Annotated in this window: 49 protein-coding genes, 1 tRNA gene and 1 pseudogene; 26 read left to right on the forward strand and 25 right to left on the reverse strand. The window is 69.4% G+C overall.

The window, feature by feature from the left end; all coding sequences use genetic code 11:
* Both OXS27_RS24010 and OXS27_RS24015 read left to right on the forward strand, forming a co-directional pair.
* Nucleotides 1-627, forward strand: a 627-nt coding sequence (locus OXS27_RS24010) for a hypothetical protein (RefSeq protein WP_267359213.1), incomplete at its 5' end; no start/stop codon positions are given.
* Nucleotides 618-782, forward strand: coding sequence for a hypothetical protein (locus OXS27_RS24015; RefSeq protein ID WP_267359071.1), 165 nt, complete (start codon nucleotides 618-620; stop codon nucleotides 780-782). The genes OXS27_RS24010 and OXS27_RS24015, both read left to right, overlap by 10 nt.
* A 91-nt stretch (nucleotides 783-873) precedes the next feature.
* Here the strand turns inward: OXS27_RS24015 and OXS27_RS24020 are convergent, their stop codons facing one another.
* The 6 genes from OXS27_RS24020 to OXS27_RS24045 form a co-directional block, all read right to left on the reverse strand.
* Nucleotides 874-1,086 carry a hypothetical protein gene (locus OXS27_RS24020; RefSeq protein WP_267359214.1) on the reverse strand — a complete coding sequence of 71 codons (213 nt, stop codon included), beginning with the start codon at nucleotides 1,084-1,086 and terminating at the stop codon, nucleotides 874-876.
* A gap of 179 nt (nucleotides 1,087-1,265) precedes the next feature.
* The gene (locus tag OXS27_RS24025; protein WP_267359215.1) at nucleotides 1,266-1,484 is read right to left on the reverse strand and encodes a hypothetical protein; all 219 of its coding nucleotides are present in this window, start codon (nucleotides 1,482-1,484) and stop codon (nucleotides 1,266-1,268) included.
* A gap of 201 nt (nucleotides 1,485-1,685) precedes the next feature.
* Nucleotides 1,686-1,775, reverse strand: a tRNA-Ser gene (locus tag OXS27_RS24030).
* Nucleotides 1,776-2,112: 337 nt separating this feature from the next.
* A complete protein-coding gene (locus OXS27_RS24035) occupies nucleotides 2,113-3,231 on the reverse strand; it encodes an AAA family ATPase (RefSeq protein WP_267359217.1) in 1,119 nt (372 codons plus the stop codon).
* 10 nt (nucleotides 3,232-3,241) lie between these two features.
* Nucleotides 3,242-4,174, reverse strand: coding sequence for an oxygen-dependent coproporphyrinogen oxidase (gene hemF / locus OXS27_RS24040; protein WP_267359219.1), 933 nt, complete (start codon nucleotides 4,172-4,174; stop codon nucleotides 3,242-3,244).
* Between the two features lie 167 nt (nucleotides 4,175-4,341).
* A complete protein-coding gene (locus OXS27_RS24045) occupies nucleotides 4,342-5,349 on the reverse strand; it encodes a class I SAM-dependent methyltransferase (RefSeq protein ID WP_267359221.1) in 1,008 nt (335 codons plus the stop codon).
* 392 nt (nucleotides 5,350-5,741) lie between these two features.
* Between OXS27_RS24045 and OXS27_RS24050 the strand changes: the two genes are divergently transcribed.
* The gene (locus tag OXS27_RS24050) at nucleotides 5,742-9,215 is read left to right on the forward strand and encodes a rhamnan synthesis F family protein (RefSeq protein ID WP_267359223.1); all 3,474 of its coding nucleotides are present in this window, start codon (nucleotides 5,742-5,744) and stop codon (nucleotides 9,213-9,215) included.
* Nucleotides 9,216-9,357: 142 nt separating this feature from the next.
* Here OXS27_RS24050 and OXS27_RS24055 read toward each other — a convergent pair whose 3' ends face one another.
* Nucleotides 9,358-9,768 carry a PaaI family thioesterase gene (locus tag OXS27_RS24055; protein WP_267359225.1) on the reverse strand — a complete coding sequence of 137 codons (411 nt, stop codon included), beginning with the start codon at nucleotides 9,766-9,768 and terminating at the stop codon, nucleotides 9,358-9,360.
* Nucleotides 9,769-10,288: 520 nt separating this feature from the next.
* Here OXS27_RS24055 and OXS27_RS24060 point away from each other — a divergent pair.
* A complete protein-coding gene (locus OXS27_RS24060) occupies nucleotides 10,289-10,789 on the forward strand; it encodes a MucR family transcriptional regulator (RefSeq protein WP_243922196.1) in 501 nt (166 codons plus the stop codon).
* 97 nt (nucleotides 10,790-10,886) lie between these two features.
* Here OXS27_RS24060 and OXS27_RS24065 read toward each other — a convergent pair whose 3' ends face one another.
* Nucleotides 10,887-11,102 (reverse strand): hypothetical protein, encoded by a 216-nt coding sequence (locus tag OXS27_RS24065; protein WP_243922194.1) that lies wholly within the window; start codon nucleotides 11,100-11,102, stop codon nucleotides 10,887-10,889.
* 229 nt (nucleotides 11,103-11,331) lie between these two features.
* Here OXS27_RS24065 and OXS27_RS24070 point away from each other — a divergent pair, with 229 nt between their 5' ends.
* The 4 genes from OXS27_RS24070 to OXS27_RS24085 all read left to right on the forward strand — a co-directional run bounded on the left by OXS27_RS24070 (nucleotide 11,332) and on the right by OXS27_RS24085 (nucleotide 14,025).
* A complete protein-coding gene (locus tag OXS27_RS24070) occupies nucleotides 11,332-11,859 on the forward strand; it encodes a hypothetical protein (RefSeq protein WP_267359228.1) in 528 nt (175 codons plus the stop codon).
* Nucleotides 11,860-11,883: 24 nt separating this feature from the next.
* Nucleotides 11,884-12,345, forward strand: coding sequence for a GNAT family N-acetyltransferase (locus tag OXS27_RS24075; RefSeq protein WP_267359230.1), 462 nt, complete (start codon nucleotides 11,884-11,886; stop codon nucleotides 12,343-12,345).
* A 70-nt stretch (nucleotides 12,346-12,415) separates the two neighbouring features.
* Nucleotides 12,416-12,772: a hypothetical protein gene (locus OXS27_RS24080; protein ID WP_243922188.1), complete on the forward strand. Its 357-nt coding sequence runs from the start codon at nucleotides 12,416-12,418 to the stop codon at nucleotides 12,770-12,772.
* Between the two features lie 131 nt (nucleotides 12,773-12,903).
* Complete coding sequence (locus OXS27_RS24085; protein ID WP_267359233.1) at nucleotides 12,904-14,025, forward strand: DUF2336 domain-containing protein; 1,122 nt, start codon at nucleotides 12,904-12,906, stop codon at nucleotides 14,023-14,025.
* Between the two features lie 10 nt (nucleotides 14,026-14,035).
* Here OXS27_RS24085 and OXS27_RS24090 read toward each other — a convergent pair whose 3' ends face one another.
* The gene (locus tag OXS27_RS24090) at nucleotides 14,036-14,356 is read right to left on the reverse strand and encodes a hypothetical protein (RefSeq protein WP_267359235.1); all 321 of its coding nucleotides are present in this window, start codon (nucleotides 14,354-14,356) and stop codon (nucleotides 14,036-14,038) included.
* Nucleotides 14,357-14,657: 301 nt separating this feature from the next.
* Between OXS27_RS24090 and OXS27_RS24095 the strand changes: the two genes are divergently transcribed.
* The 3 genes from OXS27_RS24095 to OXS27_RS24105 all read left to right on the forward strand — a co-directional run bounded on the left by OXS27_RS24095 (nucleotide 14,658) and on the right by OXS27_RS24105 (nucleotide 18,351).
* Entirely contained in the window at nucleotides 14,658-16,547 is a 1,890-nt protein-coding gene (locus OXS27_RS24095; protein WP_267359237.1) for a PAS domain-containing sensor histidine kinase, read from the forward strand.
* A gap of 43 nt (nucleotides 16,548-16,590) precedes the next feature.
* Nucleotides 16,591-17,313, forward strand: coding sequence for a peptidoglycan-binding protein (locus OXS27_RS24100; RefSeq protein WP_267359239.1), 723 nt, complete (start codon nucleotides 16,591-16,593; stop codon nucleotides 17,311-17,313).
* Between the two features lie 699 nt (nucleotides 17,314-18,012).
* Nucleotides 18,013-18,351, forward strand: coding sequence for a DUF1491 family protein (locus OXS27_RS24105; RefSeq protein WP_244002316.1), 339 nt, complete (start codon nucleotides 18,013-18,015; stop codon nucleotides 18,349-18,351).
* 97 nt (nucleotides 18,352-18,448) lie between these two features.
* Here the strand turns inward: OXS27_RS24105 and OXS27_RS24110 are convergent, their stop codons facing one another.
* The 5 genes from OXS27_RS24110 to OXS27_RS24130 all read right to left on the reverse strand — a co-directional run bounded on the left by OXS27_RS24110 (nucleotide 18,449) and on the right by OXS27_RS24130 (nucleotide 23,924).
* On the reverse strand, nucleotides 18,449-19,498 hold the full coding sequence (locus tag OXS27_RS24110) for a 2-dehydropantoate 2-reductase N-terminal domain-containing protein (RefSeq protein ID WP_267359246.1): 1,050 nt from the start codon (nucleotides 19,496-19,498) through the stop codon (nucleotides 18,449-18,451).
* Between the two features lie 182 nt (nucleotides 19,499-19,680).
* On the reverse strand, nucleotides 19,681-20,664 hold the full coding sequence (gene dgcA, locus OXS27_RS24115) for an N-acetyl-D-Glu racemase DgcA (RefSeq protein ID WP_267359248.1): 984 nt from the start codon (nucleotides 20,662-20,664) through the stop codon (nucleotides 19,681-19,683).
* 1 nt (nucleotide 20,665) lies between these two features.
* A complete protein-coding gene (gene dgcN, locus OXS27_RS24120) occupies nucleotides 20,666-21,679 on the reverse strand; it encodes an N-acetyltransferase DgcN (protein ID WP_243922169.1) in 1,014 nt (337 codons plus the stop codon).
* Between the two features lie 277 nt (nucleotides 21,680-21,956).
* Entirely contained in the window at nucleotides 21,957-22,508 is a 552-nt protein-coding gene (locus OXS27_RS24125; protein ID WP_267359250.1) for an N-acetyltransferase, read from the reverse strand.
* A 249-nt stretch (nucleotides 22,509-22,757) separates the two neighbouring features.
* Entirely contained in the window at nucleotides 22,758-23,924 is a 1,167-nt protein-coding gene (locus OXS27_RS24130; protein ID WP_267359252.1) for a type III PLP-dependent enzyme, read from the reverse strand.
* A 742-nt stretch (nucleotides 23,925-24,666) separates the two neighbouring features.
* Between OXS27_RS24130 and OXS27_RS24135 the strand changes: the two genes are divergently transcribed.
* The 6 genes from OXS27_RS24135 (at nucleotide 24,667) to OXS27_RS24160 (ending at nucleotide 35,161) form a co-directional block, all read left to right on the forward strand.
* Nucleotides 24,667-25,173, forward strand: coding sequence for an N-acetyltransferase (locus OXS27_RS24135; RefSeq protein WP_243922163.1), 507 nt, complete (start codon nucleotides 24,667-24,669; stop codon nucleotides 25,171-25,173).
* Nucleotides 25,174-25,615: 442 nt separating this feature from the next.
* The gene (locus tag OXS27_RS24140; RefSeq protein ID WP_267359254.1) at nucleotides 25,616-27,058 is read left to right on the forward strand and encodes a lipopolysaccharide biosynthesis protein; all 1,443 of its coding nucleotides are present in this window, start codon (nucleotides 25,616-25,618) and stop codon (nucleotides 27,056-27,058) included.
* 140 nt (nucleotides 27,059-27,198) lie between these two features.
* Nucleotides 27,199-28,386: an FAD-binding protein gene (locus OXS27_RS24145; protein ID WP_267359256.1), complete on the forward strand. Its 1,188-nt coding sequence runs from the start codon at nucleotides 27,199-27,201 to the stop codon at nucleotides 28,384-28,386.
* Between the two features lie 94 nt (nucleotides 28,387-28,480).
* Nucleotides 28,481-29,809, forward strand: a complete 1,329-nt coding sequence (gene glcF, locus OXS27_RS24150; protein ID WP_267359258.1) for a glycolate oxidase subunit GlcF — start codon at nucleotides 28,481-28,483, stop codon at nucleotides 29,807-29,809.
* Nucleotides 29,810-30,656: 847 nt separating this feature from the next.
* A complete protein-coding gene (locus OXS27_RS24155; protein ID WP_267359260.1) occupies nucleotides 30,657-33,743 on the forward strand; it encodes a ribonuclease E/G in 3,087 nt (1,028 codons plus the stop codon).
* Between the two features lie 173 nt (nucleotides 33,744-33,916).
* A complete protein-coding gene (locus tag OXS27_RS24160; RefSeq protein WP_267359262.1) occupies nucleotides 33,917-35,161 on the forward strand; it encodes a methyl-accepting chemotaxis protein in 1,245 nt (414 codons plus the stop codon).
* Nucleotides 35,162-35,174: 13 nt separating this feature from the next.
* Here OXS27_RS24160 and uraD read toward each other — a convergent pair whose 3' ends face one another.
* The 6 genes from uraD to OXS27_RS24190 form a co-directional block, all read right to left on the reverse strand.
* On the reverse strand, nucleotides 35,175-35,684 hold the full coding sequence (gene uraD, locus OXS27_RS24165; protein ID WP_267359264.1) for a 2-oxo-4-hydroxy-4-carboxy-5-ureidoimidazoline decarboxylase: 510 nt from the start codon (nucleotides 35,682-35,684) through the stop codon (nucleotides 35,175-35,177).
* 4 nt (nucleotides 35,685-35,688) lie between these two features.
* Nucleotides 35,689-36,042 (reverse strand): hydroxyisourate hydrolase, encoded by a 354-nt coding sequence (uraH, locus tag OXS27_RS24170; RefSeq protein ID WP_243922149.1) that lies wholly within the window; start codon nucleotides 36,040-36,042, stop codon nucleotides 35,689-35,691.
* 21 nt (nucleotides 36,043-36,063) lie between these two features.
* Nucleotides 36,064-36,582, reverse strand: a complete 519-nt coding sequence (uraH, locus tag OXS27_RS24175; RefSeq protein ID WP_243922147.1) for a hydroxyisourate hydrolase — start codon at nucleotides 36,580-36,582, stop codon at nucleotides 36,064-36,066.
* Between the two features lie 96 nt (nucleotides 36,583-36,678).
* Nucleotides 36,679-36,906 carry a DUF2934 domain-containing protein gene (locus OXS27_RS24180; RefSeq protein ID WP_267359267.1) on the reverse strand — a complete coding sequence of 76 codons (228 nt, stop codon included), beginning with the start codon at nucleotides 36,904-36,906 and terminating at the stop codon, nucleotides 36,679-36,681.
* Between the two features lie 92 nt (nucleotides 36,907-36,998).
* Entirely contained in the window at nucleotides 36,999-37,169 is a 171-nt protein-coding gene (locus OXS27_RS24185; RefSeq protein WP_243922144.1) for a DUF3606 domain-containing protein, read from the reverse strand.
* Nucleotides 37,170-37,290: 121 nt separating this feature from the next.
* Nucleotides 37,291-38,301 carry a 2-keto-3-deoxygluconate permease gene (locus OXS27_RS24190; RefSeq protein ID WP_276592644.1) on the reverse strand — a complete coding sequence of 337 codons (1,011 nt, stop codon included), beginning with the start codon at nucleotides 38,299-38,301 and terminating at the stop codon, nucleotides 37,291-37,293.
* A 178-nt stretch (nucleotides 38,302-38,479) separates the two neighbouring features.
* On the opposite strand from OXS27_RS24190, the gene OXS27_RS24195 reads away from it, so the two are divergent.
* The 3 genes from OXS27_RS24195 to pdxA all read left to right on the forward strand — a co-directional run bounded on the left by OXS27_RS24195 (nucleotide 38,480) and on the right by pdxA (nucleotide 41,542).
* Nucleotides 38,480-39,283, forward strand: a complete 804-nt coding sequence (locus OXS27_RS24195) for an FCD domain-containing protein (RefSeq protein WP_243922142.1) — start codon at nucleotides 38,480-38,482, stop codon at nucleotides 39,281-39,283.
* A gap of 130 nt (nucleotides 39,284-39,413) precedes the next feature.
* Nucleotides 39,414-40,517, forward strand: coding sequence for a four-carbon acid sugar kinase family protein (locus OXS27_RS24200; RefSeq protein WP_267359270.1), 1,104 nt, complete (start codon nucleotides 39,414-39,416; stop codon nucleotides 40,515-40,517).
* Nucleotides 40,514-41,542 (forward strand): 4-hydroxythreonine-4-phosphate dehydrogenase PdxA, encoded by a 1,029-nt coding sequence (gene pdxA / locus OXS27_RS24205; protein ID WP_267359272.1) that lies wholly within the window; start codon nucleotides 40,514-40,516, stop codon nucleotides 41,540-41,542. The genes OXS27_RS24200 and pdxA overlap by 4 nt, the downstream gene beginning before the upstream one ends.
* A gap of 384 nt (nucleotides 41,543-41,926) precedes the next feature.
* Here the strand turns inward: pdxA and yidD are convergent, their stop codons facing one another.
* Nucleotides 41,927-42,265 carry a membrane protein insertion efficiency factor YidD gene (yidD, locus tag OXS27_RS24210; RefSeq protein WP_267359274.1) on the reverse strand — a complete coding sequence of 113 codons (339 nt, stop codon included), beginning with the start codon at nucleotides 42,263-42,265 and terminating at the stop codon, nucleotides 41,927-41,929.
* A 4-nt stretch (nucleotides 42,266-42,269) separates the two neighbouring features.
* On the reverse strand, nucleotides 42,270-42,713 hold the full coding sequence (locus OXS27_RS24215; protein ID WP_267359276.1) for an iron-sulfur cluster assembly scaffold protein: 444 nt from the start codon (nucleotides 42,711-42,713) through the stop codon (nucleotides 42,270-42,272).
* A 253-nt stretch (nucleotides 42,714-42,966) separates the two neighbouring features.
* Here OXS27_RS24215 and folE point away from each other — a divergent pair, with 253 nt between their 5' ends.
* The 4 genes from folE (at nucleotide 42,967) to OXS27_RS24235 (ending at nucleotide 47,059) form a co-directional block, all read left to right on the forward strand.
* A complete protein-coding gene (folE, locus tag OXS27_RS24220) occupies nucleotides 42,967-43,806 on the forward strand; it encodes a GTP cyclohydrolase I FolE (protein WP_267359278.1) in 840 nt (279 codons plus the stop codon).
* Nucleotides 43,807-43,846: 40 nt separating this feature from the next.
* Nucleotides 43,847-44,269: a phosphoribosyl-AMP cyclohydrolase gene (gene hisI / locus OXS27_RS24225; RefSeq protein WP_243922130.1), complete on the forward strand. Its 423-nt coding sequence runs from the start codon at nucleotides 43,847-43,849 to the stop codon at nucleotides 44,267-44,269.
* Nucleotides 44,266-45,252: a patatin-like phospholipase family protein gene (locus OXS27_RS24230; protein ID WP_267359280.1), complete on the forward strand. Its 987-nt coding sequence runs from the start codon at nucleotides 44,266-44,268 to the stop codon at nucleotides 45,250-45,252. Before hisI ends, OXS27_RS24230 begins: the two co-directional genes overlap by 4 nt.
* A gap of 238 nt (nucleotides 45,253-45,490) precedes the next feature.
* Nucleotides 45,491-47,059 carry an alkaline phosphatase D family protein gene (locus OXS27_RS24235; RefSeq protein WP_267359282.1) on the forward strand — a complete coding sequence of 523 codons (1,569 nt, stop codon included), beginning with the start codon at nucleotides 45,491-45,493 and terminating at the stop codon, nucleotides 47,057-47,059.
* Nucleotides 47,060-47,381: 322 nt separating this feature from the next.
* Here the strand turns inward: OXS27_RS24235 and OXS27_RS24240 are convergent, their stop codons facing one another.
* On the reverse strand, nucleotides 47,382-47,813 hold the full coding sequence (locus OXS27_RS24240) for a CBS domain-containing protein (RefSeq protein WP_243922125.1): 432 nt from the start codon (nucleotides 47,811-47,813) through the stop codon (nucleotides 47,382-47,384).
* 131 nt (nucleotides 47,814-47,944) lie between these two features.
* Entirely contained in the window at nucleotides 47,945-48,766 is an 822-nt protein-coding gene (locus OXS27_RS24245; protein WP_267359284.1) for a rhomboid family intramembrane serine protease, read from the reverse strand.
* Nucleotides 48,767-49,162: 396 nt separating this feature from the next.
* Here OXS27_RS24245 and OXS27_RS24250 point away from each other — a divergent pair, with 396 nt between their 5' ends.
* Both OXS27_RS24250 and OXS27_RS24255 read left to right on the forward strand, forming a co-directional pair.
* On the forward strand, nucleotides 49,163-49,762 hold the full coding sequence (locus OXS27_RS24250) for a PAS domain-containing protein (protein WP_243922121.1): 600 nt from the start codon (nucleotides 49,163-49,165) through the stop codon (nucleotides 49,760-49,762).
* A 149-nt stretch (nucleotides 49,763-49,911) separates the two neighbouring features.
* Complete coding sequence (locus OXS27_RS24255; protein WP_267359286.1) at nucleotides 49,912-50,550, forward strand: PilZ domain-containing protein; 639 nt, start codon at nucleotides 49,912-49,914, stop codon at nucleotides 50,548-50,550.
* Between the two features lie 162 nt (nucleotides 50,551-50,712).
* Here the strand turns inward: OXS27_RS24255 and OXS27_RS24260 are convergent.
* Nucleotides 50,713-50,834 (reverse strand): annotated as a pseudogene (locus tag OXS27_RS24260) (IS5/IS1182 family transposase); the annotation flags it as partial.

The raw sequence follows: 50,834 nt of genomic DNA on the forward strand, positions 1-50,834 counted from the left end.
GCGCTCACCACGACGATACTCCCGCCGACTGCCTCTATACCCTCGGTTGCGCCATCGAAGACGCCGCTGCACGCCTTGCAAAAGCGTGGGAGGCTGCTCGCCGTCAGGAGCAAGCGGTTCGGGAGAACGGACGATGACCGCCTCCACCCGCCGCGCCGCGATCGGCGCCATCCTCGCCGCCCCGCTTACAGGCGGGGCCGTCATGGCCCTTCCTTCGGACTCAACGAGCCTGCCGGAGCAGGAGGCACGGTTCTTGGCCCTCGCGCCTACGCTGCTGCCAAAGTTCCCGAGTTGGATCGCGTATGGGCCGAGGCTACCCGGCTCTACTCCGTTGCCGAGGCGGCACATCCCCATCCGGATCCGCGGATATTTAATCTGAAGTCGCTGAAGGAAGCTCACGAACGCATCGTGCTGACTCCGGAGTGGCAGGCCTATCTCACGGCCCGGGTGCCGGCCGACGCTCTCGACAATCAGCTAGAGGAAACCGTCTCGCCCTTCATGGATCTGCCGATGGTGAGCCTGCTGGGGATCCTGCTCAAGCACCGGATCGGTATGACGCTCGGCCAGTACGAGGACGACGCTCAAAGCGACATCAGCCGGCTAGCGCAGGAGGTGCTTTGCGCCTGATCTACACCTTCCTCGCCATCCGGATGATCCGGCTGGCCCGGTTCGATCTCTACAGATCTGAACGCCTGCACCGGGACGGCGATGAGGCCTTTGAGCGGTCGCGGGAGCGCGTGCGGCTGGCCGATGGTCTAGTCGCGCGGGCGGCGCTGCGGTGATGATGCGCGTCTACCCGCAAAAGAAAGGCCCGGCTGCGGTATCATCCGCGGCCGAGCCTGCACGGGGTCGCCTGCGGCGACCGCCGAGCTGCTACCTGCGGTGGCGGAAGTGCCGATGCATGAAGCGACGCTCCGCATGATGCATGCGCCGGATCGGGTGCCAGCGAACGTTGGTGATGTTGTCCTGGGCGCCGGTGACAGTCGCGGCCGGAACCGGGCTGAGAGGAGCTGCGGAGGCCGGCGTGACGAGGGTGGCGGCGCCGAACGCGGTCAGCAGAGCCGCGGTGATCATCGATGTGCGCAAGGGGTAGTTCCTCTCGTGCGGCCACCGAAACTGGTGGCGTCTCACGAAGCCACACCGCCGATCGTTGGTTCCAGAAGGGCGATCTCGAAATGCGAAACGGTTTCGCTTTTGAAAACGGACATCGTGTCCGTTCTGCCGTGCCAGCAGGGTGAGGGACACATCCCCCACCTTGGTACGGCTCACCTGTAGACGGTGCAGCTGTTGATATCGCCGGTCGGCAGGAACTCGCAGTTGGTGGCCGGCTCCATGACCCCATCGTCCGTCAGGGTCGTGACGGCCGCTTCACTGGTGGGTGGCGAAGTCAGCATGACGGTGCCGAACGCCAAGCTGGCGGCAGCGAACGCAAGAACGAACAGTATGAAGTTGCGCCGAAGCGCGGGGAGCAGGGCAGTGGCCATGGATGTCCTCCCATGCGGCGCAGCACGTGCGCCGGTGAGGAGGTTGGACCCTGCCTCTAGCAGCCGCATCACCTGAATGGAGGAGTGAGATCACGAACGCCGCTCGCGCATCCGGTGCGGACGGTTTGTAGGTTTCACTGTAGGTAGGATGAAGATGAAAACCGCCAACCCATTGTTAGAATTGCGATTTTCAAGAGCAACTGGCGGAGAGGGGGGGATTCGAACCCCCGATGCCCTTGCAGGCATGCCGCATTTCGAGTGCGGTGCATTCAACCGCTCTGCCACCTCTCCAGCAGCGATCTCGGACAGGTGATGCAGGCAGCACCGTTACGAGAACCGTCGCTCTGACCTTACCAAGTCGACCACCGCCAATAGCTCGGAGGCGGTCGCTCGGGAATAGCCGAGGCGGGTCATAACGGGGTTGCCGCGGCAGGGCAAGCCAAGAGACCCAGAATGATCTCCTCCGCCGCGCCGAAGATCCTCGAACACGGGATCGCAGCTGTCGCCGCGTCCGGTCGCGCTTCGGAGGTTGCCGCGCTGGTCCGGTACGAATCGGGCGTCAGCGCGTCCCGAGCCCGGTCGCGCTCCGGGCCGTGGCGGCGCGACCCGGATCCACAGATACGGAAGCTCAGACCACCACGGTGATCGCCTGCGCGGCGCGGGTGAGGCCGGTATAGAGCCAGCGCGCCCGGTGCTCGCGGAAGGCGTAGGATTCGTCGAAGAGCGTCACCCGGTCCCATTGGGAGCCCTGCGCCTTGTGCACCGTCAGCGCGTAGCCGTAGGTGAACTCGTCGGTCTCCCGGCGCAGGAACAACGGGATCTCCTCGTCCGAGCCCGAGATCATCGCCCGCAGCACCTTGATGTCGGTGGGCTTCCGGCGCAGGCCCGGATCGTCCTCGGGCACCACGTCGAGGCGGATCAGGTCCGGCCGCGGCGGCGCACGCAGGGCCTGCACCGTCCAGGTCGAGCCGTTGAGCAGGCCCTTCACCCGATCGTTGCGCAGGCAGACCAGCTTCTCGCCGATCGCCGGCATCGGGTCGGTGTGGCCGGCGAGTTCCCGCAGGCGGCCATTGTAGAGCCGGCGCGTCTTGTTGAGCCCGACCAGAACCTGATCGCATTCGAGGACCTCGGCCGGGTCGAGGGCGCGGCGTGAGACCACCCGGCTCTGCCCGAAGGTGCCGAGTTCCAGCCGTCCGCCCTCGCGGATGGTCATCGCCATACGCACGATCGGATCGTCCTTGGCCTGCCGGTGGACCTCGGTCAGCATCACGTCGGGCTCGGCCTCGGTGAAGAAGCCGCCACCGCGCACCGGCGGCAATTGCGCCGGATCGCCGAGCACCAGCACCGGCCGCTCGAACGACAGGAGGTCGTTGCCGAGATCGGAATCGACCATCGAGCATTCGTCGATGATGATCAGGTCCGCCTTGGCGGCGAGGCCCGAGCGATTCAGCGTGAAAGTCGGGCCGCCCTCCTCCGCCTCCTTGGTGCGGTAGATCAGCGAATGGATCGTGGCGGCGTCGTAGCAGCCCTTCTGACGCATCACCGAGGCGGCCTTGCCGGTGAAGGCGCCGTACACCACCGTGCCGTCCACATCCTCGGCGATCCGCCGGGCGAGCGTGGTCTTGCCGGTTCCCGCATAGCCGAACAGCCGGAAGACCTGGGATCCGCCGTCGCGCCGCCACGCGGCGATCGCCTTGAGCGCCGCGTCCTGCTGGGGGGCATAGGCCGAGGGCAGCCCCGCGCTCATGACAGCCCCATCACGGCCAGCGCACGGTGGGCGGCATCGACGACAGAATCGAGGCGACGTTGCCGCCGGTCTTCAGGCCGAAGATCGTGCCCCGATCGTAGAGCAGATTGAACTCGACGTAGCGCCCGCGCCGCACCTGTTGCTCGAACCGGTCGGCCTCGGTCCAGGCCGTGCCGAGATTGTCGCGGACGATCTTCGGATAGGCCTCCAGGAAGGCCTGTCCCACATCGCGGGTGAAGGCGAGATCGGCTTGCGGGTTGCCGGTCCAGCGGTAGTCATAAAAGATCCCGCCAATGCCGCGCGGCTCGTTCCGGTGCTTGAGGTGGAAGTATTCCTCGCACCACGCTTTGTAGCGTGGGTAATCGACGCCGTGCGCCGCGCAGGCCCGCTCCAGGCAGGCGTGGAAGTGGTGGCTGTCCGGATCCTCCTGCGTGCGGCGCCGGTCGAGCACGGGGGTGAGATCGGCCCCGCCGCCGAACCACGCCCGCGTCGTTGCGACGAAGCGGGTGTTCATGTGCACCGTCGGCGCATGCGGATTCCAGGGATGGGCGATCAGCGAGATGCCGGTGGCGAAGAAGCGCGGGTCCTCGGACGCCCCGGGCATCTGGGCCCGGAACTCCGGCGCGAACTCGCCGTGCACCGTCGAGATGTGGACGCCGGCCTTCTCGAACACGCGGCCCTTGAGCATCGACATCACGCCGCCGCCGCCGGGCCGCCCGGTATGGTCGGTGCGGTTCCAGGGCGTCTTCACGAAGGTGCCCGGCCCGTCGGGCGCGTCCGGGTGGAACGGCCCCTCGGCCTCGGCCTCCAGCGCCTCAAGCGCCGCGAGGATGCGGTCGCGCAGGGTTTCGAACCACGCGGCGGCTTCGGATTTCATGGCCGTGACATCGGCCTCGGCGGGAGGTGCAGCCAGGGCTGCGCGCGCATCATCCGGCATCGTCATGGCCGAGGCTTTCCCACCCCGCCGGGCCGCCGTCAATTCAGTCGTGACCGGACCGGCGCATCACCCGCACCCGCAGCGCCGACGCGACCCGGCGGGCTGCCACGGGTCGTCGGCGTGAGAGGTCAGCGAGAACCGGCCCGGTTCGAGAATGGGCCTACGCGCTTCGCTCACCTCAAGTCGCGCATATCCTGCACGCCGAGAGACTTCAACTTCGCACGAAGGTGCTCGACCTGTATCTTGAGGATCTCATTCGCTACCGTGAGCGTTCTGAGTGGTTGTTCATCCCCTGCTCCTGCTTTTGTGACGCTGCGGAGCTCGGCTTCCAACGCCACCGTCTTTGCCCGCTCGCGTTTGAGATCCTCCGCGTAAGCATGCATCGTGGCCACAGCGTCGCGAAATTCCTTGCGCTCGTGTTCGAGCTCCTGGCTGTCGTCGTAGAGACTCGTGACCGGCTTGATGTCATCGGCACCGGTCGCGATGGCGATGTAGGAGCGGACTGCCATCGCGTCGCCGCTGGAGACTGAGTGGCCCCCGAGGGCCTTCGCCAGATGGGCGTCCGCGCCGGAGGACGCAGCGCCAGGCAGGATCACAGATCCGTGGATGTTGTGCTGAACAAGGAATCGGACCGTCGGGAACTGCCGCTGGAGCAGAGAAACGAACTCCGGGCCCGTCAGCTCATGCGTGTGGAACGGATTGCCCTCAGGCCGGGCACCGTTCCGCACCGCGATGTTCGGCGTCGAGATCACGAGGATTCCGTCAGGCTTGAGCACCCGGCGCAGTTCGGCCACGGCGCCGGGCTGATCGGCGACGTGCTCGATCGTCTCGAAGCAGATCGCGATGTCGACCGAGGCATCGGCAACCGGCAGACACGCGATGTCTCCAACTTGAAACCTGACCCGATCCGAGGCGTAGCGCCGTTCGGCGTGTGCGACGGTGGCGGGATCGATGTCGATACCAAGCACGGAGCGCGCTCGCGCGCCGAGGAGAGAGCTGCCGTAGCCTTCTCCGCACGCGACATCGAGCACTATCTTTTTCTCCACAAACCGTTCTGCATAAATATAGCGGTGCATTATATCTTTCTGTATCTGACCACGAAACTCATCATGAAATCTATCTCCGGGCAATTCCAGCCGCCCTTCGTCAAAATTGACATCTGTTTCCTGTTTTTTAGTCATTTACGTTCGACATATCCTTCGTTTTATTAAAAAGTAGAAAATATTTTGCAATCCGCATGCAATACTTCGTCGGTAATCCGAATATATCTTTCGAGTGCAAAGTAAGATAAAACGCGCTTAGGTTCAAGTGCGAAAAATTCGATGGTTACCGCGCAGGTTTTTCTATGGTCCTTGAGGATACGGCTGCGTAAGATGGCTTGGCGTGACACCATTTAAACGCGAACATCTTTTCCGCTGAGCCAATCAGAAGCGTCAACATGCTCCGCCAGAACGGAATCGGTCCGACTTTGCAGGACCGCTGCGAGCGCGAACACGATGCGGAGGTGCTCCATTCGGCACCTCAGGCGCATCATCGTTCGGGAGAGCGCGCGAACGGATATCGGGCCGGCCGGGTGATCGAACCGGCCGCCGCCGCGCGGGTGGCGGGGTCGCGCCTGTTCGACGCCGACTGGTACCGGAGCACCCAGGCCCCCGACCTTCCCTCCGACCGAGACGCCGCTCACCACTACCTGCAGCAGGGCGCGGCCCTTGGCCTGAGCCCGGGTCCGCTGTTCGACGGCCCCCTGTACCTCGCCGACAATCCCGACGTCGCGGAAGCCGGGCTGAACCCGCTGCTGCACTACATCGACTATGGCCAAGCCGAAGACCGGCCGATCTTCCCGCTCGTCGACGCGGCTGCAGTCGCGCAGGTGGCGGAATCGTACTTGTTCGACGCCGACTGGTACCGGAGCACCCAGGCCCCCGGCCTTCCCGAGGAGCAAGACGCCGCTCACCACTACCTGCAGAAGGGTGTGGCCCTCGGTCTGAGCCCCGGTCCGTTGTTCGACGGCCCCCTGTACCTCGCCGACAATCCCGACGTCGCGGCAGCCGGGCTGAACCCGCTGCTGCACTACATCACCTGCGGCCAAGCCGAGGACCGCCCGATCCGCCCGGCCGTGGAGCCGGCTGCGGTCGCGCAGGTGACGGGATCCGACCTGTTTGACGCCGACTGGTACCGCAGGACCCAGGCCCCCGACCTTCCCCTGGAACGGGACGCCGCCCACCACTACCTCCAAGAGGGTTCAGCCCTCGGCCTGAGCCCGGGCCCCCTGTTCGATGGCCCGCGCTACCTTGAGCGCAATCCCGATCTCGTGCCGTTCTCCGTCAATCCGCTGCTGCACTACCTCGACAGCGGTCGTGCCGAGATGCGGCAGATCTGTCTCGCCCGGACTCGCGACACCAGAGGCCACCGGATCGAGGTCGGCCCCATCATCCTGCGCGAAAGGGTGAGCGCCCGGATCGCCGTCGTCGTCCACGCCTTCTACGTCGACATCTTCGAGGATCTCGTCCCACGCCTCGCAAGGGCGATTCCCAAGTTCGACCTTCTGGTGTCCACGGATCAAATCGAGAAGAAGCTGGCCATCGAGGCCGCCGCCACCCGCGCGGGCCTCGGGCGCCCTATCCGCGTGGCGGTGGTGGAAAACCGCGGCCGCAACTTCGGAGCCTTTGTCAGCACCTTCGCGCAGGAGATCCTCCAGCACGATTACGTCCTTCACATCCACACCAAGAAATCGCTCTATAGCGGCAGCGAGCAGACGCGCTGGCGCGATAACATCTATCGGGCTCTTTTCGCCAACTCAGCTTGCGCCCACCTTGCGTTATCCCTGCTCAACGACGACACCAAGCTCGGCCTCTTCTTTCCGGAGACCAGCGGGCATATGCCCTACTGGGCTCATACGTGGCTCGCGAATGGCGGCTCGGGCCGTGCCCTGCTCGAGCGCCTCGGACTCCGCTACGACGGATTTGACGAGTACCTCGACTATCCGGTCGGGGGCATGTTTTGGGCGCGGGTCGATGCCCTGCGCCCGCTCCTGACGGCGGGCCTGACCCTTCAGGATTTCCCGGCTGAGCGCGGTCAAACCGACGGCACGCTCGCCCACGCGATCGAGCGCGCCATCCCACTTGTATGCCGCGCGCAGGGCTACAACACCGTCTGCTTCGACTACGACCGCGGCCTCGTCCGCCACGGCAGCAGTTCTCGCAACTGGCGCCAGTATGCGAGCCATTCGCCGGATGGCGCGCGCGCGGCGCTGGAGGGTGTCGATCTCGTCTCGTTCGACCTGTTCGACACCCTCGTGTGCCGCCCAGCGCGGCGCCCGGACGCGGTGTTGAAGCTCGTCGAATACCGCATCTGCCGCGAGGAGGGCACGCCTGTTCGGCTGTTCGAGGAGCGCCGTGCCGCCGAGAACCGGATCCGCGGTCGCAAGCGCCATCAGGGCGACGTCGACCTCTCCGAAATCTACGAGGAACTGCGGGCCACGGGGACGATTCCAGCCCATGTCATCGCGCGCGCGTACGACCTCGAACGACAGATCGACCTCGGCTGCCTCGTACCCCGCACGGAGGTGATCGATCTCCTCAAAGCCGCGCACGTGCTCGGCAAGCGCATCGTCCTGATGACGGACACCTACTACGAGGAGGCCGGCATCCTCGGCATCCTGCACCGTTTCGGCCTCGCCACGCTGTTTGCGCGGATCTACGTGTCGAATACCGTCGGCGCCCGCAAGGACCGGGGCGACCTCTGGTGCCACGTCGAGGCGTCGGAAGGCGTCGCGCGCGCGGGATGGCTTCATGTCGGCGACAACGAGCACTCCGATGTCCAGGCGGCCTGCGATCGGGGCATCCGCTTCCTGCACATGGCGCACCCGGCCAAAATCATTGCGCAGAGTGGCTTTGCGCGCGACCCGGGCGATCTGGAACGGACATGGGCCGCCGACCTCGCAATCGGCCATGCCATGCTCAAGCTCGCGTGCACCCCATACCTCGACCGCAGCAAGCCGCCGTACCTCTCGCTCGGCTCGGCCAGCGACGTTGGCTACACGGTCTTCGGGCCGCTGACGCTGCTCTTCATGTCCTGGCTGATCAGGCACGAGGCCCTCCGCCACATCGGACGACTGTATTTCCTGGCCCGCGAGGGTGACTTCCTGGTTCGGATCTATCGCCTGATCCGGGACCGGTTTGGTCTGCACCATCTGCCGGAGGGCCGCTATTTCCATGTCTCGCGACAGGTGGCCATCGCGGCCGCGCTTGCGACCGAGTTTCGGCCCGCCTGGCTAACAACCACCGGAATCTACGCGGGCGATCTGTCGGCTCTGCTACGCCATCGGACCGGCTTCGTCGCCCCAAGCCATCTCGGACTCGACCGGTTCGAGGTCAAGCTAAACGAGGACGCCGCCGTCATCGAGCGGGTGATAAACCGGCTGGCGCCGGAAATCGGCGAACATGCAGCCGGAGTGCGACAGCGCTTCCTCGCCTACGCGCACCAAGAGGGCCTCACCAAGGACAAGACCTTCGGCGTCGTCGATGTCGGCTATTCCGCTACCATCCAGAAGATGATGCAGGCGACACTGGGGCGGCCGCTGATCGGATTCTACATGGCGGCTTTCGACAGCGCGAACGCGGTCGAAGAGGCTGGCGGTTTTGCCTTCGGCTGCATCAGCGAGAATGCCAAACCGTGGACATCACCAATGCCAGCCCTGAAATACTCGCTCGCCGTCGAAGCGTTCCTGACGGCCGCCCATGGTCAGGTGGTGGACTACTCCGTCGGCGACCGGGTCGAGCCGGTCTTCAAGGCGGACAGGCGTCGTGCCGCCGATCTCGCCCTCCTGGCCGAGATGCACGACGGCGCGGAACGGTACGTTACCGAGACGCTAACCCTCTACGGGCCCGAACTGCTCCTGACCGAAATGCCGCTGAAGGGGCCGCAGGAATTCCTACGCATGGTCATGGAAGGTGAGATCGCTGTCGATGTCGAGTCTATGAAAGGCCTGGGTGTCGAAGATGATTTCACCGGGACCGCCGCGCACACAGTGTATTCGGATTTGTAGACGGGAGCGCCCCATCTACTCTCGAGTGAGGCATGCCTTTCATCGACATTCGTCAATCAAGGAGAATGAAGAGCCAGTTTATCTTGACGATCAAAGAGGCGAGGCTAGACTAAAGCCCTGGCTGCGAGGGTCGCGATTAATTCTACCCCGCGGCTGGCCGGCCTACAGGCTTGAGCAGACCGGTGGCACTTGCCACCACCAAAGCTTCGGCATCGCGGATCTCGGCCTCGCAGAAGATCACGTCGCGCCCGGCCCGGGTCACGCGCCCCTCCGCGAGCAGGACGCCGCGCCCGGGATTCAGGAACCTGGTCTGCATGTCGAGGGTCACCACGGGCCGCCCGACGCTGAGGCGCGCCGCCGTGCCGAGGGCGACATCGAGCAGGGTGCAGAGCACGCCGCCGTGGGCGATGCCGAGATTGTTGGCATGCTCCGGGCGCAGAACGAGCCGCAGCCGCGTCCGCCACTCGCACACGTCCAGCGCCTCAATCCCGCAGAACTGCACGAACGGAATGTGAGCTCCGAAGACGGTGCCGGGCTCCGAGTCCTGATCCACGCCCACCGTCCCGGCTTCCTCCGACAGACCTCTTTATGGCGCAGGGCGGCTCAAGCCCCAAGGCTGTTCTCGCACAGCACCGGACTCGAGGTGGCCGTAGCCCGGCGCTCCGGCTGCCGTGGGCAACCATCCTGTTCCCGGCCTGCCCGCTACCCGCGTTGCGGTCTCGCCGGGGCTCCCATCAGATCTTCCTTATCGCCCGGCGTACACAATGAGAGCGCCACAGGACGGGCCGTGAGGTTTCACCGGTCTCATCAGACCGGCAACCGATCTTCGCAAACCAAGCGACCGGCTTGTCACCGATCGGACGCCCATCGGCACGGCGGCGGTGTCTGGAACTCGTGAAACCGGCCATCCGACCAATCGGGTTTCTCCGGCAACGATTTCAGCTGGACCGGCCGGTTGAATAATATGCGTGTTAACGGGCGGCCGCTTGTGTATGGAAATCCTCGACGACGACTTGATTTTGCTGCAGAGACGTTAGAACCGTCTCACCACCACCACATAGAGGGAATCATCGATGGACGACAACGCCCCTGAACAGCAGCAGACCTTTATCGAGCAGGCCTCGGACATCGTCTCGGCGTATGTCTCGAACAATTCCGTGCCGATCAGCGAGCTGCCCGGTCTGCTGGCCGGCGTCCATGCCGCTCTGGCAAAGCTGTCCGCCCCCACGGCGGCCGTCACCGAGGCGGCCGACAAGCCCACGCCGGCCCAGATCCGCAAGTCGGTGACCCCGGATGCGCTGGTCTCTTTCATCGACGGCAAGCCGTACAAGACCCTCAAGCGCCATCTTTCGCGCAACGGCCTGACGATCGAGCAGTATCGCGAGCGCTTCGGTCTGCCGCGGGATTATCCGTCGACGGCCGCGAGCTATTCGGCGCAGCGCTCCGAGCTCGCCCGCAGCCTGGGCCTCGGCCAGCAGCGCCGCAAGTCCGTGGCGGTCGAGGAGCCGGTCGAGGAAGTCGCCGAGAAGCCGAAGCGCGCCAGCAAGCCGCGCAAGGCCAAGGAAACCGCCTGAGGGCAGGCATCCGGCCGCCCTACCGAGCCGCATGACGGTTCGGCGGGGCGGCCCGGGCGCTCAAGCCCGACGGTGCATGCCCCGCGGGGCGGGTCCGTCAGGCGAAATCGGCGAGATCGTCGGCCACTTCGCCGGCGGCAATCTCAGTCTTGGCCTTCTGGCGCTCCGAGGGCGCGGATCCGGCCTTCAGGGCGTCGTCGTCGGATCCTCGATCCTGCCCAATCCCGCGATCCTGCTGCCGAAGTGGCGCCGCATCCGGCGGATTGCCGGTGCCTTGCTTGTCCGGGGATTGATCCCGCAGCCGATCCGCCATCGCGTGTCCCCGCCGATTTAAACCTCGATCCTCTGTATCTGGGTCGGAGAGCGGCGCCGGCTACAGTGTGCGATGCACGCCCGAGCGCGGGCGATCCTGGCCACACCCCTGATAGGTCCGCCCGTTTGAAACGTCGCGCGGCCCCGGCCTGGGAGACAAACCGGGTCGTCGGCGTTGCTGGAGCGCAAGCCGCCGTGCAAACCGGCCGCGACAGGGATGGGACCCCGCGATGACGGACACGCAAACCCGGCGGGAAGCGAGCCGGCGCGATGTGCTGGCGGCCTCGCTGCTCGGCACGCTCCCGCTGCTCCTGGCGAACGCGGCTGAGGCCTCGCCCCTCAACCCGGAACAGACCATCATCCGCGCGCCGGAGGCGCTGCCGTGGGTGCCTTCGAAGGATTACCCGGAGCGCAGCGTCGATCGGTGCAATCTCACCGGCGATCTCAACGGCACCGGTCTGTACTACACCCTGATCCGCTGGTGGCCAGGCTACATGAGCGCGCCGCACACCTACACCTCGGACCGGTTCTGTATGGTCCTGTCGGGCACGTGGTGGTGCAACAGCGGCGCGGATTTCGACCCCGCCGCCTGCGTGCCCGTGAAGGCCGGCAGCTTCGTCCGCCGGGTGGCGGGGACGCCGCACTACGACGGCGTGGTCCGCGACGGGACGGAGCCGGCGGTCATCGCCATATGCGGTGTGGCGCCGGTGAACTACCGGCTGGTCGACCCGTCGCAGCCGGGCTGGCGCCGGGTCTGAGGGGCGATCGTTCAGGAGTCGCGTTTGGGCAATCGGTACGGGCTGGAGATCCGGGCAGCCGCGGGCTCGGACGCGGCCGGCCTGGCGGCGCTCCTGAGCGAGACCGGGGAACCGGTCGGCGCAGCGGATCTCGCGGCCCGGCTCGAAAGCCTGCAGCGGGCGGGCGGCACCGTTCTCGTCGCCGTCGAATGGGGTCCGCCGAGCGGCCTCATCGCCCTCACCCCCACCCACACCCTCGATGCGCCCCGCCCGTTCGGCCTGATCACGACGCTCGTCGTGGCCGCAGAATCTCGGCGCCGCGGCATCGGGCGCGTGCTGCTCAAGGCGGCCGGGCGGGCGGCGCGCCAGGCCGGCTGCGACCGTCTGCGCCTGCGCGTCGGACCGGAACAGCCGACCCTGCACGCCTTCTGCGCCGCAGCCGGTTTTGCCGGGGGGTCGGAGCTCTACGAGCGCCCGTTGCTCAAGCGCGGATCCGGCGAGCCTTGAAGCCCGCGACATCCTGACCGCAGCCGACGGCGTTCCCAGGCGTTGATTGAATCAAGCTGGAGCCCCGTTCATGTCCCTGCGATCCGAGACCCCCCCGCCGCCCGGCAACCTGCACGCCGTTGCCCCGCCGGATTCGAACGCGCCGACCTCCGCGCAGCTCAAGGGCGACATCGACAGCGGCCGCACCGGCGACAAGACCCCCCACGTGGATATCGGGGCAGCGCCGCTCGGGACCTGCGAGGAAGCGGGCGGAACGCCGCCGTCATCCCAGGAGGTCCGGATCGCGCGCCAGAACGAGCGGGCCCCGTCCGAGCGGTCGAAGGCCGGCTACGTGCATCAGCGGCAGCCCTGGGTCGTCCCGGCTTTCGTCGGTTTCATCGTCTTCGCGGCAATGGCACTCGGCGGCGGCCTCTGGCTGACGCACTGACCCCGGCGGACAAACAACGCCGACGCGCGATGATGCAGGACGGCACGGTCCCGCGGGGAGCGTCTTAAAGGTCGATTCACGTCGATGCGGTTAGCGTGAGCTTACTGCAGTCCTGCGTAAACCGATCGTCCATGCCCTCATCCGTCGATGCTCCGCCGGACCTGTCCGGGCTCCTCGAACTCTCGCGCATCGAGAATCTCGATCTCAAGCCCGTGATCCTGCGGGTGCAGACCGATCTGTTCGTCCGCGCGCCGGGCCACGATCGGGTCGCAACCGAGATCTTCGAATCCCTCGCCTGCGGTCTGATCCCCACGGTGGACGAGGAGACCGCCCGGGCGGTCGCCCGGAAGCTCGCCCCCTGCCCCGAGACGCCGCCGGCGGTCCTGGAGGCGCTGGCGCTGCGCGGCGGCGGTGCCCGCGACGCTGTTGTGGAATTGGCGCCCACGCTGAGCCGCGGCCTGATCGACGCGGCGCTGGCCGACGGCTTCGACATTGCCGATCGGATCGCCGCCCGGGCCGGGCTCAGCCGCGAGGCGGCGGACGAACTGTCCCGCGAGGGCCGCCCCGAGATAGACCGGGCGCTCGCCGCCAATCTCGGCATCACCCTGCGCGGCGCGACGCTTGCCCGGCTGGTCGGCCGCGGCCGCAGCGATGCCGACCTCGCCCGGTTGCTCCTGGTCCGCCCCGACGTTTCCGCGGCCGACCTCGTGCCCCTCTACCTGCACGCCGACCCGATGCGCCGCGCCGTGATCGGCAAGAGCGTGGAGGCGACCGCCGCCCTGCGCCCCTGCCCGCCCCCGCCCCGCGACCTCGGTGCGTCCCTGACCCGGCTCTCGGCCGCGCACGACGTTGCGGCCTTCGTGGCCGCGCTCGCGGACGGGCTCGGCCTGCCCCCCGGTTTCCTCGCCCTAGTCGCCGATCCGGGTGCCCGCTACGACCTCCTCACCCTCGGCCTGCGCGCGGCCGGGCTGCACGAGGAGGAGGCGGTCTACATCTTCCTCACCCTCAACCAGGGGGTGGCGCGCTCGGCCGAGCGCGTGGCCGACCTCGTCCGCCTGTTCCGCACGGTGAGCCGCCCGGCGGCGCGGGACCTCGTGGCTGCGATCCTCGACCGGCCGCTCACCGAGCGCGGGCGCAGCGAAACGCATCAGCCGGTCCACGGCCCGGAAGCCAAGCTGCGCCAGAGCGCCGTCGCGTCGCGCACGAACCTGCCGGCCCGCACCCGCCCGGCAACCAAGGCGGACGTGGGCTGACGGATCGCCCTCAGCGGGGCTCGATCCCCCGCCACGCGGGCTGCCGGTCGGCTGCCTCCAGGGTATCGGTCGAGGGCGTATCCGCGGCGGCTTGAGGCTCGCCGGCCCGGCGGCTCAGCTCCGCCATCAGGCCGCGGGCGAGCACCGCCCGGGCGGCCCGCTCGCGGGTCTCGGCGGGGACGGCCTCAAGGGCAGCCGGCAACACCGCCGAGGCGCTCGGCAGCCGCCCCGTGAGCTTGCGGGCCTCCGCGGCCGGATCAGCGCCGCTACGCATCAGCGCGAGATACGAGAGCACGCCGATCACCAGCGCGGCGCGCAGCAGGACGGTCATGGTTCGTCGTCTCCGCTCAGTGTGAACCGCATCGACGCGCGTGCTGGCTGTCGCCATCCGTGACGATGCGCGGTCGCGAGCTTTCGACAGGTTTCGTGAACCGGGCCTCAACCAGCCCGGGCTTTCGCGCGCGATGGTGAACGAAGTTTATCCGAATGCGCTTGGTTACCTCGCGGAAAGCATCCTGACCGTTCTAAGCCCACGCGCAACACTCGTTTAAGCCGTCTCTGCGACCGTTCGGAAGTTGTTCGAAAGTCGAACCGGAGGCGCGAGGGATGCGGAAACGCATACATCGCGGCGTGTGCCAGCCTTGCCTATTAAAAAAGTCCTGACTTCGTTGATCGACGACCGTCTCGCGGGGCTGGTTCACGCCTCCGCGGCCGATGATGTCGCCACCCGGTGCCGCCATCAGCGCTTCCTGGTGTCGCGCCTCGCCACCGGCGCCGTGATGATGGTCGGGCTGCCGCCCTACCTGCTGTGGCGCGGCGTGCCGTCGGGCATCGAGGTTCTGGCGATCGCGAGCCTGCTGCTGCCGGTCTTCGCCGCCGTGCTGCTCGTCCGGACGGGATCGCTCTGGCTCGCCCACGCGGTCTCGGCGGCGGGCCTGACCGGGATCGTGGTGGCGCTGTCGAGCGTCACGGGGGGCGTCGCGTCCCCGGCCGCGGTCTGGCTGGTGGCGATCCCCGTGGAGGCGCTGATCTCGGGATCGCTGCGCGCGACACTGGCGGCGGCCGCCATGGCGGTCCTCGGCGTGCTGGCATTGGCCGGTCTCGACGCGCTCGCGATCGCCCTGCCGGTCATGGACATCTCCGCCGGCCTCGCCCTGCCGGCCTTCGCGCTCACGGCGATCGGCCATGTCGCCGCCCAGGCCCTGGAGCACGAGCGCAACGAGGGCGCGTGGCGCGCGCGGCTTCGCGACAACGAGGCCCGGGACCGGCTGCTGCTCTCGGCGATCGACGATCTCGTGACCTGGCACGACCGCAACGGCCGCGTCGTGGACGCCTCCGTGTCGGCGACCCGGCTGCTCGGCAGCGAACCGGCCCGCCTGCACGGCCACGGCTTCCTGGAGCGGGTCCACGTGGCCGACCGGCCGGCTTTCCTCCAGGCTGTGAGCGATGTCGCCGCGACCGGGCGTCCCGCGACCCTGCCGCTGCGCCTGCATGTCGAGGCCGGGCGGCCCGATGGCGCTCGCCTGATCCACGCCGAGATGCGCGCCCACCGGATCGCGCATGGCCCCCACGACGCCGCCACCGCGGTGGTTGCGGTGACCCGCGACATGACCGAGCACCACCGCTACGCCGAGGAGCTGGAGCGCGCCCGTGCCGAGGCGGAGCGGGCCGACGCCATCAAGGGCCGGTTCCTGGCCAACGTCACCCACGAGCTGCGCACGCCGCTCAACGCGATCATCGGCTTCTCCGAGGTACTGGCCGGCGAAGGTGCGCCCAGCCTCAGCGCCGAGCAGGCGCGGGACTATGCCGGGATCATCGGCGCCTCCGGGCACCACCTGCTCGGCGTCGTCAACACACTCCTCGACATGAGCCGGATCCAGAGCGGCAACTTCGACTATGCGCCGGAGGTGTTCGACATCGCGGGCCTGCTCCAGTCCTGCTGCGATCTGATGCGCCTGCGGGCCGAGGCTGCGGGCGTTACCCTGGCGATCGCCGCTTCCGACCCGGTCGAGATCACCGCCGATCCCGGCGCCTGCCGGCAGATCCTGATCAATCTCGTCTCGAACGCCGTGAAGTTCACCCCGCGCGGCGGGCGGGTCGACCTGTCCCTGCGCCGCGGCGTCGAGGGTCTCGACATCGTCGTCGCCGATACGGGCTGCGGGATCGGCGCGGAGGATCTGTCTAAGCTCGGCACGCCGTTCTTCCAGGCCGGGGGCGGCGACTACAAGCGCCAGCATGAGGGGACCGGCCTCGGGCTCTCGGTGGTGCAGGGGCTCGTTGGCCTCCACGGCGGCGCGATGCGGATCGAGAGCGCCCCCCAGTCCGGTACGGTCGTCACCGTGACGCTGCCCCGGGTCTGCCGCGCGCCGGAGACCGCCTGCGGCCCGGTGCCAATCCGCACAGCCGTGCGGGGCGCGCCTCAGCCGCGCCGGGTCGTGCGCCTGCCGCTCGGCCTGTTCGATGCTGAGCCGGGGCCCACGCTGAGCAGCGGGCCGAGCTCGGCGCTGCGTCGGACCGGCTGAGCCCAAGATCCCCCCGGAACACGATCCCCCGGAAGGAGACACGATGTCAGGCTACCGCGAGATCACCGTACCGGGCGAGGCCGCCCGGGCCCGTCGCCCGGCCGCGCGGCGCAGCGCCGTGCAGGGGGATTGGCGCTCCGTCCTTGTCGGCGCGCTGCGGGCGGCCGGCAGCACCTGCCGTAACAGCCCCGGCACCGTGCTCAGCAGCCTTGTCGGCCTGGGTGCGGCCGGTTTCATCTGCGTCAACGCCCTCGGCTACCAAGCCGGCCGCCATCCGGCCCCGATCCTGCCCAAGCTCGCGCAGAAGGCCCCCGCCCCGCGCGAGGCCGCGCCGCCCGCCCGAGATGTCGCCCGAGAGGCCACCAGGGAGCCGGTGCGGGAGATCGCGCGGGATCCGGTCCGCTCCGAACTGGAGAAATCTCCCGCCAAGCCGGCGGCTCGGGACGCAATCGGCGAGTTGATCCGCGCCGACGAGACGACCGCATCGGTGACCCCGAAGGCGGCCCCGGTCCGGACGGCCGCCAAGCCGGTTGCGAAGCCGGCCACCAAGGAGCCCGTCAAGAAGGCCGAGACGGAGTCCGATCCGGTCCTCCGGGCGCAGAAGGCGTTGTCGAAGCTCGGCTATCCGATCAAGCCCGACGGCGCCATGGGTCCGGGCACCCGGGCGGCGATCGAGAAGTTCGAGCGCAGCGCCAAGCTGCCGGTGACCGGAGAGGCCACGGGCCGAACGCTGCGCGAACTGACGGCCCGGGCGAGCCACGGTTAGAGCCGTGCCCGATCGCTTTGCAATCGTGCGCGGCTCCAAGCTTTTGTTGTGACGCGCTCTCTTGCGCCGAACCGCTATCCACTTGATCGGAGAGCGCTCCAAGACGCCATCGCGGGAACCCCGCGCCGGATGCGCTCCGACGCAGGCGTGGATCACGCGGCTCAGTCTTGCGTGCCGGTGAAGCGGCGGATCGTCTTGCAGCGCGGCCCGCCATTTCCCTGCCACGACTTCGCGTGACCGATCGAACCGGTCATGTCTGGGTCGGATTGCCGCCCGGGCGGTGAACCCCGTTGTTGCACCGATCCTGCGGGGTCCGCTGGTAGCGCGGGCACGAGACGGCCTCCCGCTGTCCAAGCAGATCCATGAGGGTCTGCGCGGGGACAGGCGACGACGCAGTCAGCAGGCACAGGCAGGCGGCGATCGCCGTGAGGCGCGAGGGTCGTCTCTGCATAAAACTGCTCTTTTAATCGTCGAAGGACGCTTCCCCTTTTGGCTCTTGCTCAGTTAATCAGCAAACAATACTGCGGATGTGCGATTACACACGGCATTAACTCCAACTTCAATCCTGAAAGACTCTGAATTTATTTCAGGATTATTTGCGATGCACGGGCGTGCACCGTGTCGGACGCGCCGCAGCCGTGCGTTGTCAGGAGGCGCCGGATCACGCATCTCAGGCGCGTTTCCGGGAGGCTCCACCGCATGCGCCTGCGTTCCGATTTCTGGGCTTCGGCCCATCTCCGCCGTCTCGATGTGGCGGGCATTCCGGCGGTGCTGCGGCGGCGCGGGGCCGCGGAGGCGGGGGCAATCTTCGTGAAGGTCGATCGCCTCGACGGCAGCGCCGATCTCTACGGGCCGGCGCCGCAGGCCCTGTTCGAGGCCGAGGACAGCGGTGACCGCCGCTTCGCGGCCCTGGTCACCGGCGGCACCCCGCTCGACGTGGAGGAGCGCCTGACCAAGGAAATCCGGTTCGATTCCGACCTCTGGATCATCGAGATCGACGACCGCCAGGGCCGGCACTTCTTGGAGTTGGCGGAGTGATCCGAGGCCGGCCAACCGGCTTTACGCGCGCAGCGAAGCCCGCCGAGGCTTTACACGATCTCGGCTTGCTCCGCTGTGCTCTTCGGGATGCGGAGCGTCAGCCCTCGATGATGCGCTCGTCGAGCTTGCGATCGACGGTCGCGACGGTGCGGTCGATCTCATCGCTGGGCTCACCAAGCTGGTGCGAGATCAGCTTCACCAGCAGATCGACCCGCTCGATATAGGGGGCACCGTTCGCCACAGCCCGCGCCGCCGAAGACGGTTTGAGCAGGCTCTCGGCCGCCTTGGCGTATTTCTCGAACGGCACCTGATCGGCCGGGTCGGCGCCAAGCTTCCGGGCGATCGCGTCGACATGGTCGTAGATCGCCCGGGAGCGCGCCAGATCGCCATGCACGGCATCATGGATCGATTGCGGTTCGCCCGGCGTGATACAGCGGTAATTGCCCGTGAGCAGCATCGACCACTTGGCGAGCGGCACGAACAGCGAGTCGAACACCTTGAGCTTCACTGGCACGTCGTGCCCGTCGAGGCGCACGGCGTCGATGTCGGCTTCCAGCTGCCGAAGCAGCGTGTTGTGCGCCTCGTCCGTGAAGGTCGCGGCCTTGAAGTTCGTCGGCAGCCCGACATGGAGGACGTTGGCCTCCTCCTCCGGCGGCCGGAAGGCCTGCGGATCGGGCGAGCACAGCGACACGAGGCCCGGCTCGAACCGGTCCCACACGCCGGCATTGGTGTAGGCGTCCTCGAGATCCATGGCGGCAAGGCCCGGGATCCGCTTGAGGTAGGGCAGCGGCGGCATGTTCATGATCGACAGGCACGGCAGCCTTGCGGCCGCGATCTTGATCATCAGCACGCGGATCGTGTGGTTGTTGTATTGCGGCTCCTGCATGGCGAGGCCCACAAGGTCGTAGCGCGACACGTCGACGTCTTCCGGAGGCATCGCATCGACCTTGCCGGGCAGGTCGCGCGAGAAGATCGCCCGGTGCTCCTTCTCGTCGCGCAGCTTGATGCGGACCTCGGTGCCCTCGCGGTTGATCAGGTCGGCGGTCTTGCGCCGGCAGACCAGGGTCACGTTGTGACCGGCCATCAGGAGCTTGGTCCCCAGGAGCGAGCCGTAGGAGGCCCCCAGGATCAGGATGTTCTTGGCCACGTTGGTCCTCCCCAGCATTGAGACTTGCTGTTCTGTTATCGGGCTGCCGGGGACGGCGCGTTGACTCACGACGACACTGGCATCCGCGATGGATGGCAGCCGGGCGGACGGAAGGCAAGCCTTCTGGTATACCTAATCCCAAACGGGTTGTGACGCCCCGCAGGTGACAGGCGGGGCGAATCCTATCCCCACAGCTCCGGCGTGGGCGGATACATCAGGCTCCCCTCGTAGCGTAGCGGCGTATCACGGTCGCGGGCGAGCAGCAGCGGGCCGTCGAGATCGACGAAATCCGCGTCGTTCGCGAGCAAAGCCGCCGGCGCCATGCCGAGCGAGGTGCCGAGCATGCAGCCGACCATGATGGCGAGCCCCCGCGCCTTCGCCTCCTGAACGAGCAGCACCGCCTCAGTCAGGCCGCCGGTCTTGTCGAGCTTGATGTTGATAGCGTCGTAGCGACCGGCCAGCGCGTCGAGGCCGGCACGGTGGTGCAGGCTCTCGTCGGCGCAGACCGGGACCGGATGCGGGATCTCAGCGAGCAGGGCGTCGGCATCGGCCGGCAGCGGCTGCTCGATCAGCGCGACGCCGGCGTTCAGGCAGGCGGTGAGGTTGGCCTCGATGGTCTCCGGCCGCCACGCCTCGTTGGCGTCGACGATCAGCCGGGATTCCGGCGCCCCGGCCCGCACGGCGGCGATGCGCTCCGGGTCGCCCGCCCCGCCGAGCTTCACCTTCAGCAGCGGCCGGTGGGCCGCCTTGCGGGCGGCTTCTTCCATGCTCTCCGGCGTGCCGAGGCTCAGCGTGTAGGCGGTGATGGCCGGCCGGGGCTCGCCGAGCCCGGCGATGGCCCAGGCGGGGCGGCCCTGGAGCTTGGCTTCGAGGTCGAACAGCGCGCAGTCGAGGGCATTGCGCGCCGCGCCCGCCTTCATGCGGGCCATCAACGCGTCGCGCCCGATCCCGGCCGCGATCGCCTCCGCCTGTCCCTCGATCAGGGCGCTGACACTTTCGACGCTCTCGCCGTAGCGCGGATAGGGCACGCATTCGCCGCGCCCGACCCCGTTCGCGTCCGTGATGGTCGCCACCACCACGGCGATCTCGGTGCGGCTGCCGCGGGAGATCGTGAAGGCGCCCGCGATCGGGAAGCGCTCGACGGCGAGAGTCAGGCGGCGGGCCATGTCAGGCTCCCGGGAAGTCGGCGACGATCCGATCGACCAGCGCGTCGACACCGAACCGGACCGGGTCGGTGGCGGGCAGGCCGTGCTCGGCCCCGACCTTCTCCAGGAAGGCCCGGGCCTCGGCTTCGCCGAGCGCCTGAGTGTTGATCGCGATGCCCACCGGCTTGATCGCCGGGTTGGTCAGGCTGCCGAGCTGAACGGTGAGGTCGATCACCTGCTGGATCGTCGGCAGCGGGTGCTTCACGCCGCGCATCGTGGTGCGGGTCGGCTCGTGGCAGACCACGAAGGCATCGGCCTGGGCGCCGTGCAGAAGCCCGAGGCTCACTCCCGCGAAGGACGGGTGGAACAGTGAGCCCTGGCCCTCGAGCAGGTCCCAGTGATTCGAGTCGGCCTCGGGCGAGATCGACTCGACGGCGCCCGAGATGAAATCGGCCACCACGGCGTCGATCGCGACGCCTTTGCCGGATATGAACACGCCGGTCTGGCCGGTGGCGCAGAAATCGGCATCGAGGCCGCGCTCACGCATCCCGCGCTCCAGGGCCAGCACGGTGTACTTCTTGCCCACCGAGCAATCGGTCCCGACGGTGAGCAGGCGCCGGCCCGCCCGCTTGGTGCCCTTGCCGGTGGGGAAGCGCTCGTCGGTGTGGCGCACATCGTGGAGCTGGCGACCGCGCCGCGCGGCGGCCTCCGCGATGGCCGGCACCGCGCCGAGCTTCACGTGCAGGCCGCTCGCCACATCGAGCCCCGCCTCGATCGCCGCGACGATCTCCTTCACCCAATGGTCCGGCAGCACGCCGCCGGCGTTGACGACGCCGATCACCAGGGTGCGGCAGCCCTTCGCCAGGGCCTCGGGCAGGGTCATGTCGGGAATGCCGAGGTCGGCGGCGCAGCCCGGCAGGCGCATTTGGCCGACGCACCATTCGGGGCGCCAATCCTTGATCCCGTAGGCGGTCTTGGCCGCCAGCGTATCGGGCACGTCGCCCAGGAACATCAGGTAGGGCGTGGCGATCTGCATCGGTCGAGCAACCTTCTCCGGAGGCCGGCGGACCGTCTATGCGGGATCGCGACCGTTCGGCGCAATGCATGTGGCCGGCCAGCGCAGTGGACGCGGCCGCCATCGGGTGCATGCCGGGGCTGCGTTCAGGCTAGAAGCTCCAGTCCTGGTTTCGAAAGGTCTCGACCTTTCGCGGGTCCAGGGCATCGCGCTGGAACTGCTGGGCTCCGCCCCCAGACCCCGCCAAAGGGCTTCAACCCTTTGGAAACCCGGTGCCCTGGGTCAAAGATGACTCCGCTCAGGCAGCGTGTCGTCGCGCGACCTGGGCCTCGTTGGCCGCCGCATCGGCCGGCGACAGCACGCCGGTCGCCCGGACAAGCCCCTCGGCGCCCGTCAGCGCGCCTGCACGCAGTTCCAGCCCGAGGAAACGCGCGCGCTCGAACGGTCCGGGCAGGATCAGGCCGTCCGCAAGCGCCCGGTCGAAGCCGAAGCGGGCGTAGTAGGGCGCGTCGCCGACCAGCAGCACGGCGCCGTGGCCGAGCGATTCGGCCCGGCCCAGAGCCGCCTGCATCATCACCGAGCCGAGCCCCTGGCCCTGGATCGCCGGATCGACCGCGAGCGGACCGAGCAGCAGCGCCGGGCGGGCGTCGCCGGTCTCGACATGCCACAGCCGCAGCGTGCCGACGAGGCGACCGGCCCGGGTCGCCGCGAAGGCGAGTCCGCGCGCCGGCAGGCGGCCCTCGCGCAGGCGCTCAGAGGTCTTGGCGCGGCGGTTGCCGGGAAAGCACGCGTCGAGCAGGCGCTCGCGCGCCGGGACGTGGTTGAGATGCTCCGCGCGGATCTCGATCATCACAATGCCCTCCCCGGGCCGACATGCGGGAGAAGCGATCTTTTGAGGCCGAGAGCCGGGTGCCCTCGGTCGAAGCGGTGGTGAAGGTCAGCGTTCGGCACGGTCGCCCGCGCCGCCGTTACGAACGGAGCGAAGTGACCCAGGACCGCGCGAGCGTTATCGCCCTGGCGTTACCGGATTGCTTCACTTCGCTCGCAGGGGCAGCAACGTCACGGCCCTTCAAACGGACCCGGTCTCAGGCCGCAATAATCAGATCACGATCTGCTGAAGAGGCGGGAAGCCGTTGAACGCCACCGCCGCGTAGGTGGTGGTGTAGGCGCCCGCGCCCTCGATCAGCACCTTGTCGCCGATCGAGAGGGAGATCGGCAGCGGGTAGAGCTGACGCTCGTAGAGCACGTCCACCGAGTCGCAGGTCGGCCCGGCGATGACGCAGGGCTCGGTCGCCTCCCCGTCCCGCGCGGTGCGGATCGGGTAGCGGATCGCCTCGTCCATGGTCTCGGCCAGCCCACCGAACTTGCCGATGTCGAGGTAGACCCATCGGACCTCGTCGGCATCCGCGGACTTCTTGGACACCAGGACGACCTCAGCCTCGATCAGGCCGGCATTGCCGACCATGCCGCGGCCCGGCTCGATGATCGTCTCGGGGATCCGGTTGCCGAAATGCTTGGTGAGCCCGCGGAAGATCGCCTCGCCGTAGCTCTCCACCCCGGGCACCGCCTTGAGGTACTGGGTCGGGAAGCCACCGCCGAGATTGACCATCGACAGGCCGATGCCGCGCTCGGCGCATTCGTGGAAGATCGCCGCCGCGGAGCCGAGCGCCCCGTCCCAGGCCTCGGTGTTGCCCTGCTGCGAGCCGACATGGAACGAGATGCCGTAGGCCTCCAGCCCCTGGCGGTGGGCGTGCTCCAGCACGTCCGCGGCCATCTCGGGCACGCAGCCGAACTTGCGCGAGAGCGGCCAGTCGGCGCCCGCGCCGTCGCACAGGATGCGGCAGAACACCCGCACCGCGCCGGTGGGCACGCCCAGCGCCTTGGAGGCCCGGGCGATCTTCTCGACCTCGGCTTGGCAATCCACCGCGAACAGGCGGATGCCGAGCTTGAGGGCGCGGCCGATGCAGCGCTCCTTCTTGATGGTGTTGCCGAAGGAGATCCGGTCGGCGGTGGCACCGGCGGCCAGCACCATCTCCATCTCGGCCACCGAGGCGGTGTCGAAGCAGGAGCCCATCTCGGCGAGCAGGCGCAGCACCTCGGGGGCCGGGTTCGCCTTCACGGCGTAGAACACCCTTGTGTCCGGCAGGGAGCGCGCGAAGGCGGTGTAGTTGTCGCGCACGACATCGAGATCGAGGACCATCACGGGGCCCTCGTCCTGACCGAGGTCGCGGCGCACGCGCAGGTAGTCACGGATGCGGTCGGTCATGGTGGTCTCCCGGCACGGGTTCGCGAGCGCCCTTACGCGGGGCGCGCTGTCGAAGATGACGGCCAGGATCGGCCGTCGGCGTCAGGGGGCGATGCGTCGCTCCGGCCCACGCGCTTTGGAGACGCGTGCGTCGGTGCGGGCGCAGAGCACCCGGAAGCTGCCGTGGATTGGAAGGGAGGACCCCCACCGCACGCCGGGCAAAGATGAAACAAGCCTCTTCGGTGCCGGCCTTTGGAGGGCCGACGAGACCAAAAAAGCCCGTTCGTCGTTGCTTTAAGCTGCGTCCCCCGTGGAGAGCGGGGTTCGCCGGTTTCGCCTCCGGCTGCCGGTTGTTGTCGGGGTCCGGTGTTGCCACCTGGATGCCGGCCGTAGGGATCCACCCTTGCGACCATCGATCCTTTAAGACCCCTGGCGGCTGTCCGGCAGTTGACCGGATGCCCACCAACCGACACGCGGCCACAGGCACGTGCGAAATTGGGCAAGGCGCATATATGGGGGATGCCCCCGGGCGGCAAGGGCGACACAACCTGGAGGACTGGCTTTTTCGGCCGCCATCCACAGTCGGGGCCGGCCGTTGCAAAAACAGCGCATTCCGGGCGCCCCGGCCGGCCGAACGGGCTTCCCAAGTGCCGCGGAAGCGGGCATCTGACGGCGGGGTATTCGGGTGAGTGATCGATGGGCGGGCCGGGCAGATCCATCGCGATGGCGCGGGCGTGAGCGTCCCCCCAATGAGCGCCCGTCGATGAGCGCCCCCTTGCGCAACCCGGTCGGCGCCGGGCTCCCCGAGCCGACGATCCGCACCGCCACGCTCGCCGATCTCGACGCCCTCGTCGCCCTGGAACACGCCGCCTTCGCCATCGACCGGGCCGAACGCCGGGCGATCCGCCACGCGATCGGCTCGCCCACGATGGACGTGCTGGCGGCGCTAATCGATCCGCCGGACGGGGATCCGACCCCCGTGCTGGTCGGTGCGGCGGTGCTGGAGCGGCGGCGCAGCAGCCGGATCGCCCGGCTGGCCTCGATCGCGGTGGCGCCGAATCGCGGCGGCCTCGGGCTCGGCGGCAAGCTTCTCGACGCCGCGGAGGCGCGCGCGCGCGCCCATGGCTGCGACCGCCTGCGGCTCGAGGTCCGGGCCGACAATGGCGCCGGGATCCGGCTCTACGAGCGCCGGGGCTACACCCGCTTCGCGGTGCGGCCCGACTATTATGAAGACGGGATGGAGGCGTGGCGCTACGAGCGCGCGCTGTAGAAGTCACGGCCGTGGAGGTTGTCCGACCCACAACCTCACCCCGAGCCGGAGCCATACCCGATGCCTCCGACGAGGCCGAACCGGCGGGCACGGAATCAACAATGTCCTGAGATTACGGTTCTGTATTTAAATACGAGATTATTCTCTTTTTACCGGAATGAATGTCTTAGGACTTAATCGACAGTTCATCGACGCGAAATCAGATCACCTCAGGCTGCCCCGTGCCGAGGTGCCGCGTACCGCTTCCGATGTCAGGCATCGCGAATCATGCTGGAGCGCCAGCGGGTCCGCCGGTTGCGGTATCGACCCGTCCCCGGCCGCGGGACCGGACTATGCGATACTGGTCTCTGCCGCGATGCTGCCCCGTTAAAAGAGTTTTACGGCGACCGCGCTATAGCGCAGCGACCGCCCGAAAGACCCCGCCACCCGTGAGACGCCGTTCATGGCCGTGATCGCCGCCTTCATCATCAATGCGGGACTCAACTTCGTTCTGGGCCTGCTGATCGCCAAGCTGCTCGGTCCGGCCGATTTCGGGCGATTCGCTCTCGCCACCACCGGAGCGACCGTGCTCAACACGGTGCTGTTCGAATGGCTGCGGCTCTCCGCGACGCGCTTCTATTCGGGGCGGGTGCGCGCGGACGAGCCGTGGATCCGCCACGGGCTCGACCGGGCCTACCTGCGGGTCGGCCTGCTGCTGCTGGCCGCCGCCGCCCTGTGCGGCGCCTTCGGCTTCGCCGATGGGGCGGACGGGCACGCGGCCATCCTGTGCGGCACCGGGCTCGCGGCCCTTGGGATCGGGGTGTTCGACTATCACGCGGCTTTGGCGCGTGCCCGGTTCGACGGGAAGCTCTATCTCGGCCTCGTGGCGGTGAAGAACGTCCTCGCCTTCGGGTTGATGGCCGCCGCCGCATGGTGGCTGCCGCAGCCGGCCTGGGTGCTGGCGGCGGCGGGCTTGAGCCAGTTCCTTGCGGTCGTGCTGCTGCGTCATCCCCTGCGCGATCCGCGCACGCCGTTCGAGCGGCCGCGCCTCTCGGCCACATGGCGGGTCTTCGCGCGCTACGGCCTGCCGCTGATCGCCGCCAACACCGCCTATCTGAGCGTCGCCTTCGTCAACCGGGGTGCGATCGCGGGCCATGCCGGCTTCGCGGAGGCCGGCTACTTCGCGCTCGCCGCCGACGTCACGTCGCGCGCGATGATGACGCTCGGCACCGCCCTCGACCTGTTGCTGTTCCAGCTCGCCGTCCAGGCCGAGGAGCAGCGCGGCCGGGCCGCCGCCGAGGCGCAGGTCGCCGAGAATGCCGGCATGGTGTTCGCGCTGCTGGCGCCATGCGCAATCGGCTTCTGGGCCGTGCTGCCGGCGCTCCAGGCGCTGGTGGTGCCCGACGCCTATCGCGGCCCGTTCGAGAGCTACAGCGTCGCGCTGATGCCGGGCCTGTTCTGCCTGACCATGATGTTCTACGCCCTCAACCCGGTCTTCCAGATCCGCCGCCGGACCCTGCCGGTGATCGCCTCGGCGCTGATCGGGCTCGCGGTCAACGGCGTGGGCCTGCTGATCCTGCCGGAGCGTCTGGGCGGGATCGGGGTCGCCGTGGCGCAGAGCACCGGGCTGGCCACGGCCGGGCTGTGGCTCGGCTGGCGCGTCCTCACGGGTCCGGAGCGCATCCACCTGCCCTGGAGCTCGATCGGGGCGGCGGCGCTCGCCTGCTCGGCGATGGGCCTCGCGCTGGCGCCGTTCCGCCACCTGCCCCCGGCCACCGCCCTGGCGGTGCTGGTCCCGGCCGGAATGGTTCTCTACGGGGCGCTGGTCTGGATCTTCGACATCGCCGGGCTGCGCCGGCAGATCGGCGGCCGGCTGCGCCCGGGGCGGGCCGTGGCGGCGGAATAGAGCACACCCCTCGCCCGCCCAGCGGCCCATCAAGGAATTCGAGCCGCTGAAACCCCGCGACTCCACCTGCGCTTGAATCCGCAAGCCGTTCCGGCGACACCCGCTGTGGAATGGTTTCAAACAAGACCGGGGCGGAAACGATGGGCGTCTACGAGCCCGGCACCGAGGCCGAGGCCGCGGAGATCGTGCGGGCGGCGGCCGGGCGCGGCGAGCGCCTGCGGCTCGAAGGCGGCGGCACCGCGGCGGGGCTCGGCCGCCCCGCGCAGGACAGCGCGACGCTCTCGGCGAAGGCGCTCACCGGCGTCACCCTCTACGAGCCCGCCGAGATGGTGGTGGCCGCCCGAGCCGGGACCCCGCTCGCCGAGGTCGAGGCGCTGCTCGCCACGAAGGGCCAGATGCTGCCCTTCGAGCCGATGGACCTGCGCGGCCTCTACGGCACCACCGGCGCACCGACCCTCGGGGCGGTGGCGGCGATCAACAATGCCGGCCCCCGGCGGATCAATGCCGGCGCCGCCCGGGACAGCCTGATCGGCGTGCGCTTCGTCAACGGACGGGGCGAGGCGATCAAGTCGGGCGGGCGGGTGATGAAGAACGTCACCGGTCTCGACCTCGTGAAGCTGATGGCCGGCGCGCACGGCACCCTCGGGCTCCTCACCGAGGTGACCTTCAAGGTCCTGCCGGCGAGCGAGCGGGTCGCCACCCTGGCCTTCGCCGGCCTGGACGATGCCCGGGCGATCACGGCCCTGTCGGAGGCTCTGGGTTCGCCCTTCGAGCTGACCGGGGCGGCGCACCTTCCGGCCGGGATCGGCGCCTCGCAGGCGCGGACGCTGATGCGCCTGGAGGGCTTTTCGGACTCGATCGACTACCGCACGGGCGAGCTGACGCGCCTGCTGAAGCGCTACGGCCAGCCCGAGATCATCGACGGCGAGGCCGGCGCCGTCCTCTGGCGGTCGGTGCGCGACGCCGCGCCGCTCGCCGAGCCCCGGGATGCGGCGCTCTGGCGGATCTCCACGGCGCCGACCCACGGGCCGGCGCTCGTGGCCGCGGTGGCGGCCGAGCGCGCCGCGCGCTGGTTCTTCGACTGGGGCGGCGGCCTGATCTGGCTCGCCACCGGCGCGGAGGGCGATGCCGGGGCCGATACGGTGCGCAAGGCCGTGCGGGCGCAGGGCGGCCACGCCACGCTGGTGCGCGCGCCTGACGCCGTGCGTGCCGCCGTGCCGGTGTTCGAACCTCTCGCCGAGCCGCTGATGCGGCTCAGTGCGGGGATCAAGACGGCGCACGATCCGAACGGCGTGCTCAACCCGGGCCGGATGTACGCCGGACTATAATTCCCCTCCCCGCAAGCTCGAGCGATCCCGGACAGGTCCGGGATTGCCAGGGGAGGAGAGCGCGCAGGCAGTCGAGAGCAGGCAGGAAGAGACCGTGCAGACCAATTTCGCCCCGGCCCAGCTCGCTGATCCCGCCATGGCGGCGTCCGAAAAAATCCTGCGGACCTGCGTGCATTGCGGCTTCTGCACGGCAACCTGCCCGACCTACCTGCTCCTCGGCGACGAGCTCGATTCCCCGCGCGGGCGCATCTACCTGATCAAGGACATGCTGGAGGGCGGCAAGCCGGCCTCGCCGGAGGTGGTCAAGCATGTCGATCGCTGCCTCTCCTGCCTGTCCTGCATGACCACCTGCCCGTCCGGCGTGCACTACATGCACCTCGTCGACCACGCCCGGACGCATATCGAGGAGACCTTTGCCAGGCCCGCCGGGGATCGGTTCCTGCGGGCGCTGCTGGCGCAGGTCCTGCCCTACCCGAACCGCTTCCGCCTCGCGCTGATCGGCGCCAAGCTCGTAGCCCCGTTCCGCGGGCTGGTGGCGCGGCTCCCGCGGGTGGGCAACCGGCTCGCCGCCATGCTCGACCTCGCGCCCTCGGGGATGCCGCCCCGGGATCCGACGAACCGGCCCGGCCGCTTCCCGGCGGCGACCGGGACGGCCTCTAAGCGCGTCGCCCTGCTGCGCGGTTGCGCCCAGAGCGTCCTGCGGCCGGACTTCAACGCGGCGGCGATCCGGCTGCTCAACCGCCACGGGGTCGAGGTCGTCCACGCGCAGGAGGGCTGCTGCGGGGCGCTGACCCATCACATGGGCAAGGCGGAGTCGGCCCATGCGCTCGCCAAGCAGACGATCGACGCCTGGGAGGCCGAGATCGCCAAGGGGCTCGACGCGATCCTGGTCACGGCCTCGGGCTGCGGCACGACGATCAAGGATTACGGCTTCATGTTCCGCGACGACCCGGCCTATGCCGAGAAGGCGAAGCGGGTGTCGGCGCTCGCCAAGGACGCGACCGAGTATCTCGCGCTGCTCGATCTGGCCCCTGTCGCCGAGAACGACCTCGTGGTGGCCTATCATTCGGCCTGCTCGATGCAGCACGGCCAGGGCATCCGCCTGGAGCCCAAGACGCTGCTGAAGCGCGCGGGCTTCACCGTGAAGGACGTGCCCGAGGGCCATATCTGCTGCGGCTCGGCGGGGACCTACAACATCCTGCAGCCGGAACTCGCCGCGAAGCTGCGCGCCCGGAAGGTCGCCAACATCGAGCGCGTCCGCCCGGACGTGATCGCCACCGGCAACATCGGCTGCGCCACGCAGATCGGGAAGGGCACCGGTATCCCGATCGTCCACACGGTGGAGCTGCTCGACTGGGCGACCGGCGGCCCGAAGCCGGCGGCGCTCGCCGGGGTGGCGCCGCGGCTGGAGGCGGCAGAGTGAGCACGGTTTGGCTCCGCCGCCCGTCTGTCCGCGGATACGCCACGGTTTACGGCGAGCCGACCGAGTGATCCCACCCTTCACCTCATCCTGAGGCGCCAGCACAGCGAGCCTCGAAGGACGGCTGCGGAAATCGCGCGATCCTTCGAGGTCTTCTTCGAGGCCTCCGCTGCGCTCCGGCACCTCAGGATGAGGGCAGGTCGGTTGGATGGCCCATTCGCGCCGCTGCTGCTCGATCGATGCAGATCCGACAGGTCGCACGCAGCCCGCACCCCAGACGCCGCGGCCGGGCCCCGTGACACCCCCGTGACATCTATTCACGGTTGACCCTTGCCAAATCCGCGCGGCCGTCTGTAATGATACCGACCCTTTCCGGTCCCGCCGGCCGCCGCAACGGCCCGCGGACGCGACCGAATTCCTCGCGAAAACGGCCGTGGTGTCGCGGCGGGCTCTGTTGGTCCGCCTGGCGGCAACGGGTGTCTTCCCCGATCGGGCAGGTGTCGCACGTCGCGGCGGATCTTCCGCCGCACCCAGGAATTCACGGCCGGTCCAACCCGGCCGAGAGTGTTTCGCGAGGTCGGGACCACGATGGACGGACGCACGGCCCAGCAGAGCGCTGCGCGTGCCCCGGAGGCGCATACGTTGCGTCGCACCGGTCCGTCCGTCGACCCGGCCTGTTTCAACCCCAGGCGCCCTGCGCGCCGACCGGCGGTTGACGGCAATTTCCCCTCGAACCCATCCGCCTCGGCGACGAGGCCGGCACCGTGCCCGACAGGCTTGACGTCGGGCGAGGCGCCGCCGGGACCACGGGCACGGAGAACGACGTCGGCCGCCATGCCGAGAGTCCGACATGGCCAACAAAATGCTGATCGACGCGATGCACCCGGAGGAGACCCGGGTCGTCACGGTCCAAGGGTCTAGGGTCGAGGAATTCGACTTCGAGGCCGCCAACCGGCGCCAGCTGCGCGGCAACATCTATCTCGCCAAGGTCACCCGGGTGGAGCCCTCGCTCCAGGCTGCGTTCGTGGAGTATGGCGGCAACCGCCACGGCTTCCTGGCCTTCAACGAGATCCACCCCGACTATTACCAGATCCCCCTGGCCGACCGGCAGGCCCTCCTTGAGGAGGAAGCCCGCGACGCCGAGGAGCACCGGGAGCGCGAGGAGCGCCGCCGTCGCTCGCCCCGCCGCTCCCGCGGTCGCCGCGCCGAGGCCCGCACCCGCGGCACCGACGAGTCGGTGAGCGCCGAGGACGTGCACGAGACCGCGCGCGAGACCGAGCATCTCGAGGGTGACGAGGCCCGGATCGAGGGTCGCGACGAGACGCCCCCGGAGGCCGGGATCGCACCGGCCGGCATGCCCGATACGCTCGCCGAGAACCCCGAGGCGGTGCAGGAGGCCCTCGCCTCCGAGACCGAAGCCGGGGATATCGCCGAGCCGGCGCGGGCTGCCGAGTTCGCCGACGATACCGCGCCGGTCACGGCGCAGGCCGAGGAAGCCGCGACCGACCAGGACGACCCGGCCGAGCCTGAGGCCCGGCTCGCCGTGGCGCAGGCCCTGACCGTGGCCGAGGAGCCGGCCGAGACCGTCGCGGAGGATGTCGCGGAGGCCTCGGGCCGCAGCGGCCCGGCCGTGGGCGAGGCCGAAGAACTGCTCGACGAGGATGAGTCCGACGAGGACGAATCCGACGACGACGAGGATGAGGACGAGTCGGAGGACGACGAGGACGAGTCCGACGAGGATGACGATTCGGACGAGGAATCCGACGATCCCGACGCCGAGCCCCGGATCGCTCAGATCGGCGGCAACGGCGACGCGCTGGCCGAGATCCCCGAGCGTCCGCGCCACCACCGCCGCCAGTACAAGATCCAGGAGGTGATCAAGCGCCGCCAGATCATCCTGGTGCAGGTGGTCAAGGAGGAGCGCGGCACGAAGGGCGCGGCGCTCACCACCTACCTGTCGCTGGCCGGCCGCTACTCGGTGCTGATGCCCAATACCGGCCGCGGTGGCGGGATATCGCGAAAAATCACCTCGGCGGCCGACCGCAAGCGCCTCAAGGAGGTCGTGCAGGACCTGGAGGTGCCCGAGGGGATGGGCGTCATCCTGCGCACCGCCGGTGCCTCGCGCTCCAAGCCCGAGATCGCCCGGGACTTCGAGTACCTGATGCGCCTGTGGGAATCGGTCCGCGAGTTGACGCTGACCTCGATGGCCCCGGCCCTGGTCTACGAGGAGGGGTCGCTGATCAAGCGCGCCATCCGTGACCTCTACAACAAGGAACTGGACGAGGTTCTGGTCGCCGGCGAGGACGCCTACCGCGAGGCCAGGGACTTCATGCGGATGCTGATGCCCGGCCAGTCCAAGGTCGTGAAGCCCTACCGCGATCCGACGCCGATCTTCGCCCGGTTCGGGGTCGAGCAGCAGCTCGACGCGATGTTCTCCAGCCACGTCTCGCTGAAGTCCGGCGGCTATCTCGTCATCAACCCGACCGAGGCGCTGGTCTCGATCGACGTGAATTCCGGCCGCTCGACCCGCGAGCACGACATCGAGGACACCGCACTCCGGACGAACCTGGAAGCGGCCGAAGAGGTCGCCCGCCAGCTGCGCCTGCGCGACCTCGCAGGCCTGATCGTCATCGACTTCATCGACATGGAGGAGAAGCGCAACAACCGCGCCGTCGAGAAGAAGCTCAACGACTGCCTGAAGAACGACCGCGCCCGCATCCAGGTCGGCCGGATCTCGCCCTTCGGCCTCATGGAGATGAGCCGCCAGCGCATCCGCACCGGCGTGCTCGAATCCTCCTCGATCCCGTGCCCCCATTGCGGCGGCTCGGGCTTCGTGCGCGCGACCGCGTCGGTGGCGCTGCACATCCTGCGCTCGATCGAGGAAGCGCTGCTCAAGTCGGCCGCCCACAACCTCATCCTGCGCACGCGGACCGAGGTCGCCCTCTACATCCTCAATCAGAAGCGCGGGCACCTGCGTGAGCTGGAGGTGCGCTTCGGCGTGACCATCACGATCGCGGCCGACGAGCGGCTGGCGGCGACCACCGCCTTCCAGCTCGACCGGGGCGATCCGGCCCAGCGCGCCGAGGGTCCGGTGACGGGCGTGCGTGCCCAGGCGATCTCGCCGACCACGGAGTTCGAGGACGAGGACGAGGAGATCGAAGAGGCGGATGCCGAGGTCGAGGCGGAGGCGGAGGCGGAAGGCGCGGCCGAAGCCGAGGGTGAGACTGAGGCTGAAGAAGGCCGCACCGAGGCGCGGGAGGACGGGACGCGCGACGAGGGCGATGGTCGCCGCCGTCGCCGCCGTCGTCGCCGCCGGGGCGGTCGCACGGAGGGGCGTTCCGATGAGGAGCGCCAGGGCGCCCCGCAATCCGACGAAGACGGCCGGGACGAGGAGTGGGACGGCGAGGAGCCGGCGGCCGCCAACGCGGCGACCGTCGAGACGGCAGCGGGCGAGCCGGCCGAGATGGCCCTAGCGGCCGAGAGCGACACGGCCGACACCGCTGCGGCAGGTCCGGACGAGGCCGCCCAGGCGGAGGACGACGGGGGACGCCGCCGTCGCCGCGGTCGCCGCGGCGGACGTGGACGCAGCGACGGCCGCACCCGCGAGGGCGCCGAGGCGGAGGAGGCTGCAGCCTCCGACGAGACGGTCGTGCGGCTGGCGGAGGAGCCGGTGAGCGTCGAGGCCGTGGCCGAGATCATCGAGGCCACGCCTGAGCCGATCCGCGGCGAGACGGCGGTGGATCTGCCGGTTGCCGATCCGGAAACGGAGGCCGCTGAGACCCGACCGACGAACGGCACCGCCGAGCCGGCCTCCGCGTCGGCTGCGGAACCGGTGCGCGAGCCCGTGGCGGTCGTGCTGACCCCCCCGTCCGATCCGGACCGGCCCAAGCGCGCCGGCTGGTGGTCCCGCACCAAGGCCGCTCTGACCGGCGAGTGAGCCGCAGCGCCACCGGCCCTCTAAGGCCGATGGCGCGGACTTTCGAAGGATGAAGCGCTCCCTACAGGGGAGCGCTTCATCGGATCGATTAGAGAAAGATAAGATTAGCCTTCATCATTGGTTGAAGGATCCGTGCGAAGATCGCCTCCGACTCGTTGATTGGAGAACTCCGCATGTTCGGCCTGAACCGCAAGCGCTCGGAAGAGGGCGCCCCTGCCGCCCTGCAGATAGCCGCTGCGCCGGTGCAGGCACCGGTGATCGTCGAGGTCGCGGCAGGTCCGCAGGCCGCCGCCATCCCGGCCTTCGATCGCGAATGGCAGTCGCTCCTGGCGCGCATGTCGGCCGCAGCCTCGGATGCCGGCACCTCGATCGGCTGGATGACCCACGACGCCTCGGGCACCGCCGAGCAGGCCCGGCTGATCGCGGCCGCCAGCGAGGAACTGGCTGCCACCACGGGCGAGATCGCGGCCCGCTCCGCGTCGGCTGCCGAGACCGCCGAGACCGCCCGCGCCGGAATCGCCACCTGCGTCGGCGACCTCCATCGCGCCACCGAGGGCATGCGCGGCATCGAGGAGGGCACCGAGGAGATCGGGAGCCGGCTCGACAGCTTCTCGACCGCGGCCCTGCGGATCGAGGAGATGGCCGGCACCATCGCGGCGATCTCGGCCCAGACGAACCTCCTGGCGCTCAACGCCACGATCGAGGCAGCGCGCGCCGGCGAGGCGGGGCGCGGCTTCGCCGTGGTGGCCGCCGAGGTGAAGACCCTGTCGGCCCAGACCGCCAAGGCGACCGATGAGATCCGGGCCCGCGTGGCGGGCCTGCGTGAGGAGATGGCGGCCATGCAGGCCGCGGTCACGCGCAGCCGCGGCGCGGTCGAGACCGGGGCCGCCGCCATGGTGCGGGCCAATGCCCGCGTCGAGGCCGAGAGCGGCGCCGTCGCGAACGTCGCGTCGCAGATGCGTGAGGCCTCCGAGATCCTGAACCAGCAGATCCAGGCCACCGGCGACATCGCCAACAACGTCGGCCGGATCGCGGAGGGCACCGACAAGGCGCGCCGGGAGATCGGGGACGCCATGGCCGAACTCGAGCGGATCGAAACGCTCGGCCGCAACCTGCTCGACCGGCAGGATGGCGGCCAGGCGACGGAGGCGCATACAGCGCGCCTTCCGGCCGACCTCGCTGCCTGGCGGCGCGCCATTGCGGCGACCCTGGTCGGCATGCGCCCGGCCGACAAGCCGCCCGTGGCCGTCGCGGCCAATCCGGCGCGTCCGGCCGCCGTGGAGGCACCCCTGGCGCAGGCCCGCGAGCAGGCTGCAGCGATGATCCGCCACGTCCGCGCCCAGGCCTGGGACGAGGCGACCGCCGCCTTCGTGGCGTTCGAGGCGGCCATCAAGGACGTGCGGTCGGCAGCCGCCTGAACCGCCGGCGCCATCAGGCGTCGATCAGACGCTCCAGCCGCATGCGGGTGATCTGCGCAACCTCCCCCAGCGCGGTCTCCCGCTCGGTCGCCGGATCCCGGCCGAGCCGGGCCTCGAACGCGGAGAGAATCTCGGCCCGGCCGCGCCCCCGCACCGCGATGATGAACGGGAAGCCGAACCGGGCGCGGTAGGCCGCATTCAGCCGAGCAAAGGCCGCCGCCTCCGACGCCGCCATACGGTCGAGCCCGGCGCTGCCCTGCTCGCCGGCCGAATCGTCCGTGAGGCTGTGGGCGCGTGCCTCCGGGCCGGCGAGTTCCGGATGGCCGTTGAGGAAGGCCAGTTGCAGATCCGGGGCCACCGCGTGCACCGCCCGCATCATCGCCGCGTGCAGATCGGCGAGGCTGGCGAACGGACGCTGCGGCACGGCGGCCTCGGCCACCCAGGCCGCGTGCTCGAACACCCCGCCGAGCAAGGCCACGAAGGCCCCCTCCTCCATCCGGTTGACGGTGGCAAGGTCGGGCACGGTCTCAGCTGCCGCGGTAGGTGGTGAAGCTGCCGGGGGCGCAGAGCATCGGCACGTGGTAATGCTGCGCCGGGTCGAAGATCGCGAAGCGCACCACCGGGTTGTCGATGAAGATGTCGGCTTCCGCAGTGCCGGGGCGGTCCCGGAAGTAATCATCGACGTGGAAGGCCAGCTGATACTGGCCGACCTTGGCGTCGCTCGGCGCCAGGATCGGCTGGTCTGTGCGTCCGTCCGCGTTCGTGACCACGCTCTTGACGAGCCGCCACGTTTCCCCGTCCAGCACTGAGAAATCGATGCGGATCCCCGCCGCGGGGCGCCCGCGGTCGGTGTCGAGGACGTGGGTCGAAATGCCGGCCATGGATATCGTGTCCTGACGGGATCAGCTGCCGCGATAGTAGGAATAGCCCCAGGGCGTGAACAGCACCGGCAGGTGATGGCGCTGCCCCGCGTCACGGATGCGGAAGCGGATCGGCACCCGGTCGAGGAAGTTCGGGCTCGGCAGGCTGACGCCGCGGGCGGCGAAATAGGCGCCGACATGCAGCAGCAGCTCGTAATGGCCGGGCCGGAGCGCGGCATCCGTCAGCAGCGGCTCGGCCGGCCGTCCGTTGGCCCCGGTGGTCACGGTCTTGATCGGCGTGAGGCTGTCGCCCTCGCGCCAAGCGAGGTCGCAGACCATGCCGGCGGCCGGGGTGCCGTGGAAATTGTCGATGGCATGCAGCGTCAGGCGCGGACCTAGGCCAGCTTGCGAGACTGGGGCGCTGGTGAGGGGAGCGGGCTTGTCGGACGCCGTCGACGGTGCGGGGCCTGCCTGGGCCAGGACGCCACCGGACGCCGTCGCCACAGCGCCTCCGAGACCGAGTCCGGTGAAGCTGCGGCGGGTCAGGGCGGATGTCTCCAAGGCGGGTCCCCGTCGCGCGACCGATCATCGGATCGCGGACGGCGTCGGCGATCGTTCACGCCGCGTCGCAAACTACACGCCAGAGACGGGGAGACGCTATTGCGACGGTGGCTCGGAACCGGCCGGCCCGTCCTTGGCCGCCCGGCTCCGGCGCTCCTTGCGCAACTCCCGCTCGGCCAGGAGCCAGAACTCGATCTCGAATCCCTCCGGCCGATGGTTGCGTTCCCACAGCTCGTAGGCGCGCTCGCGGATCTGCTCGAACGTAATGGCGTCCGGCGCCGGCGGCGAAGGCCCGGGAGACGGCGTGGTCTGGTCGTCGGACATGGCCGAGGTTTCCGAGGCGTGGGGCGGAGACTCCGGAGCCGTCGATCCGGCAGGCGGATAGGGATCGGTCTTCATGGCGACGCCCGCCCCGCTCAGGGGGCCGGCCTTTCGAGGTAGGCGGCGACGCTGGTGATCCGGCTCCCCACCATCGTGACGGCCTTGCGCAGCCGGTCCTCGCTCACGCCGAAGCGCTGGGCCCAGGCCTCCCGGGCGGCGCGGTCGAAGATGTCGATATGCGTCTTGCCTCTGGCTTCGGTGGACATGCTGTGCCCGCTCCGGTCTCTGGCCGTGCCGCGGCGGTGCCGGGCTGTCTGCCAGGACAACCGGGCGTCCCCGTCTTCGGTTGCCGCCGCGACGTCGCGCCGATGCAGGCCTGTGGATGGATCAGCGCAGGGGCGCCGCGGACCGTGCCACCGGCTCGTGCAGCGGCTCGGACGGCTCCACCTCCTGCCGCACCCGGGCGGCCACGAAGGCGGTGAGCAACGGCACCAGCAGGGCCGTGACCACGACGCTCGCCGCCACCAGCACGGTGGCGGGCCCGGCGGCCTCCGCGTAGGCGGGATTGGCGGCCGCGATGATGGCCGGGACGGCGGCGGCATTGCCCGCCGTCGAGGCGGCCGCCACCCCGGCGACCCCGTTGCCCCCGGTCAGCCGGTCGGCCACGAACAGGGCCGCCCCCGTGACCGCCACCACGGCGACGCCGAGCCCGATTCCCAGCAGACCCGCCTGCCAGATCTTGGCGAGGTCGAGCCCGAAGCCGAGCGCGAAGGCGAAGAACGGGATCATCACAGGGGCGGCGCTCGACAGGAAGGCGCGCATGTCCCGGTCGAGGTTGCCCAGGATCATGCCGATCAGGAGCGGCAGGATGCTGCCGACCAGCGTCGGCCACGGGAAGGCGGAGAGGCCAGCGAGCCCGAGCGTGACCATGGTGAGGAACGGGCCGGATTCGAGGCTCATGATCGCGTAGGCGCCCGCATCCTTCGGGCGGCCGAACTGGCCCATGAGGGCGAGGTAGAGCCCGCCATTGGTGTCGTTCATGGCGGCGACGATCGCGAGCGTCGAGAGCCCCACGAAGGCACCGCCCATGATCGGCGCCTCGCCGAGCAGATGGCCGAACACCACGCCCAGGATCGCCGCGATACCGACCTTGGTGGCCAGCAGGACGCCGCCCTTGCGGGCGATCGCCGGGGTGGCGCGGAAATCGATGCCTGCGCCCATGCAGACGAAGAACACCGCCAGGATCGGCAGGGCGCCGTTGAACAGCGCCCCGGTGAACGAGCCGAAGAAGGTCGCGGTGTTGGGGAACAGCGTGTGGAGGATCGCGCCGAGGAACAGCGGCACCACCATCAGGCCGCCCGGGACGCGCTCCAGCGAGCGCTTGATCGGAATCTGCATGGGTCGTCCTCCGGCGCGACCCCTGTTCCGGGCCCGTCACCTGAAATCTCAACCCCCCGGGGCCTGCTACAACTTTTCGACAAGTGCGTGCAACATGACGGACAACTGCAGACTTGTTGACAATCGGGCTGTCGCGTTGATGACTTGGCCGACGAAACGCGCACGGAGGCCATCCCGGATGTCGTCAGCCCTGCCCGGCCCCGCGCAGGCGCCCGGCGCGGTATCGGGGCGCCGCGCGGTGGCGAAGGCGGCCGTTGCCACGCCCGCGTCCCTGTCGGATGGCATCTACGATGCGATCCTCACCGGCATCGCCAACGGCACCTATCCGGCCCAAGGCCGCCTGCCGAGCGAGCACGACCTCGCCGGCCGGTTCCAGGTCTCGCGGCCGGTGGTGCGGACCGCCCTCGACCGGCTGCGCCGGGAGGGTGCGATCGTTTCGCGGCAGGGGGCGGGCAGCTTCGTCCGGCCCCGCGAGGCCAGCCCCGCCCCGGGCTTCGCACCGGTGGAGAGCATCGCCGACATCCAGCGCTGCTACGAGTTCCGCCTGACCCTGGAGCCGGACGCGGCCTTCCACGCCGCCACGCGTCGCGACGCCGGCGCCCTCGACCGGATCGCGGCGGCCCTCGATCTGCTCGCTCTGGCCACCCGCCAGGAGCAACACCGGGAGGACGCCGACTTCGCCTTCCACCACGCGGTCGCGGTCGCCTCGAACAACCACTATTACGCGGCCTCCCTGCAGGCCCTGCAATCGCACGTAGCGGTGGGCATGAAGATCCACGGCCTCGCCCTGCTGGGGCCGCGATCGGGCCTGCGCGGCGTTCTTGAGGAGCATCACGGGATCTTCGCGGCCATCCGTGACGGTGAGGCGGAGGCCGCCCGCGCCCGCATGGCCGCCCATATCGGCGCCTCGCGGGACCGGCTGTTCGAGGGGCGGCTGCTCGATCTGTCGATGGGGGTTGCGCCGGCGGCGCCACGCGCTTGACCGCTTCGGCACCCCATCTGTATGCGTCCCGACAGCTTTACAACAAGCCTGGATGTTCCGCCCGGTCAGGCAGGGCGCACCGGTCGGACATCGCGACGCGAAATTGTCCGCGGTCTGTTGAACCCCTGCCATGACCCGCCTGCGCCTCATCGCCGACGACCTGACCGGCACCCTCGACACGGCGGCTGGCTTCACCGGCCTGTGCGGGCCGATCCCGGTGGCGTGGCCGGAGATCCTGCCGGGCGATGGATCCGGGTGCCTCGCGATCGACTCCGGCACCCGGGAGGTCTCGGCCCCGGAAGCCGACCGGATCGTCCAAGATCTCGCGCCGCGGCTCCGGGGGGCCGACATCGCCTTCAAGAAGGTCGACAGCCTGCTGCGCGGCCCCTGGGCGGCGGAGCTCGCCGCGGTGATGCGCCTCGGCGCCTGGCCGCGCTGCATCGTGGCGCCGGCCTTCCCCTATCAGGGCCGCCGCACCGCCGACGGGCGACAGCTCGCCCGGCGCGACGGCATGTGGGAAGCGGTCTCCGGCGACATCGCCGAAGCGCTGCGGGATGCCGGCCTTCCGGCGCGCCGGGCTGCCCTCACCGACGGCCCGGTGGCGGGGGTGGCGGTCTACGACGCGTCGCACGACGACGACCTCGCTCGCATGGCCGAGCTCGGCCGGGAGGGGCCGGTGCTCTGGTGCGGCAGCGGCGGCCTCGCGGCGGCCCTGGCGCGGGGCGTGAGGGCGCCCGGAGGCGACCGCCTCGTCGGACCGGTGCTCGGCCTGTTCGGCTCCGACCGGCCCGAGACCGCGGCCCAGCTCGACGCCTGCGGCCCGCATCGCCTCGTCCTGTCACCCGAGGCGGCGGACCATGCCGGACCGGTCGGCGAACGCCTCGCCCGGGACGGCGTCGTGCTGGCGAGCTTGGCCCTGCCCGCCGGCACCGCCCGGGAGGCCGCCGCCGCGCGGATCGCCGCGACCTTCACGGACGTGATCGAGCGGATCCCCAGGCCCGGCACCCTGCTGGTCGCAGGCGGCGAGACCCTGAAGGCGCTCTGCGTCGCGCTCCGGGTCGAACGCCTCGACGTCACCGGCCAGATCGCCCCCGGCCTGCCGCGCTCGACCCTGCGTGGCGGGCGCTGGGACGGGCTCGCGGTGATCTCGAAATCCGGCGCCTTCGGAACGGAGGGCGTCTGGCGCGATCTACTCCAAAGCAACGGTTTCACGCCCGACAGGAGCGACGCATGACTCAGCATCTCGCCATCACCATGGGCGATCCGGCCGGCATCGGCCCGGAGATCATCGTCAAGGCCGCCGCCCGCCTGAAGGATCGGATCGACGCGGGCGACCTGAAGCTCGTGATCATCGGCAGCGCCCCGGCGCTGCATCGCGCGGAAGCCGCGCTCGGCCTGCTGCCCGAGCCGATCCCCGAGGTTGCGGAGGACGGCGACTGGCCGGCGCTCTGCTGCCTCCAGGCCGATGCGGAGGGCGCGCCGATCGAGCCGGGCCGGCTCTCGGCCGATGGCGGGCGCTTCGCCTACAAGGCGATCGAGGCCGGGGTCCGGCTGGCGATGGCGGACCGGATCGGCGGCATCGTCACGGCGCCGCTGAACAAGGAGGCGCTCAACAAGGCGGGCTATCACTATGCCGGCCACACCGAGATGCTGGCGGAGCTGACCGGCGTGCGCGGCTCGGTGATGATGCTGGCGCACGGCAACATGCGGGTCTCGCACGTCACCACCCATGTCGCCCTGGAGGACGTGCCCAAGCGCCTGACACCGGAGCGCCTGCGCCTCGTCATCGACCTCACCGACAAGGCGTTGAAGGGTCTCGGGATCGCCCGGCCGAAAATCGCGGTGGCGGCGCTGAACCCGCATGCCGGCGAGGGCGGCCTATTCGGTCGCCAGGATATCGACGTCAGCACCCCGGTGATCGAAAAAGCCAACGCCGACGGGCTCGACGTGCACGGGCCGGTGCCGGGTGACACGGTGTTCGTGAAGCTGCGCGCCGGCCAGTACGACGCCGTGGTGGCGATGTACCACGACCAGGGTCACATTCCGGTGAAGCTCCTGGGCTTCGAAATCGACCCGGCCACCGGCAAGTGGATGGACCTGTCGGGGGTGAACGTCACGCTGGGTCTGCCGATCATCCGCACCTCGGTCGATCACGGCACCGCCTTCGACATCGCCGGCACGGGCATCGCCAACGAGCGCAGCCTGATCGAGGCGATCGAGTTCGCGGAGCGGCTGGCGGCCAATCGTCAGGCTGTCTGAGCGGAGGACCGCCTCTTCCCCTCCCCCTTTGCGGGCTACGACATTCACAGATCTCCGGTGAACACCGGCGTCGGTGGCGAAGCGCGACAGGCCCCCTCTCCCGTGTGGGAAAGGGTTGGGGTGAGGGATGAGATGGTTCCGGATCAGGCACCCGACCGACGCGTCGACAGGGCGTGCCTCATTCTGAAAGTTCACGACCCTCACCCTGTCTCTCTCCCGCACGGGAGAGGGGACCTGCGCTCGACTCTGAACCGATGTGGCCGGACCCAATGTGTGAATTCGCAGGCCCGCAGAGGGGGAGGGAGAACCTGTGACATCTTTTGGAGCGCGATCCCCGGCGTTGGACCGCGTGTTTCACGTGAAACAAAACAGGAACGCACCCTCTCAACGCCCTTCGCTTGGAGCCCCCTCCCCCACCGCCTCACACGCGAACGGTGAAGGCGGCGCCTCGACGCCGCGCCAGCGGGCGTAGGCCCACGGGCGATACCAGACCGCCCCCGTCGGCAGCCGCTCCGGTACGAGGTCGATGCCGTGGGTGCCGAACGGACCGCAGCGGCAGATCCGGGCAAACCCCATCCACCCCCCTAGCCACAGCCCGTGCCGGGTGATGGCGGTGTCGGTGTATTCCGAACAGCTCGGCCAGTGGCGGCACTGGCGGCCGATCAGCCCCGACAGGGTGAGCTGATAGGCGCGGATCCCCCAATGCGCCGCGCGCCGGACCATGCCCTCAGGCGGCCTGCCGCTTGGCGGCGATCTGGTCGAGGGCGTCCACCACCGCGTCGAAGGTCAGGAGCGTCGAGGCGTGGCGCGCCTTGAACTCCCGCACCGGCTCCAGAACCGCGAGATCCGCCCAGGATCCCTCCGGCGCCGGGCCGTTCTCCTTGAGCATCGCCCGCATGGCCGCGCGCACGCCGCGCAGTTCCTCGGCGCTCGCGCCGACCACGTGGCGACCCATCAGCGACGACGAGGCCTGGCCGAGCGCACAGGCCCGGACCTCCTGAGCGAAATCCGCCACCCGGCCATCCTCGCCCAGCACGAGATCCACCGTCACGGTCGAACCGCACAGGCGGGAATGCGCGGTGGCGCTGGCATCCGGGTTCTCCAGCCGGCCGAGCCGGGGGATATCGGCGGCCAGTTCGAGGATGCGGCGGTTGTAGATATCGTCGAGCATCGGGTCCTCGGCCGTGTGTACAGGTCCCGTCGGGACGCTGCCGCGCGGTTCGCGCATTGCGCGTTGCCCCGCGAACGATGATATAGGCGCCTTACGGTCGCTTCGCGAGGAGGCGGACCGGCAACCAGGGTCGCGCCCACGGCTCCGGTGATCCGTCCGAGGGGGTTCCCACGGCTTCAGTCCATTCCGGGGCGCCGGCCTGAAACCTTTTCAGGCCCGGGAACTTCCCTCACACGCCCGACGCGATCCGACGATGTACGCCAAGCCCGACAGCACCCCGATGAAGTCCCGCATCGCCCGGGCCGAGGATGCCATGGATGCCGCGCTCAAATCCCTGTCGTATCCGAGCGATGGCCAGGGTTTTGACCCGAACGGGCAGGATTTTCCCCCGAACGGGATTGAGGGGCAAGGTCTAGACGGCATGCGCAATGACAACCGCCCGGTGGATGAGACCCGTCCCGTCGAGGTCGCACCGGAGCCGGCTTCCGCCACCCGCGTCCCCGAGGGCATCGAGACCGGCCGCCCGAGCCGCGCCGAGGCGGAGGCCGCCGTGCGCACGCTGCTGCGCTGGGCCGGCGACGACCCGACCCGCGAGGGCCTGCTCGACACCCCCGCCCGGGTGACCAAGGCCTATGAGCAGCTGTTCGGCGGCTACGGCGTCAATGCCGAGAAGCTGCTGGAGCGGGTGTTCGAGGAGGTCGAGGGCTACTCCGACATCGTGCTGGTGCGCGACATCCCGTTCCACTCCCATTGCGAGCACCACATGGTGCCGTTCATGGGGCTCGCCCACATCGCCTATTACCCGACCCGGGGCGTGGTCGGCCTGTCGAAGCTCGCCCGGGTGGTCGACACCTTCGCCCGCCGGCTGCAGACGCAGGAGACCATGACGGCCCAGATCGCCGACGTGATCGAGAGCATCCTCAAGCCCCGCGGCGTCGCCGTGATGGTGGAGGCCGAGCATCTCTGCATGGCGATGCGCGGCGTCCAGAAATCCGGGGTCTCGACCATCACCAGCCAGTTCCGCGGCGTGTTCAAGGACAACGCCAACGAGCAGGTTCGCTTCCTGACCCTGGTGCGCGGCGGCGCCAAGTAGTCTACAGCACGCGCCGAGTCAGGGAGCGCTTCTTCACGCCATGACCGCGCGCGACATCGCCTTCGAGCCCCCCGGCCCCCGCGCCGCGGTCGAGGAAGGCCAAGCCTTCACGCCCCGCTTCGACCGGGACGGGCTGATCACCTGCATCGCGGTCGATGCGGGGGACGGCCGGGTGCTGATGCTCGCCCATATGAACGCCGAATCGCTCGCGCGCACGATCGAGACCGGCGAGGCGTGGTACTGGTCGCGCTCGCGGGCCGAACTCTGGCACAAGGGCGCCACCAGCGGCCAGATCCAGCGCGTCGTCGAGATGCGGGTCGATTGCGACCAGGACGCCCTGCTGATCCGCGTGGAGGTCGGCGGCGACGGCGGCTGCTGCCATACCGGCCGGCGGGATTGCTTCTACCGGGGGGTCGTCCGGCAACCGGACGGCCGCGTCACCCTGGAATTTTCCGGATCATGACCGCGACCCTTGCCGCGACCGGGTGGCAAGAGTGTCCCGCCGTTCCGTATTTCCTGCCCGGCGCCGTCGAGCCGATTCGGCCCCTGCCGAAGGCGGGGCCGCGGATCGGGCTGGCTTTGGGCGGCGGCTCGGCCCGGGGCTGGGCCCATATCGGCGTGCTGCGCGCCCTGGAGGAGGCCGGCATCCACCCGACCGTGGTGGCGGGCTGCTCGATCGGCGCCGTGGTGGGGGCCTGCTACGCCGCCGGGCGCCTCGATCGGCTGGAGGCCTTCGCGCGGGCCCTGACCCGGCGCCGGGTGGTCGGTCTGATCGATCCGCGGCTTCCGGGCTCCGGCCTGATCGCCGGCAACCGCCTGCGCCAGCGGCTCCACGCCGATCTCGGCGAGCGCCGGATCGAGCGTCTGCCGATCCGCTTCGGCTGCGTCGCCACCGAGTACGGTACCGGCGCGGAGGTGTGCCTGACCGAGGGGCTGGCGGTGGATGCGGTGCGCGCCTCCTACGCGATCCCCGGCCTGTTTCCGCCAGTGACCCATGCGGGCCGGGTGCTGATGGACGGCACGCTGGTCAACCCGGTGCCGGTGGCCCTGGCCCGGGCGCTCGGTGCCGATCTGGTGATCTGCGTGAACCTCAACGGCGATACCGGCGGCCCGGTTGTGCGGGAAGTGCCGGCCTACGTCCCCCGCCGCGGCTTCCTGACCACGCTGCGCGACCGCCTGCGGGGGTTTCCGCGCCCGGAGCCCGAGATCCCCGTGCCGGGCCTCGCCCGGGTGGTGCTCGACGCGTTCAACATCACCCAGGACCGGATCTCCCGCTCCCGGCTGGAGCGCGACCCGCCGGACGTGGCGATCGGGCCGGACGTGGCGGCGTTCGGGCTGTTCGATTTCCACCGGGCGGATGAGGGGATCGCGATCGGCTATCGAGCGGCGCGGGCGGCGCTGCCGCGGATCCGGGCTGTGGTAGCGGGGGCTGAGGCGCGGGCTTGAGGGCTCGCGTGGACGATCCAATCCAACCCCCCTTATCCTGAGGTGCCCGCGTCAGTGGGCCTCGAAGGAGGGCTCCAGGGATCGCGGGGCTGGCTGGAGCCCTCCTTCGAGGCTCGCTGCGCTCGCACCTCAGGATGAGGAGATGGGCTGGAAAAACTGAGAAGGCCCTAGCGCATCCGTCGTCATCCCTCTGTCGCGCCGGCCTGCGATGGGCGCCCCACCATTTGGAGGGGTTCCAATGTCTACGAGTCGCCGTCAGATCCTGCTCACCGGAGGCGCCGGCCTCGTCGGGCTGGCCTCCGGCCTCGCCCGCCCCGGCCTGAGCCGGGCCGCCGACCGGCCGCTCCTGACCCACGGGCTCCAATCGGGCGATGTCGGCACCGACTCGGCGGTGGTCTGGGCCCGCTCCGACCGGCCGGCCCGGGCGATCATCGAGTGGGCGACCACCGAGAGTTTTTCCAACATCCAGGGCGTCTTCGCCGACGCGCTGCCCGAGACCGACGGCACCGTGAAGGTGGCGCTGACCGGCCTGCCGGCGGGCCAGGACATTTTTTATCGCGTCCGCCTCCAGGATATTGCCGCGCCGACCATCGTCGGGCCGGCCCAGGTCGGCCGGTTCCGCACCGCGCCCGCGGATCGGCGCTCGGTCTCGTTCTGCTGGTCGGGCGATACGGCGGGCCAGGGCTGGGGCATCGACGAGTCTCGCGGCGGCATGACGATCTACTCCGCCATCCTGAAGAACCGGCCGGACTTCTTCATCCATTCCGGCGACACGATCTACGCCGACGGGCCGATCCAGGCCGAAGTGAAGCTTCCCGATGGCAGCCTCTGGCGCAACCGCGTCACCGAGGCCGTCGCCAAGCCGGCCGAAACCCTCGAAGAAATCCGCGGCCGGCACAAGTACAACCTCACCGACCGCAACGTGCTGGCGATGAACGCCGCCGTGCCGATCCTGGCGCAGTGGGACGACCACGAGGTCACCAACAACTGGTGGCCGGGCGAGCCGCTGACCCGGGCCGAGCACCTGAAGAAGAAATACACCGATCCGAACGTGCTGGCCCTGCAGCTGCGCGCGGCACGCGCGTTCCACGAATACATGCCGATGCGGTTCGAGCCGTCCGAGCCCGGCCGGGTCTACCGCAAGATCGGCTACGGCCCGCTGGTCGACGTGTTCATGCTCGACATGCGCTCCTACCGGGGGCCGAACGGCGAGAACACGCAGACGGCCTACGGGCCGGATTCCTATTTCATGGGGCCGAAGCAGATCGCGTGGCTGAAGCAGGCGCTGCTCGAATCCCGCGCCACCTGGAAGGTGATCGCCGCCGACATGCCGCTCGGCCTCGTGGTGACGTACGACGTCGATAAAAACTTCGGCTCGGAGGCGGTGGCGCAAGGCGACGGGCCGGCGCTCGGGCGCGAATTGGAGATCGCCGACCTGCTGCGCTTCATCAAGAGCGCGGGCATCCGCAATACGGTGTGGTTCACGGCCGACGTGCACTACACGGCCGCGCATTACTACGACCCCAACAAGGCCCAGTTCCAGGATTTCGAGCCGTTCTGGGAGTTCGTCTCCGGGCCGCTGCACGCGGGCACGTTCGGGCCGAACGCGCTCGACAACACCTTCGGGCCGCAGCTGCGCTTCGTGAAGGCGCCTGAGAAGGGCCAAGTGAACCTGTCACCGGCCTCCGGCTACCAGTTCTTCGGCCATGTCGCGGTCGACGGCCAGACCGAGCAGATGACGGTGACGCTCAAGGACGCGGCGGACGCGGATCTCTGGCATGTGACGCTGGACCCCATGCGGGCGTGAGGATGGACAATCCTCCCTTCCCTCGCCCCGCTGGCTGCGGGCGATGCAGGTGCGGGGCACACCGTTGATGTAGGGGCGCAACAGGCCCCCTCTCCCGAGCGGGAGAGGGTTGGGGTGAGGGATGAGAACTCTCAGGATCGAGCACGTGATCGATGTGCCGACGGGGCGCGCCTCGGTCTGAAAGTTCTCGACCCTCACCCTGTCCCTCTCCCGCACGGGAGAGGGGACCCGTGCCTCTTCAGGCTGGCCGGTGGGCCTACTAACACCTCAGACCTGGATAGCTCAGCTCGTAGCGGGCTAGAGAGGGAGAGCCGCAGCCCGCCTACGCCATGGTAATGTAATCCCGCAGCGCCTGATGCTCGGCCTCGACGGTGGCGATCTTGCGCGCCACCACGTCGCCGATCGAGACCAGCCCGATCAGGCGCCCGTCCTCGCAGACCGGCACATGGCGGAAGCGGCCTTCGGTCATCAGCGTCATGACCTCCTCGATCGTCGTGCTCCGCCCGCAGGTGGTGACATTCCCGGTCATGTGCGCGGAGACCGGCGCGTCGAAGGCCGAGCCCCCGTGGCCGGCCAACGCCCGCATGATGTCCCGTTCGGAGATGATGCCGGCCACCGACCCGTCGTCCTGAGCGACCACCAGGGCGCCGATGCGCCGGTCGGCGAGGATCTGAATGACCTCCTCGAGGGTCTTGTCGGGGGCTACGGTCACGACCGAGCTGCCCTTCTCGGCAAGGATGCGTGCGACGGTCATGGCTCTCTCCCGTGTAACGCGTCCGGTGCGCCGTCAACCTGCGACACCGGGATTGCGCTGTCGGCCGGGTTGGCCCCGGCTCCTTCACAATACGGCGAGTGTGTGGCCGTTTCGCCCGATTGGCAAGGTGGTCAGGCCCGCGGCGTCTCCCGCAGATCGAGGAACGGGAACAGCAGGAAGCCGACGATGAACCCGCCGAGATGCGCGTCCCACGCGATGGAAGCGCTCTCGCCCACCAGCGGCACGCTCACGAGGCCGAACAGCAGGTTGGTCACGAGCCAGATCGCCAGGAAGGAGACGGCCGTCCGGTTGCGCAGGAGTTCGGGGATGGTCTCGACCGGCCGGTGCGGCGGCAATTGCCAGGGCTGACCGCCATAGCCGGAGGCCGGCGGCTGGAACACGAACCGGGCGGCAGCCGCCATCAGGGCCGAGATCCCCGCGGAGGCGCCGACCAGGGGCCCCGCGCTCAGGGGATCGACCAACACGTGCAGCAGGCCGCCTGCCGCGGTGCCGGCGAGCGCGATGAGCCCGTAGCGCCAGGGGCCGCAGCGGCGGGCCACCGGCGAACCGAAGGCGGCGAGCCACACGCTGTTGAAGATCACATGCATCCACGAGCCGTGGAGCAGCGCGTAGGTTGCGAACGTCCAGGGCTGGAACGCGTGCTCACCCACGATGTAGCGGGCGAAGGCCTCCCGCGCCGCCTGCAGGCCGGGATCGCCCGAATCGCCGGCCGCGCGGACCACCTCGGCGGCTTGCCCGGGATCGAACCACAGGGTCCAGCGGGCCGGCACCAGCGCGAGATCCAGGACGAGGCGGATGTCCCAGGTATCCGGCAGCAGGAAGTCGCGCACCGCCTGGATCGCCAGAAGCAGCCCGATCGAGAGCGTGACGACCGCCGGCATGTTGAACACCGGGACGCGGCTCTGCCGCGGGAATTCGGGGGAGGCATCCATCGCGGCACCATGTCGGGGCTTGGGGCGGGTGGGCAAGCCCCGGCGACGTATTGAAGCCGGCTAAGACGGATTGTCTGATCGGCCGAAGCCTCCGTGGTGACTGATCGTAACGCGGAGATACCAGTTCAGACGCCCCAGTTCAGCCGTCCTGCGAAGTCTCCCCTGCCGCCGGCTGCCGACAATCCCGGCCGGGCCGTCCGGTCGGTCGATGGCCCGTTTGTCAGGGATGCAGCGGCCGCGATTGTCTCGCCGACGCCGAAGCGGTACGGCCGGCGCACGGGCCGGCACGGGGCGTGCGCCCGGACGCCGTGAAGGCCCGGACCGGCCGGCTACAGCCTTGCGGATGTACCAGAACGATCCAGGGATGAACCACAGGCGTTTAGAGTCGGGACACCGATGAAGCATCCCACCAGCCGCATGCTCCACGCCTACTGGGAGCGCCTGCGCGGCGAGCGCGCCGCCCCGGAACGGGGCGAGATCGAGCCGGGCGAGATCCGCCACCTCCTGGCCGACAGCCTGATCCTGGAACTCGACGTGGCAGCCAGCGAAGCCACCGTCCGGCTCGCCGGCACGCGGGTCTGCGCCCTGTACGGCCGGGAATTGAAGGGCCAGTCCTTCGCCGCCCTGTGGGGCGCCCAGGCGGTCGACCCGTGGCGGATCATCGAGATCGTGGCCAACGACACCCTCGGCGTCGTGGCGGGCCTGCGCGGGACCAACGCGGCGGGCGAGGTGGCCGACCTCGAACTCCTGCTCCTGCCCCTGCGCCACCGCGGCCGCACCCAGGTCCGGGCGCTCGGTGCCCTCAGCCTCGACGGAACGCCCCCGTGGATCGGCTTGCGCCCGATCGTGACGGCGGAGACCACCTCGTTGCGCATCCTGCCGAGCCGCCGGCCGGACACCCTGCCGCCGCCGCGCCCGGCGATCCGGTCGAGCGCCGGCTACCCGGGACCCGTGCGCCGCGGGCACCTCGTCGTGCATGCCGGGGGACGGGGTTGAGTAAAGCCTGAGGGTTGCACCGGGCCGACTGGTTCGCGCTGTGCGATATAATAATGGGCAAGTACAACGCTGAGGAGAAAAAAAGGGTTTCGTAACGGTCCCGCTCTACGTTCCGACTCTGCTGATCGCGCAGGAGGATTAGTCCCGGGATGATCGCGGTCGACTTCACCGCTGAGATGGAGCCGCGTGTGGCGCCCGACCCGGCGCGCAGCGCCTCGGACGAGCGCCGGCACCAGCGCGTTCGGGTCTCCGTCCTTGGCCGCTTCATGCTGGCGGATCGACGCGAGTATCCCTGCCAGACCGTGGACATGTCGCCGGGCGGCGTCCGCCTGACCTGCGCGGTCCGGGGCGAGGTCGGCGAGCGAGTGGTGCTCTATCTCGAGCATATCGGCCGGATCGAGGGCCGGATCGCCCGCCTGTGCGCGGACGGGTTCGCGGTCCAGCTCAACGCCACCCCGCGCAAGCGCGACAAGCTCGCCTCCCAGCTGACATGGCTCGCCAACCGGGAAATGCTCGGCCTGCCGGAGGGGCGCTCCCACGAGCGCCTCGTGCCGACCCAGCCGGGGGTCACCCTGCGCATCGATGGCGGCAACGAGGTCCAGGCCCGGCTGATCGACATCTCCATGTCGGGCGTGGCGATCGCCAGCCCGCTCGCGCCGCCACTCGGAACGCTTGTGACCGTGGGCAGCACGCCGGGGCGGCTGGTGCGCTACTTCGACGGCGGGTTCGGCGTGCAGTTCCTGCTGCCGCTCTCCGCCGACCGCTTCCACGCCGGGATGACGCTGTAAAGGGATTCCGGGTTTCCAAAGGGCTCCAGCCCTTTGGCGGGTTCTCCGGGCGGAGCCCTGAGATACGTACCAGGGCTCTGCCTTGGACCCGCGAAAGGGTTCACCCTTTCGAAAGCACGACGCGGGCTATCCGCGTGAGGCTGGGCTAGGTAGGGGACTCGTTCAGGTCCATGCGATAACACAGGAAACGAGCGCGACGGCGGCGAGATAGTTGCAGGCCAAGCGGTCGTAGCGGGTCGCCACGCGCCGCCAGTTCTTGAGATGACCAAACAGGCGCTCGATCC

This window comes from Methylobacterium sp. GC_Met_3 (genome assembly GCF_026540775.1).
Taxonomy (GTDB): domain Bacteria; phylum Pseudomonadota; class Alphaproteobacteria; order Rhizobiales; family Beijerinckiaceae; genus Methylobacterium.

What these genes read in the sequence shown, in the direction of transcription:
- OXS27_RS24200 (WP_267359270.1), top strand. Translation starts at nt 39,414, where the DNA reads ATGACCCGCCTGCGCCTCATCGCCGACGACCTGACCGGCACCCTCGAC.
- OXS27_RS24090 (WP_267359235.1), bottom strand. Translation starts at nt 14,356, where the DNA reads ATGACCGTCCTGCTGCGCGCCGCGCTGGTGATCGGCGTGCTCTCGTAT.
- yidD (WP_267359274.1), bottom strand. Translation starts at nt 42,265, where the DNA reads ATGGTCCGGCGCGCGGCGCATTGGGGGATCCGCGCCTATCAGCTCACC.
- dgcN (WP_243922169.1), bottom strand. Translation starts at nt 21,679, where the DNA reads ATGCAGATCGCCACGCCCTACCTGATGTTCCTGGGCGACGTGCCCGAT.
- OXS27_RS24215 (WP_267359276.1), bottom strand. Translation starts at nt 42,713, where the DNA reads ATGCTCGACGATATCTACAACCGCCGCATCCTCGAACTGGCCGCCGAT.
- OXS27_RS24250 (WP_243922121.1), top strand. Translation starts at nt 49,163, where the DNA reads ATGAAGCATCCCACCAGCCGCATGCTCCACGCCTACTGGGAGCGCCTG.
- OXS27_RS24180 (WP_267359267.1), bottom strand. Translation starts at nt 36,906, where the DNA reads ATGTCCGACGACCAGACCACGCCGTCTCCCGGGCCTTCGCCGCCGGCG.
- OXS27_RS24060 (WP_243922196.1), top strand. Translation starts at nt 10,289, where the DNA reads ATGGACGACAACGCCCCTGAACAGCAGCAGACCTTTATCGAGCAGGCC.
- OXS27_RS24135 (WP_243922163.1), top strand. Translation starts at nt 24,667, where the DNA reads ATGAGCGCCCCCTTGCGCAACCCGGTCGGCGCCGGGCTCCCCGAGCCG.
- OXS27_RS24140 (WP_267359254.1), top strand. Translation starts at nt 25,616, where the DNA reads ATGGCCGTGATCGCCGCCTTCATCATCAATGCGGGACTCAACTTCGTT.
- OXS27_RS24105 (WP_244002316.1), top strand. Translation starts at nt 18,013, where the DNA reads ATGCGCCTGCGTTCCGATTTCTGGGCTTCGGCCCATCTCCGCCGTCTC.
- OXS27_RS24025 (WP_267359215.1), bottom strand. Translation starts at nt 1,484, where the DNA reads ATGGCCACTGCCCTGCTCCCCGCGCTTCGGCGCAACTTCATACTGTTC.
- OXS27_RS24255 (WP_267359286.1), top strand. Translation starts at nt 49,912, where the DNA reads ATGATCGCGGTCGACTTCACCGCTGAGATGGAGCCGCGTGTGGCGCCC.
- OXS27_RS24125 (WP_267359250.1), bottom strand. Translation starts at nt 22,508, where the DNA reads ATGATCGAGATCCGCGCGGAGCATCTCAACCACGTCCCGGCGCGCGAG.
- OXS27_RS24100 (WP_267359239.1), top strand. Translation starts at nt 16,591, where the DNA reads ATGTCAGGCTACCGCGAGATCACCGTACCGGGCGAGGCCGCCCGGGCC.
- pdxA (WP_267359272.1), top strand. Translation starts at nt 40,514, where the DNA reads ATGACTCAGCATCTCGCCATCACCATGGGCGATCCGGCCGGCATCGGC.
- OXS27_RS24065 (WP_243922194.1), bottom strand. Translation starts at nt 11,102, where the DNA reads ATGGCGGATCGGCTGCGGGATCAATCCCCGGACAAGCAAGGCACCGGC.
- hemF (WP_267359219.1), bottom strand. Translation starts at nt 4,174, where the DNA reads ATGACGATGCCGGATGATGCGCGCGCAGCCCTGGCTGCACCTCCCGCC.
- OXS27_RS24155 (WP_267359260.1), top strand. Translation starts at nt 30,657, where the DNA reads ATGGCCAACAAAATGCTGATCGACGCGATGCACCCGGAGGAGACCCGG.
- OXS27_RS24245 (WP_267359284.1), bottom strand. Translation starts at nt 48,766, where the DNA reads ATGGATGCCTCCCCCGAATTCCCGCGGCAGAGCCGCGTCCCGGTGTTC.
- OXS27_RS24195 (WP_243922142.1), top strand. Translation starts at nt 38,480, where the DNA reads ATGTCGTCAGCCCTGCCCGGCCCCGCGCAGGCGCCCGGCGCGGTATCG.
- OXS27_RS24130 (WP_267359252.1), bottom strand. Translation starts at nt 23,924, where the DNA reads ATGACCGACCGCATCCGTGACTACCTGCGCGTGCGCCGCGACCTCGGT.
- hisI (WP_243922130.1), top strand. Translation starts at nt 43,847, where the DNA reads ATGACCGCGCGCGACATCGCCTTCGAGCCCCCCGGCCCCCGCGCCGCG.
- OXS27_RS24035 (WP_267359217.1), bottom strand. Translation starts at nt 3,231, where the DNA reads ATGAGCGCGGGGCTGCCCTCGGCCTATGCCCCCCAGCAGGACGCGGCG.
- folE (WP_267359278.1), top strand. Translation starts at nt 42,967, where the DNA reads ATGTACGCCAAGCCCGACAGCACCCCGATGAAGTCCCGCATCGCCCGG.
- OXS27_RS24080 (WP_243922188.1), top strand. Translation starts at nt 12,416, where the DNA reads ATGTCCCTGCGATCCGAGACCCCCCCGCCGCCCGGCAACCTGCACGCC.
- OXS27_RS24240 (WP_243922125.1), bottom strand. Translation starts at nt 47,813, where the DNA reads ATGACCGTCGCACGCATCCTTGCCGAGAAGGGCAGCTCGGTCGTGACC.
- OXS27_RS24190 (WP_276592644.1), bottom strand. Translation starts at nt 38,301, where the DNA reads ATGCAGATTCCGATCAAGCGCTCGCTGGAGCGCGTCCCGGGCGGCCTG.
- dgcA (WP_267359248.1), bottom strand. Translation starts at nt 20,664, where the DNA reads ATGGCCCGCCGCCTGACTCTCGCCGTCGAGCGCTTCCCGATCGCGGGC.
- OXS27_RS24230 (WP_267359280.1), top strand. Translation starts at nt 44,266, where the DNA reads ATGACCGCGACCCTTGCCGCGACCGGGTGGCAAGAGTGTCCCGCCGTT.
- OXS27_RS24085 (WP_267359233.1), top strand. Translation starts at nt 12,904, where the DNA reads ATGCCCTCATCCGTCGATGCTCCGCCGGACCTGTCCGGGCTCCTCGAA.
- OXS27_RS24235 (WP_267359282.1), top strand. Translation starts at nt 45,491, where the DNA reads ATGTCTACGAGTCGCCGTCAGATCCTGCTCACCGGAGGCGCCGGCCTC.
- OXS27_RS24185 (WP_243922144.1), bottom strand. Translation starts at nt 37,169, where the DNA reads ATGTCCACCGAAGCCAGAGGCAAGACGCATATCGACATCTTCGACCGC.
- OXS27_RS24045 (WP_267359221.1), bottom strand. Translation starts at nt 5,349, where the DNA reads ATGACTAAAAAACAGGAAACAGATGTCAATTTTGACGAAGGGCGGCTG.
- OXS27_RS24070 (WP_267359228.1), top strand. Translation starts at nt 11,332, where the DNA reads ATGACGGACACGCAAACCCGGCGGGAAGCGAGCCGGCGCGATGTGCTG.
- OXS27_RS24160 (WP_267359262.1), top strand. Translation starts at nt 33,917, where the DNA reads ATGTTCGGCCTGAACCGCAAGCGCTCGGAAGAGGGCGCCCCTGCCGCC.
- OXS27_RS24145 (WP_267359256.1), top strand. Translation starts at nt 27,199, where the DNA reads ATGGGCGTCTACGAGCCCGGCACCGAGGCCGAGGCCGCGGAGATCGTG.
- uraH (WP_243922149.1), bottom strand. Translation starts at nt 36,042, where the DNA reads ATGGCCGGCATTTCGACCCACGTCCTCGACACCGACCGCGGGCGCCCC.